Annotated in this window: 48 protein-coding genes and 1 pseudogene (1 of these 49 running past the window's edge); 23 read left to right on the top strand and 26 right to left on the bottom strand. The window is 64.8% G+C overall.

Annotated features, from left to right (window positions below; genetic code table 11):
• The 5 genes and pseudogenes from P0Y43_RS10010 to P0Y43_RS10030 form a co-directional block, all read right to left on the bottom strand.
• Window positions 1-1,368 (bottom strand): annotated as a pseudogene (locus P0Y43_RS10010) (hypothetical protein); the annotation flags it as partial.
• Window positions 1,361-4,192 (bottom strand): hypothetical protein, encoded by a 2,832-nt coding sequence (locus P0Y43_RS10015; RefSeq protein ID WP_275637134.1) that lies wholly within the window; start codon window positions 4,190-4,192, stop codon window positions 1,361-1,363. The pseudogene P0Y43_RS10010 and the gene P0Y43_RS10015, both read right to left, overlap by 8 nt.
• 55 nt (window positions 4,193-4,247) lie before the next feature.
• Window positions 4,248-5,216, bottom strand: coding sequence for a hypothetical protein (locus tag P0Y43_RS10020; RefSeq protein WP_275637135.1), 969 nt, complete (start codon window positions 5,214-5,216; stop codon window positions 4,248-4,250).
• Between the two features lie 58 nt (window positions 5,217-5,274).
• A complete protein-coding gene (locus P0Y43_RS10025) occupies window positions 5,275-7,212 on the bottom strand; it encodes a hypothetical protein (protein ID WP_275637136.1) in 1,938 nt (645 codons plus the stop codon).
• Between the two features lie 188 nt (window positions 7,213-7,400).
• Window positions 7,401-8,924, bottom strand: coding sequence for a fumarate hydratase (locus tag P0Y43_RS10030; RefSeq protein WP_275637137.1), 1,524 nt, complete (start codon window positions 8,922-8,924; stop codon window positions 7,401-7,403).
• Window positions 8,925-9,177: 253 nt separating this feature from the next.
• On the opposite strand from P0Y43_RS10030, the gene P0Y43_RS10035 reads away from it, so the two are divergent.
• Entirely contained in the window at window positions 9,178-10,095 is a 918-nt protein-coding gene (locus P0Y43_RS10035; protein WP_275637320.1) for an iron-sulfur-binding ferredoxin reductase, read from the top strand.
• A 129-nt stretch (window positions 10,096-10,224) separates the two neighbouring features.
• Here the strand turns inward: P0Y43_RS10035 and pyk are convergent, their stop codons facing one another.
• Window positions 10,225-11,679, bottom strand: a complete 1,455-nt coding sequence (pyk, locus tag P0Y43_RS10040; RefSeq protein WP_275637138.1) for a pyruvate kinase — start codon at window positions 11,677-11,679, stop codon at window positions 10,225-10,227.
• 239 nt (window positions 11,680-11,918) lie between these two features.
• On the opposite strand from pyk, the gene P0Y43_RS10045 reads away from it, so the two are divergent.
• The 3 genes from P0Y43_RS10045 (at window position 11,919) to sbcB (ending at window position 14,256) form a co-directional block, all read left to right on the top strand.
• The gene (locus tag P0Y43_RS10045; RefSeq protein ID WP_275637139.1) at window positions 11,919-12,305 is read left to right on the top strand and encodes a tetratricopeptide repeat protein; all 387 of its coding nucleotides are present in this window, start codon (window positions 11,919-11,921) and stop codon (window positions 12,303-12,305) included.
• 113 nt (window positions 12,306-12,418) lie between these two features.
• The gene (locus P0Y43_RS10050) at window positions 12,419-12,778 is read left to right on the top strand and encodes a PilZ domain-containing protein (protein WP_275637140.1); all 360 of its coding nucleotides are present in this window, start codon (window positions 12,419-12,421) and stop codon (window positions 12,776-12,778) included.
• A gap of 47 nt (window positions 12,779-12,825) precedes the next feature.
• The gene (gene sbcB, locus P0Y43_RS10055; protein WP_275637141.1) at window positions 12,826-14,256 is read left to right on the top strand and encodes an exodeoxyribonuclease I; all 1,431 of its coding nucleotides are present in this window, start codon (window positions 12,826-12,828) and stop codon (window positions 14,254-14,256) included.
• Window positions 14,257-14,327: 71 nt separating this feature from the next.
• Here the strand turns inward: sbcB and mvaT are convergent, their stop codons facing one another.
• Window positions 14,328-14,705 carry a histone-like nucleoid-structuring protein MvaT gene (gene mvaT / locus P0Y43_RS10060; RefSeq protein ID WP_275637142.1) on the bottom strand — a complete coding sequence of 126 codons (378 nt, stop codon included), beginning with the start codon at window positions 14,703-14,705 and terminating at the stop codon, window positions 14,328-14,330.
• Window positions 14,706-14,978: 273 nt separating this feature from the next.
• Here mvaT and purU point away from each other — a divergent pair, with 273 nt between their 5' ends.
• The gene (purU, locus tag P0Y43_RS10065) at window positions 14,979-15,830 is read left to right on the top strand and encodes a formyltetrahydrofolate deformylase (RefSeq protein ID WP_275637143.1); all 852 of its coding nucleotides are present in this window, start codon (window positions 14,979-14,981) and stop codon (window positions 15,828-15,830) included.
• 272 nt (window positions 15,831-16,102) lie between these two features.
• Here the strand turns inward: purU and P0Y43_RS10075 are convergent, their stop codons facing one another.
• From P0Y43_RS10075 to P0Y43_RS10085, 3 genes are read right to left on the bottom strand one after another with little or no spacing between them, the layout of a single operon-like run.
• Complete coding sequence (locus tag P0Y43_RS10075) at window positions 16,103-17,095, bottom strand: lysylphosphatidylglycerol synthase transmembrane domain-containing protein (RefSeq protein ID WP_275637145.1); 993 nt, start codon at window positions 17,093-17,095, stop codon at window positions 16,103-16,105.
• Window positions 17,092-17,856, bottom strand: a complete 765-nt coding sequence (locus P0Y43_RS10080; protein WP_275637146.1) for a polysaccharide deacetylase family protein — start codon at window positions 17,854-17,856, stop codon at window positions 17,092-17,094. Before P0Y43_RS10080 ends, P0Y43_RS10075 begins: the two co-directional genes overlap by 4 nt.
• On the bottom strand, window positions 17,849-18,970 hold the full coding sequence (locus tag P0Y43_RS10085; protein WP_275637147.1) for a glycosyltransferase family 4 protein: 1,122 nt from the start codon (window positions 18,968-18,970) through the stop codon (window positions 17,849-17,851). The genes P0Y43_RS10080 and P0Y43_RS10085 overlap by 8 nt, the downstream gene beginning before the upstream one ends.
• 300 nt (window positions 18,971-19,270) lie before the next feature.
• Here P0Y43_RS10085 and P0Y43_RS10090 point away from each other — a divergent pair, with 300 nt between their 5' ends.
• On the top strand, window positions 19,271-20,746 hold the full coding sequence (locus tag P0Y43_RS10090) for a helicase HerA-like domain-containing protein (RefSeq protein WP_275637148.1): 1,476 nt from the start codon (window positions 19,271-19,273) through the stop codon (window positions 20,744-20,746).
• 109 nt (window positions 20,747-20,855) lie between these two features.
• On the opposite strand, the gene P0Y43_RS10095 is transcribed toward P0Y43_RS10090, so the two are convergent.
• Both P0Y43_RS10095 and P0Y43_RS10100 read right to left on the bottom strand, forming a co-directional pair.
• The gene (locus P0Y43_RS10095; RefSeq protein WP_275637149.1) at window positions 20,856-22,328 is read right to left on the bottom strand and encodes an inorganic phosphate transporter; all 1,473 of its coding nucleotides are present in this window, start codon (window positions 22,326-22,328) and stop codon (window positions 20,856-20,858) included.
• A 316-nt stretch (window positions 22,329-22,644) separates the two neighbouring features.
• A complete protein-coding gene (locus tag P0Y43_RS10100; RefSeq protein ID WP_275637150.1) occupies window positions 22,645-22,845 on the bottom strand; it encodes a hypothetical protein in 201 nt (66 codons plus the stop codon).
• Window positions 22,846-23,383: 538 nt separating this feature from the next.
• Between P0Y43_RS10100 and pcaR the strand changes: the two genes are divergently transcribed.
• The 9 genes from pcaR to pcaC all read left to right on the top strand — a co-directional run bounded on the left by pcaR (window position 23,384) and on the right by pcaC (window position 33,050).
• On the top strand, window positions 23,384-24,253 hold the full coding sequence (pcaR, locus tag P0Y43_RS10105; RefSeq protein ID WP_275637151.1) for a pca regulon transcriptional regulator PcaR: 870 nt from the start codon (window positions 23,384-23,386) through the stop codon (window positions 24,251-24,253).
• A 316-nt stretch (window positions 24,254-24,569) separates the two neighbouring features.
• Window positions 24,570-25,916, top strand: a complete 1,347-nt coding sequence (locus P0Y43_RS10110) for an MFS transporter (protein WP_275637152.1) — start codon at window positions 24,570-24,572, stop codon at window positions 25,914-25,916.
• Between the two features lie 273 nt (window positions 25,917-26,189).
• Complete coding sequence (locus P0Y43_RS10115) at window positions 26,190-27,038, top strand: CoA transferase subunit A (protein WP_275637153.1); 849 nt, start codon at window positions 26,190-26,192, stop codon at window positions 27,036-27,038.
• Entirely contained in the window at window positions 27,035-27,814 is a 780-nt protein-coding gene (locus P0Y43_RS10120; protein ID WP_275637154.1) for a CoA-transferase subunit beta, read from the top strand. The genes P0Y43_RS10115 and P0Y43_RS10120 overlap by 4 nt, the downstream gene beginning before the upstream one ends.
• A complete protein-coding gene (gene pcaF, locus P0Y43_RS10125) occupies window positions 27,811-29,016 on the top strand; it encodes a 3-oxoadipyl-CoA thiolase (RefSeq protein ID WP_275637321.1) in 1,206 nt (401 codons plus the stop codon). Before P0Y43_RS10120 ends, pcaF begins: the two co-directional genes overlap by 4 nt.
• A 176-nt stretch (window positions 29,017-29,192) precedes the next feature.
• Complete coding sequence (locus tag P0Y43_RS10130; protein ID WP_275637155.1) at window positions 29,193-30,482, top strand: MFS family transporter; 1,290 nt, start codon at window positions 29,193-29,195, stop codon at window positions 30,480-30,482.
• A 9-nt stretch (window positions 30,483-30,491) separates the two neighbouring features.
• Complete coding sequence (locus tag P0Y43_RS10135; RefSeq protein WP_275637156.1) at window positions 30,492-31,844, top strand: 3-carboxy-cis,cis-muconate cycloisomerase; 1,353 nt, start codon at window positions 30,492-30,494, stop codon at window positions 31,842-31,844.
• 11 nt (window positions 31,845-31,855) lie between these two features.
• A complete protein-coding gene (gene pcaD, locus P0Y43_RS10140) occupies window positions 31,856-32,647 on the top strand; it encodes a 3-oxoadipate enol-lactonase (RefSeq protein ID WP_275637157.1) in 792 nt (263 codons plus the stop codon).
• Between the two features lie 10 nt (window positions 32,648-32,657).
• Window positions 32,658-33,050, top strand: a complete 393-nt coding sequence (pcaC, locus tag P0Y43_RS10145) for a 4-carboxymuconolactone decarboxylase (protein WP_275637158.1) — start codon at window positions 32,658-32,660, stop codon at window positions 33,048-33,050.
• A gap of 51 nt (window positions 33,051-33,101) precedes the next feature.
• Here the strand turns inward: pcaC and P0Y43_RS10150 are convergent, their stop codons facing one another.
• Complete coding sequence (locus tag P0Y43_RS10150) at window positions 33,102-33,626, bottom strand: DUF962 domain-containing protein (RefSeq protein ID WP_275637159.1); 525 nt, start codon at window positions 33,624-33,626, stop codon at window positions 33,102-33,104.
• A gap of 91 nt (window positions 33,627-33,717) precedes the next feature.
• On the opposite strand from P0Y43_RS10150, the gene P0Y43_RS10155 reads away from it, so the two are divergent.
• Window positions 33,718-34,413 (top strand): Crp/Fnr family transcriptional regulator, encoded by a 696-nt coding sequence (locus P0Y43_RS10155; RefSeq protein WP_275637160.1) that lies wholly within the window; start codon window positions 33,718-33,720, stop codon window positions 34,411-34,413.
• Here the strand turns inward: P0Y43_RS10155 and P0Y43_RS10160 are convergent.
• From P0Y43_RS10160 to ttgA, 5 genes are all read right to left on the bottom strand, one after another.
• A complete protein-coding gene (locus tag P0Y43_RS10160; protein WP_275637161.1) occupies window positions 34,313-35,296 on the bottom strand; it encodes a LysR family transcriptional regulator in 984 nt (327 codons plus the stop codon). The genes P0Y43_RS10155 and P0Y43_RS10160 overlap by 101 nt on opposite strands.
• Window positions 35,297-35,514: 218 nt before the next feature.
• Window positions 35,515-36,768, bottom strand: a complete 1,254-nt coding sequence (locus P0Y43_RS10165; RefSeq protein ID WP_275637162.1) for an OprD family porin — start codon at window positions 36,766-36,768, stop codon at window positions 35,515-35,517.
• A 284-nt stretch (window positions 36,769-37,052) separates the two neighbouring features.
• A complete protein-coding gene (locus P0Y43_RS10170; RefSeq protein WP_275637163.1) occupies window positions 37,053-38,498 on the bottom strand; it encodes an AdeC/AdeK/OprM family multidrug efflux complex outer membrane factor in 1,446 nt (481 codons plus the stop codon).
• Window positions 38,495-41,647, bottom strand: a complete 3,153-nt coding sequence (ttgB, locus tag P0Y43_RS10175) for a multidrug efflux RND transporter permease subunit TtgB (RefSeq protein ID WP_275637164.1) — start codon at window positions 41,645-41,647, stop codon at window positions 38,495-38,497. The genes P0Y43_RS10170 and ttgB overlap by 4 nt, the downstream gene beginning before the upstream one ends.
• 3 nt (window positions 41,648-41,650) lie before the next feature.
• Window positions 41,651-42,805 (bottom strand): toluene efflux RND transporter periplasmic adaptor subunit TtgA, encoded by a 1,155-nt coding sequence (gene ttgA, locus P0Y43_RS10180; protein ID WP_275637165.1) that lies wholly within the window; start codon window positions 42,803-42,805, stop codon window positions 41,651-41,653.
• A 250-nt stretch (window positions 42,806-43,055) separates the two neighbouring features.
• On the opposite strand from ttgA, the gene P0Y43_RS10185 reads away from it, so the two are divergent.
• Window positions 43,056-43,688: a TetR family transcriptional regulator gene (locus P0Y43_RS10185; RefSeq protein ID WP_275637166.1), complete on the top strand. Its 633-nt coding sequence runs from the start codon at window positions 43,056-43,058 to the stop codon at window positions 43,686-43,688.
• A 93-nt stretch (window positions 43,689-43,781) separates the two neighbouring features.
• Here P0Y43_RS10185 and P0Y43_RS10190 read toward each other — a convergent pair whose 3' ends face one another.
• Window positions 43,782-45,233 (bottom strand): MDR family MFS transporter, encoded by a 1,452-nt coding sequence (locus tag P0Y43_RS10190; protein WP_275637167.1) that lies wholly within the window; start codon window positions 45,231-45,233, stop codon window positions 43,782-43,784.
• Window positions 45,234-45,674: 441 nt separating this feature from the next.
• Here P0Y43_RS10190 and P0Y43_RS10195 point away from each other — a divergent pair, with 441 nt between their 5' ends.
• Complete coding sequence (locus P0Y43_RS10195; RefSeq protein ID WP_275637168.1) at window positions 45,675-46,544, top strand: isocitrate lyase/PEP mutase family protein; 870 nt, start codon at window positions 45,675-45,677, stop codon at window positions 46,542-46,544.
• An 18-nt stretch (window positions 46,545-46,562) separates the two neighbouring features.
• Here P0Y43_RS10195 and P0Y43_RS10200 read toward each other — a convergent pair whose 3' ends face one another.
• Together P0Y43_RS10200 and P0Y43_RS10205 are read right to left on the bottom strand one after the other, a co-directional pair.
• Window positions 46,563-46,736: a hypothetical protein gene (locus tag P0Y43_RS10200; protein WP_275637169.1), complete on the bottom strand. Its 174-nt coding sequence runs from the start codon at window positions 46,734-46,736 to the stop codon at window positions 46,563-46,565.
• Between the two features lie 84 nt (window positions 46,737-46,820).
• Window positions 46,821-47,735 carry a LysR family transcriptional regulator gene (locus tag P0Y43_RS10205; RefSeq protein ID WP_275637170.1) on the bottom strand — a complete coding sequence of 305 codons (915 nt, stop codon included), beginning with the start codon at window positions 47,733-47,735 and terminating at the stop codon, window positions 46,821-46,823.
• A gap of 103 nt (window positions 47,736-47,838) precedes the next feature.
• Between P0Y43_RS10205 and P0Y43_RS10210 the strand changes: the two genes are divergently transcribed.
• Both P0Y43_RS10210 and P0Y43_RS10215 read left to right on the top strand, forming a co-directional pair.
• Window positions 47,839-48,714: an MBL fold metallo-hydrolase gene (locus P0Y43_RS10210; RefSeq protein WP_275637171.1), complete on the top strand. Its 876-nt coding sequence runs from the start codon at window positions 47,839-47,841 to the stop codon at window positions 48,712-48,714.
• A 30-nt stretch (window positions 48,715-48,744) separates the two neighbouring features.
• On the top strand, window positions 48,745-49,359 hold the full coding sequence (locus P0Y43_RS10215; RefSeq protein ID WP_275637172.1) for an NAD(P)-dependent oxidoreductase: 615 nt from the start codon (window positions 48,745-48,747) through the stop codon (window positions 49,357-49,359).
• A 46-nt stretch (window positions 49,360-49,405) separates the two neighbouring features.
• Here the strand turns inward: P0Y43_RS10215 and P0Y43_RS10220 are convergent, their stop codons facing one another.
• Entirely contained in the window at window positions 49,406-50,281 is an 876-nt protein-coding gene (locus tag P0Y43_RS10220) for a LysR substrate-binding domain-containing protein (protein ID WP_275637173.1), read from the bottom strand.
• Between the two features lie 113 nt (window positions 50,282-50,394).
• Between P0Y43_RS10220 and P0Y43_RS10225 the strand changes: the two genes are divergently transcribed.
• Complete coding sequence (locus P0Y43_RS10225) at window positions 50,395-52,032, top strand: 5-guanidino-2-oxopentanoate decarboxylase (protein ID WP_275637174.1); 1,638 nt, start codon at window positions 50,395-50,397, stop codon at window positions 52,030-52,032.
• An 82-nt stretch (window positions 52,033-52,114) separates the two neighbouring features.
• Here the strand turns inward: P0Y43_RS10225 and P0Y43_RS10230 are convergent, their stop codons facing one another.
• A complete protein-coding gene (locus P0Y43_RS10230; protein WP_275637175.1) occupies window positions 52,115-53,047 on the bottom strand; it encodes an AraC family transcriptional regulator in 933 nt (310 codons plus the stop codon).
• A gap of 201 nt (window positions 53,048-53,248) precedes the next feature.
• Here P0Y43_RS10230 and P0Y43_RS10235 point away from each other — a divergent pair, with 201 nt between their 5' ends.
• A complete protein-coding gene (locus P0Y43_RS10235; RefSeq protein ID WP_275637176.1) occupies window positions 53,249-53,542 on the top strand; it encodes a putative quinol monooxygenase in 294 nt (97 codons plus the stop codon).
• Between the two features lie 128 nt (window positions 53,543-53,670).
• The gene (locus tag P0Y43_RS10240) at window positions 53,671-53,904 is read left to right on the top strand and encodes a hypothetical protein (RefSeq protein ID WP_275637177.1); all 234 of its coding nucleotides are present in this window, start codon (window positions 53,671-53,673) and stop codon (window positions 53,902-53,904) included.
• On the opposite strand, the gene P0Y43_RS10245 is transcribed toward P0Y43_RS10240, so the two are convergent.
• From P0Y43_RS10245 to P0Y43_RS10255, 3 genes are all read right to left on the bottom strand, one after another.
• Complete coding sequence (locus P0Y43_RS10245; RefSeq protein WP_275637178.1) at window positions 53,905-54,510, bottom strand: flavin reductase family protein; 606 nt, start codon at window positions 54,508-54,510, stop codon at window positions 53,905-53,907. It lies immediately after the preceding gene.
• 117 nt (window positions 54,511-54,627) lie between these two features.
• Window positions 54,628-54,915: a hypothetical protein gene (locus P0Y43_RS10250; RefSeq protein WP_275637179.1), complete on the bottom strand. Its 288-nt coding sequence runs from the start codon at window positions 54,913-54,915 to the stop codon at window positions 54,628-54,630.
• 413 nt (window positions 54,916-55,328) lie between these two features.
• Window positions 55,329-56,504 carry the 3' portion of an MFS transporter gene (locus tag P0Y43_RS10255; RefSeq protein WP_275637180.1) on the bottom strand. 144 nt of this gene lie beyond the right edge of the window, so the window shows 1,176 of its 1,320 coding nt (coding positions 145-1,320); its start codon lies off the right edge, out of view; the stop codon is at window positions 55,329-55,331.

Genomic DNA, 56,504 nt, shown 5'->3' on the forward strand with positions numbered 1-56,504 from the left:
GGGGTCTTCGGCCTCGGCGCCATGGGCGCTGTAGTGCCGGGTACGCACGGCGTCGTCGGCCTCCAGGCGCACGCTGCCCTGGGCGTCGCAGCCGAGCAGGGTGACGCGACGCACGCCGGCGGTGATGCGGTTGAGGGCGAACAGCGCGCCGTTTTCGCCGATGCGCTGGAGCAGGTCATCGCCGGTCTGCTCGTGGGTGAGCAGGCCGGCGCTGAAGAAACTGCGGGTGAGGGTGCCGTCGAGCACGCGGTCGGTGAGGTTGCCGCTGGGGTCGTAGCGGTAGTCGCAGGTCTGGCCGTTGTACTGGACCCGGGTGAGGCGGTCCTGGGCGTCCCAGGTGAGGGTGCGGCCGAGGCTGTCGGCGATGACCCGGCCACAAGCGTCGTAGTCGAGGGTAATCGACGCTGGCCAGCTGGAATGGGTATGGGCGATGGTGGTGACCTGGGTGGGGTCTTGGGTATTGTCGTAGGTGAAGGTGGCCTTGTCGGTGCTGCCGTCGGCGAAGGTGCTGTCGACCTGGGTGTAGCCGTCCAGGGCGTTGAAGGTGAAGACCTGTTCGATGATGCGGTTGCCGAAGGGGTCTTGCGGCGCGACGGCGGCGTCGGCGGTGTAGGTGGTCAGGCGGCCAAGGCTGTCGTAGTCGAAGGTTTCCTGGCCTTGGATGGCGCCGTCTTCCCAGGCCCGCGAAACCACTTGGTCCAAGTCGGAATACAGCAAGGTCTGCGTGCAGGTGCGGGTACTGCCGGCCGTGGTGGCGGCGAAGGTGCGGGTGTGCTCGCGGCCGAGGCCGTCGTAGGTGAGGGTTTGGACCAGGCGGTTGCTGGCGTCGGTGGTGGTGACGGTTTCGACACGGGAAAAGGTGTCGAAGGTGAAGGCGGTGGTGACGTCGTCCTGCAGGTGTTTTTCCAGGCGGCCGAAGCGGTCGTATTCGTAGCGGTGGTCGCTGCCGTGGCTATCGACGAGACCCTGGCGCAGGCCATTGAGCGAGTGGCGCCAGGTGGTGGCGTGAGTGTTGCCCTCGACGGTCCAGGTGTCCTCTAGCGGTTTGCCGGAGGGGGTGTAGGTAAGGTCGAGCGTGCCGAGGGGGCCGCTGCTGGTGTCGGGCTGGCCGAGGCGGGGGTGGTAGGTGAAGGTATTGGCGGGTTCGCCAGCAGGGGTGATGCTGAGCACCTGGTTGTCGAGGGCGGCCTCGTAGGTGTAGGCGACGCGCGTGCCGTCGGGCAAGCGGTTGGCACTGGGCGGAAGTTGGCCGGGCAGGTACTCGAAGCCGGTGGTGCGCCCACCGACGACGACGCTGAGTAGGCGGCCCAGGCCGTCTAAGGTTTGTTGGCCAATGGCGGGAGAACGGGCGTTCGGGGCACTATCCATTGATCACCGCCTTGGCGATTTCCACGCCTACTGATTCAGGATGATCGCCGTCGCTATGCGCAGCGTACTGCCAACGAACCACTCGAATCAGCTGTCCGTCCTCCTCTTGGAAATGCTCCAGGCGCGCCGTGATTCGTGAATAGCCGTCATATTCGAATTGCGTGACGCGAGGCGTGCCGTCGCGAGGCAAGGTGCGTTGCTCGACGACACGGTCGAGGCCGTCCCTGGTGTAGTGAGTGGTGCGCACAGCATGTCCCTGATCATCGAACAGCACGCTTTCGAGCGGGCTGCCCGCAGCGTTCAACGTAGTCACCTGCTTGCCGCTCAGCTTACCGGCGGTGCTTTCTTGCCAGCGCTCGACACTGCGCCGGATCGGGTCGTTGATGGTGTGAGTGACAACGCCGGTAGCGTCGGTCTGGCGGCACACGTTGCCCCAGTCATCGTAGGCAGTCGTGGACGTCAGGGTGAACAGGCATTCGCCGTCGGCATTCCAATCCTTGTTGACCTGCTCGATTTCACGCCCCCAGGCGTCATAGCGCGTGGTGGCAATCTCGCGGAACACGCCAGCCTCATTGTCGAGGTCTTCGAGCTGTACCAGCACGGCCCGGCTGCTACCGTCGAGCCAGGTTCGCTTGCGCTGACCTGTGGCGTCCGCCTCCTCGATGCCGGCGCCTACTGCCAGGTCATTGCCGATACGCGGCGCGTACCGCGCGATGAAGTCATCATCCAGATGAAAGCTGCAGGTGCGTTCAGCTTCATAGCAGGTCCCCTCTGCGATCGCCGTGCGGACGATGCGGCCCAGCCGGTCATACGTATAGAGCGTGCGAGCACCCGCCGCGCTGACTTCGCAGTGGGTCAAGCCGGTGAGCAGGGAACGGGCATCTGCGCTTGCCGATGTGGCCAGAGCGCTGTTTTCGAAGCCCTTGATAAGGGTACGGGTCCAGAGCAAAGGCGTTTCGCCTGGAACGCGTGTAATTTCATATTCGTATAGCGTTGAGGTCGCCTTGCCGTTCAGCGTGGTTATCGCTGTTTTCTGTCGGCCGTAGTGTGCTTGATCCTCGTGCTCATAGGTTTGCCGGGTGCTTTCCAACACTTCACCGGTGGTGTGGTTGCCCAATTCCTCCAGGCAAACCACGGCATGGTCAGGGTCGCCGCTTATCAGTGAAGGCAGCGCCTCATACTCGTAGCGTGTGTAGAGGATCGGTGCGTTGCCAAGGCAGCCGGGTGCCGGATAGATGGTTTTTCGTTGCAGATAACGCACCATGCCGGAAGCGTCCAGCGGGCAGCCGGCTAGTTCACCGGAAGCGGGATAGTACTCGCTGATTTCTTCGACCTGAGTGGGCAACAGCGTGCGCAGCGTATTACCGAACTCATCGTATTCATGCACCGTCTCTTCGCTGTATGCGTGGTCGGTTTGGGTGTCTCGGTAGGTGTTCTTTATAGCGTGCGGTAACTGGCATTGAGGCGGCTGGTTCTCCCAACTCTGTGCGTAGTCGACACCGTAGGTGGTTTCGCTGGTAGTTTCACAGTTGCCGGTAAGCGTCACTTCCTTGATGGGCAAGTGATGTCGATCCCAGGTCCGGACGATGGTAGTCAGTTCGGTGACGGCGCCCGACGCTATCGAAGTCGCCAGCAAGGCGTCCGCGTCGATTTGTGGGATTGCCGCGTTGACTCGCTCGTTCGATTGCAGCCATAGGAGCAGGCGCTCATCGCCGCTGAACTGGGTTTCGGTACTGCTGTATTCATAGCGTGTCATCAAGCGGTACAGCGAATCATGACCCGCTTGCCAATCGAATTCCTGTGGGCTGCCCCCGCCTAGATAGTTGCGCGTCCCGGTCCATGCATACCGGTGTAACAAGGCGGCTGCTTGCGGCCCATCACGGTGTAGCCAGCTGACGACGCGCGGCATGAAGACGATGGGTGCCTTGCTCGGCAGGCGGTGGGACGATTCCAGGGTCTTGCTCCAGTTGACGGTGTCCGTCGCACCTAACGGGCTGCTCACCTCGACGGGCAGTCGCAACCACTGGTCGCCGACTGCCTGGTTGTCGTATCGGAAGGTGAAGGGCGTATCGATCTCGGGTAACAACACACCCGCCAATTCGCTGTTGCCCTGGATGAACTGGACGACCGCTTGATCGGTCGAGCCCGGTTCCAGCGTCAAGCGCCTGAGCAGCCGGTCGTATTGCACCAGTGTCCGCTGCTGATCGCGAACCGCCACCAGGTGGAGCACGTTATTTATCCGCAGCCAATCGAAATGCAGGCTGTGGCCCTCCGCACTACGGATCTCGTGTACCGGGTAGGTGTCGCCAGTGGCATTGTGCCGTCGGATGAACTCCATCTCCCCGCTTTTATGCACAATTCTGAAGGTCATCTCGCCATTGGGGTCATCGCTTTCCAGTCGCGTTACCTGCATCGATTGAAGTTTGAAATCGTGGAACGCCAGCTGGCCGCCGGGTTGCAAGTCGGAGTTGGGGAGGTCCACCGAGAATTGCTCCCCAGACGAGAGCCGCAATATCCAGACGTCCTGCTGCCGGGTCAGTTGCGTGTACTGCAGTGACCACCCCAGGCCGAAGCCGCTGTCTTGCTGGGACGCCAGGGCGCTGTACGCCAACGTGAACGACCAGGAAGGCCCTGCCATGTCATTGGCTTGCCCGAGGGGAATGACGATTGCCAGGTTGAATTGGCCCGTGCGCGGATCTGCGCTGGTTTGCACTGCCTGCAGGAAGTTGTTGCCCTGGGTGTGGATGTTGCCTGCGTTCAGGGTCGAGGATGGCGCAGGGGAGTTACTGACAGTGGAGGCTGGCATAGGGATAGTCTTCGTCATTGGGTAAAAACCATGCTGGGTAGTGCTTATGCCACCCAGCGGCTTGACCACAGGGTTATTCGACGACGGAATAACTCACAACGATGTTCGTCCGCCTGTCGAGGTCGCTGCCTTCACTGGAGAACCGAAACAGCACGTAGTGGTCATTACCGTGGCGATCGACAAGCCTGACCTTGCAGGGGCCGCCATGGTCCAGCCCCTCCCGGTTGAAAGGAATGTTGTCCGCGCCTTGTAGCACCAGTATCAGCGCATCACTGTCCGGTGACTTGGCCGTTGAATTCGGTTTGAAATCAGGGCCTGTCCGGATCGCCTCGTTGTAATGAACCGTTTTTTCGACACCGGGCAATGCCATGCCTACATAAGTTGCGTAGGTCTCAGAACTTTCGTTTCGATGCCAGCGGATCATCCCTGTCACATCTAGCACGGAAGGCGATGAAAACCCCAGCATCTTCAGGCGTAACGCGTACTCATGAAGAAACATGTTGTTGATATCGCCTTCATCAATTGCCTTTAGCCATTGGTAGTCGCTTTCTGAAAAGGTGGGGGGGTGTACCGTGGTCAGCGTCACATACGTCTCAAAACCTGCAGCAGCGTCGGTGTAGTAAGTTGTGTTGGCGTCTTTCTTGATTTGCGCGCGCAGTTTGACATTGCTGCCGCCTGCGTGGTGGGTCGAGACATAAAGTAATTTGCTGGCCACGGAAGTATTGCCCGTGGAAGAAGATGTGGCATTCCCGGCTCCAGGCATGAGGTCATAACGCGTATCGCGCTCAAGTGACTGCCACCAGCCCAGTGTCCCTGTACCGGAATAAGGAAGTTGCTCATAGGTGCCATCGGCGAGCTCAACCACCAGCAGCAGGCTGGAAAGCTGATCTGTGGTGAGTGGCGGTTGGCCGGGCTGTACTTCGGCGGTCAGCCTGAGTTCGGCTTGCTGGCGGGTATTGCCATACAAATTGGCGCTGGCGGAGGACAGTTCGACCTTGAATGTTGCGAGCCAGAGGCCTGGGTCATTGTTACTTGCGTGCATGTTAATACCTCTCATGAGAGCGCAGGGTAAAGGAGCCGCTCGAGACCTGACAGGGTTGCTAGGTATGACGCATGGAGTTCATTTCATCTGTCGAAGTGATGCAAATGGTATGGGAGTTTCCATTTTCGTCCTGGAACCAGTACCTGATCGATAGGTTTTTATTGCATTCGCCCTCCGTCCATTTTTTGGAAACTTTTATGCGGGCTTGGCAAAAGGCGTTGTCGGGGATTCTAATGCTTTGTGTGATGTCACTTTTTATAGCCGCTATAGACGATTTCCCCGTCACTTCGAATGTATGAATCCAGTTGGTTTTTGTACTTCCAATATAATCCCAGCCAAACGGGCGGGTCGGGCCTCCGTAATAAGCTATGCGGTGTCCGCTAGTGCCATGGAATTTTAGATCGTACCGGTCAATGTCGATGACAGCGGGCGCTTTAGTATCGTTGGTGTCGATTCTGTTATAGGTATAAAAGCTAGGTTCGTCGTAATGGTAATTCTGGGCTTTGGCTTCCACGATGGCGGAGGTGTTTGATCTGCCGGCGACGGTTTTTCCATCGCCGGCGGTAAGTGAAACATCGTAGGTATGATAGGTTTTTGAACCAAGGACTAATTTGGCAGCGACCCGATGGTTTTGCGTGCTGGATGTTTTGATGAAAAATGTTACTTCTTGACGCATTGTTTTGGATGCCGGTAACCCTTCGCTCGCCGGTTGGTTCTGGTAATAAATAAAGCGTTTGTCTACAGCGCTTTGTGTGCGGCTCGCTGTACAGTTGCTAGGCAGTTTTTCGCCTGTATAGTAGTTCACCAGTGTGAGGTTGTTTAATACGCTCTCCGGAATAGTGGTGACTTGCCCCCTGCTGTCAACCGCTTCCAGTAGGATCTGGACATAGGTCTGCTGATAACCATTGTTATAAAGCAGGCACCTGGCCGCGTCCTGCGCCAGTCCTCGCCCAGCCACTCTGAAATAAGTGATATTGCTGATGTCTTGCGTCTCTGCTGCCGGTAGGGGGGCTACGCGAAGTTGCATACGGTTTTCGGGGGTTTCGAAATCTACCGCCAACTGGTGCAGGGTGCCGTGCCGGTCATATGCCTCGATCACCAACGGTTGATGCGGGCCATTACCCGCTAGTGTACGAGGCACGTCAGGCTCGCCTTGGACGAGCACTACCACCTGGCCATCGTTAGGCGTAATCACCTGTTTGAGCAACCGCTCGCTCAAGGTGGCATTGGACTGAATCGATGGATCGAGCGCAACGCTTGTTGAGTGGGGAAACGCGACGCTCACGACGGTCGCCCGATTGTACGAAGGTTGATGATCGTCCCAGCGGATCAGGTGGCTGGCGTGTGGGCGTTGCGAGGGAAAGCCTGCAGACGAAAATTCAATGTTCTTTGGACGCAAGGCATATTCGAAAGCGAAGCGGTCATCTCGCACCATCGTTTTGTCGAACAAGCGCTCGCCGACTCTGACTTTTTGCTGCCAGTGATAATCTTCAGGGAAACTGTAGGTGGGGGATGGTTCAGCAAGAAGCGCGGGCTCAAGGTCACTGTGCGTGCGCACGACCGTGTCTGGCGTTCGCATGAGGGTGCCGCGCAAGGTTATTGACGCGCCAGCGGCCGCGCTGCTGTGCACATAGAGCCTCTTCAGGCGGGCACGGCCTGTTTCGCCGGGCACTTCCACGGGCACAGCCATATTGACGATCGAGGGGTAGTAGTCGTAGCGGTCGTCGTGCGCGGTTTGATAAAACCATTGCGTGTCCTCAACGGTTTCATTCAGGTCGACCCATGCGCCATGTGCGGTCTGATAGGCCAGGCCGATGGAGTCATATTGCGCATCGGTAAGCGTTTGGCCCTCGGCGGGTACTACCAGTAAGGTCACCTCTATCTGTTGGCGGCCGTTGTTATAGACACGGTCGCTACGAGAGGTCAGGAAAATACTGAACTCGTCGAGCCAGGGCGATGCCCCTGAGGGCGCGAGGTCGAGGTCGCTGTTGGACATGTCCGTCTCTCCGTGGGTGATGGCACGGAAAGCGTATAGCGATCGATCAGGCGGTCGATACTGACAAAAATACTAGTTTTATCGGCACCCTGTCGCTGTCGTGGGGCGCGGCTTTTCAGCAAACGCTTGAAAAAGAAATAGAAACGCCCGGTGAATACCGGGCGTTGTATTGACGCGATGAAATGGCGTTACTTCACTTCGACTGCCAGGCTCTGGGCGATCTTGCTCTGCCACAGCGCAGGCCCGGTGATGTGCACCGACTCACCCTTGCTGTCGACCGCGACGGTGACCGGCATGTCCTTGACCTCGAACTCGTAGATCGCTTCCATGCCCAGCTCGGCGAAGGCCAGGACCTTCGACTTGCGGATCGCCTGGGCCACCAGGTAGGCGGCGCCACCGACGGCCATCAGGTACACGGCCTTGTTGTCCTTGATCGCCTCGATGGCGGTCGGGCCGCGCTCGGACTTGCCGATCATGCCCAGCAGGCCGGTCTGCTCGAGGATCTGGCGGGTGAACTTGTCCATGCGCGTGGCGGTGGTCGGGCCGGCAGGGCCTACCACTTCGTCACCGACCGGGTCGACCGGGCCGACGTAGTAGATGAAGCGGCCTTTCAGGTCGACCGGCAGCTCCTCGCCACGGTTGAGCATCTCGACCATGCGCTTGTGCGCAGCGTCGCGGCCGGTGAGCATCTTGCCGTTGAGCAGGATGGTCTCGCCCGGTTGCCAGCTGGCGACTTCTTCCGGCGTGATCGCGTCGAGGTTGACGCGTCGCGCGCTCGGGCCGGCTTCCCAGACGATCTCCGGGTAGGCGTCCAGCGATGGCGCTTCCAGTTCGGCCGGGCCGGAACCGTCGAGCACGAAGTGCGCGTGGCGGGTGGCGGCGCAGTTGGGGATCATGCACACCGGCAGCGAGGCGGCGTGGGTCGGGTAGTCCATGATCTTGACGTCGAGCACGGTGGTCAGGCCACCCAGGCCCTGGGCGCCGATGCCCAGCTGGTTGACCTTCTCGAACAGCTCCAGGCGGATTTCCTCGATGCGGTTCTGCGGGCCACGGGCCTTCAGTTCATGGATGTCGATCGACTCCATGAGCACTTCCTTGGCCATGACCGCGGCCTTCTCGGCGGTGCCGCCGATGCCAATGCCGAGCATGCCCGGCGGGCACCAGCCAGCGCCCATGGTCGGGACGGTCTTGAGCACCCAGTCGACGATCGAGTCGGACGGGTTGAGCATGGCCATCTTCGACTTGTTCTCCGAGCCGCCGCCCTTGGCCGCGACGTCGACCTCGACCTTGTCGCCGGGGACGATGGAGTAGTGGATCACCGCCGGGGTGTTGTCCTTGGTGTTCTTGCGAGCACCGGCCGGGTCGGCCAGGATCGAGGCGCGCAGGACGTTTTCCGGCAGGTTGTAGGCGCGGCGCACGCCCTCGTTGATCATGTCGTCCAGGCTCAGGGTCGCGCCGTCCCAGCGCACGTCCATGCCCACGCGCACGAACACGGTGACGATACCGGTGTCCTGGCAGATCGGGCGGTGGCCAGTGGCGCACATGCGCGAGTTGATCAGGATCTGGGCGATGGAGTCGCGCGCGGCGGGCGACTCTTCACGCAGGTAGGCCTCGTGCATCGCCTGGATGAAATCGACGGGGTGGTAGTACGAGATGAATTGCAGGGCGTCGGCGACGCTCTGAATCAGGTCGTCTTGCTTGATCACGGTCATGCAGCGCGCTCCTCTTAAAGACGGGAACATTCGTAAGGGCCTTCCGACGGTGCCGACCAGCGTGCCGGAACGCTTTGCAAGGCGCGTCGGCAGGTCAGGCCGGCGCGAAAAAGGCGCGGCAGTATAGCGCGCATCCCGGCGCGACACACCTGCGCGTGGTCTGGACCAAGGTCGCCTGCCGACGGGCACCCTTTTTGCTGACGTCGTGGCGTTGCCGTAGAGTGGCAATGTGATACTTGGAGATGACATGCGCATGCCCGAACTTTGCGTCGGCGACCGTTGCTGGCCGGTGCCCAGCGGCAGCAACCTGCTAGACGCCCTCAACGGCGCCGGCATCCCCGTGCCCTACAGCTGTCGTGCCGGCAGTTGCCACGCCTGCCTGGTGCGCTGCCTCGACGGGCAGCCCGACGACGCGTTGCCCGAGGCCCTGGTGGCGGAAAAGCGCGAGCAGGGCTGGCGCCTGGCCTGCCAGTGCCGGGTGATCGGCGACGTGCGCGTGGCGGTGTTCGACCCCTTGAGCGACGGCCTGCCCGCGCGGGTCTGTGGCGTGGAGTGGTTGGGCGCGGTATTGCGTCTGCGCCTGCAACCCGAGCGGCCACTGCGTTATCAGGCCGGCCAGCACCTGCTGCTGTGGCTGGGTGAGGTTGCCCGACCCTATTCCTTGGCGAGCCTGCCGGGCGAAGACCCTTACCTTGAGTTTCACCTGGACTGTCGGCAGCCGGGGGCGTTCTGCGACCAGGCTCGGCACTTGCGGGTGGGTGACGAAATCCGCCTGGGCGAGCTGCGGGGTGGGGCGCTGCACTATGACCCGGACTGGCAGGCGCGGCCGCTTTGGCTACTGGCGGCGGGAACCGGGTTGGCGCCGCTGTGGGGCATCCTGCGCGAGGCGCTGCGCCAGGGGCACCAGGGGCCGATCAAGGTGCTGCATGTGGCGCACGAGCACTATCTGGCCGAGGCGTTGCGGATGTTGGCCGGGGAGCAGGTAAGTGTCGAGCTGGTCGACAGCGAGGGTTTCGAGGAGGCGCTGGCGGGGTTGCGGCTGTCGTCGCGCCAGACGGTGGCGCTGGTGTGCGGCGCGCCGGGGCGGGTGGAGCGGATCGCGCGGCGGCTGTTCATTGCCGGGGTGCCGAGGAACCAGGTGCTTGCCGATGTGTTCAGCGAGCATGCCTGAGGGGGAGCGTTTTCGCGGGCCTCATCGCGGGGCAAGCCCACAGAGACCCCGCTGGTTTCGAAACCAGCGGGGTCTCTGTGGGAGCGGGCTTGCCCCGCAATGGGGCCGCAATGCGGCCCGTGCCAGCTATCAGCCGACCAGCGGGTCACCCACGTGCAGGATCTTCATGCCGTTGGTGCCACCGATGGTGTGGTAGCTGTCGCCCTTGGTCAGGATCACCCAGTCGCCTTGTTCCACCAGGCCACGCTTGAGCAGTTCGTCGACGGCCGCCTGGCTGACCTTGTCGGCCGGCAGCGAGGCCGGGTCGAAGTCGATCGGGTAGACGTTGCGGAACAGCGAGGCGCGCGCCTGGGTGGCGCGGTGCGGCGACAGCGCGAAGATCGGCACGTGCGAGCGCAGGCGCGACATGATCAACGGGGTGTAGCCGCTTTCGGTGAGGGCGATGATCGCTTTCACACCCGGGAAGTGGTTGGCGGTGTACATCGCCGCCAGGGCGATGCTCTCGTCGCAACGCTCGAAGGTGGTGTGCAGGCGGTGGCTGGACTTCTGGTTGGTCGGGTGCTTTTCGGCACCCTGGCAGATGCGCGCCATGGCCTGCACCGCTTCGATCGGGTAGGCACCGGCGGCGCTCTCGGCCGACAGCATCACCGCGTCGGTGTTGTCGAGCACGGCGTTGGCCACGTCGGAGACTTCGGCGCGGGTCGGCATCGGGTTCTGGATCATCGACTCCATCATCTGGGTCGCGACGATCACCGCCTTGTTGTTGCGGCGGGCGTGCTGGATGATCTTCTTCTGGATGGCGATCAGCTCGGCGTCGCCGATTTCCACGCCCAGGTCGCCACGGGCAACCATGACGGCGTCGGAGGCGGCGATCAGGCCGTCGAGGGTCTCGTCGTCGGCCACGGCCTCGGCACGCTCGATCTTGGCCACCAGCCAGGCGCTGCCGCCGGCTTCGTCGCGCAGCTTGCGGGCGTATTCCATGTCCTTGGCGTCACGCGGGAACGACACGGCCAGGTAGTCCAGGTCCATTTCCGCGGCCAGCTTGATGTCGGCCTTGTCTTTCTCGGTCAGGGCCGGTGCGGTCAGGCCGCCACCTTTGCGGTTGATGCCCTTGTGGTCGGACAACGGGCCGCCGACGATCACCACGCAGTGCAGGGCATCGGCGGTGGCGGTTTCGACGCGCATGACCACGCGGCCGTCATCGAGCAGCAGCTCGTCGCCGACGCCGCAGTCCTTGACCAGGTCGGGGTAGTCGATGCCGACGATGTCCTGGTTGCCTTCGGTGAGCGGGTGGGCGGTGGAGAAGGTGAACCGGTCACCGACTTTCAGTTCGATGCGCTTGTTGCTGAACTTGGCGATGCGGATCTTCGGACCCTGCAGGTCGCCCAGCAGCGCGACGTGGCGGCCATTCTTGGCGGCGATTTCACGGATCAGGCGGGCGCGGGCCTTGTGCTCGTCCGGGGTGCCGTGGGAGAAGTTCAGACGTGCCACGTCCAGGCCGGCGAGGATCAGCTGTTCGATCACTTCCGGCGAATTGCTGGCGGGCCCGAGGGTGGCGACGATTTTGGTACGGCGGATGGTCATGCACAGACTCCTATAGTGAAGCGCAGCGAAAGGCTACTCCTCAATTGCGCTGTAGTCATTGTTCCGTTGCACTACCTTGCGTGGTGTGGGAAGGGCGGTTGCACCGCTGGCTGCACGCTATAAGCTCCACGCTACAGGTTGAAGTACGCGTGGCTTTTTCTTGCTGCTTGGGGCGTGCGGCTCGAGACTGTAGAAATCCCGTTGCGCGCCGATAAACCGCCCATCAAAGGAGATTTCCCATGCGAGCCCTGATCGTTTTCGCCCTGGCGGCCAGTGTCGTCGGCTGCACCCGCTGGTCCATGGACCATCACCTGAACAACGCCTACCGCGCCTACGACCGCGGCGACTGCCAGCGCGTGATGCTGGAGCTGTCGCAGGTCGACCGCGCCAGTCGCGCGCGGCCGTTCATCCACCCCGAGGTGGCGATGTTGCGCGGCCAGTGCCTGGAGCGCCAGAAGCTCTACGTCGACGCGGCGCAGACTTACCAGTTCCTGATCCAGCGCTACCCGCAGAATGAATACGCCTACCGCGCCAGGGCGCGCCTGCAGACGCTGGAGCAGCTCGGGCATGTGCGTGGCGGCGAGGCGGCCATCGCGAGCCCGGCGGGCGCCACGCCTTGGCGCTAATACGAAGGTGACAATGATTTCACAGGAATTGCCAGGCGAGCTGGGCTAATCTGTTAAATGGATGTAACGATCACCGCCAGTACCTGGTCTTCCTGGCACAAGGTACGGACAGCATGTTTATCGAACGCCATATAGAACGTCATCAGTTGCCCTGTGTGCTCAAGGTGTACAACCGGTTCACCGACCAACAGCTCGGTTACCTGGGCAACGCCTCCGAGGACGGGCTCATGCTGATCAGCCAACTCCCGGTGCTGGTCGGGCCGGATTTCGAGCTGCAATTGCGCGTGCCCCTGTCGGGCGGCGGTCACCAGTTCATCAATCTCACCGCCAGTTGCCTGTGGTGCCGCGAGGACCAGACCCCGGGGCATTACGATTCGGGCTTCATGCTGCTGCAGGCACCACATGAGTACGACGCGTTCGTGCGTTCCCTGCGCGACTTCTTCAGCTTCCGGCCGATGAACGCTTCCGCCTGAGGCGTGCTGGGGTAGACTCACCGTCGACCTTGCTACAGGACGACCCCGTGAGCTCCAGCATCTTCTGGCACGACTACGAAACCACCGGTATCAACCCGCGCTGCGACCGCCCCCTGCAGGTCGCCGGTGTGCGCACCGACCTTGACCTCAACGAGATCGAGGAGCCGGTCAACCTCTATTGCCGACCCTCCGACGACATCCTCCCGCACCCGGCGGCCTGCCTGGTGACCGGCATCACGCCAGAGCAGTTGGCCAGCCGTGGGCTGGGCGAGGCGCAGTTCATGACCCGGGTGCACGAGCAACTGGCCCGTCCGGGCACGTGCGGCGCCGGCTACAACACCCTGCGCTTCGACGACGAAGTCACCCGCTACAGCCTGTACCGCAACTTCTTCGACCCGTACGCCCGTGAATGGCAAGGCGGCAACAGCCGCTGGGACCTGATCGATGTGGTGCGCACCGCCTATGCCCTGCGCCCCGAGGGCATCGTCTGGCCTCAGCAGGACGGTCGCACCAGCCTGCGCCTCGAGCTGCTCAGCCAGGCCAATGGCATCGAGCATGGCCATGCCCATGAGGCGCTTTCCGACGTGCGCGCGACCATCGCCCTGGCGCGCTTGATCCGTGAGCGCCAACCCAAGCTGTACGATTGGCTGTTCCAATTGCGCAGCAAGCACAAGGTGTTGGAGCAGGTGCGCCTGCTGCAACCGTTGGTACATATATCCGGGCGTTTCTCTGCCGAGCGCAACTACCTGGGCGTGGTATTACCGCTGGCCTGGCACCCGCGTAATCGCAATGCCCTGATTGTCTGCGACCTGCACCTGGAAACCCTGCCTTTAATAAGGGAAAGTGCCCAGGCATTGCGCACACGTTTGTACACGCGCCGTGACGAGTTATCTGACGGTGAATTACCGGTGCCATTGAAGTTAGTGCACATCAATCGTTGTCCGGTACTGGCGCCGTTGTCGGTATTGCGCGCGGCGGATCAACAGCGCCTGGGGGTGGATATGGCGTTGTTGCAAGGGCGCATTGAACAGTTGATCTCTCACGCGGACGATTGGCGCGACAAGCTGGAGAGCGTCTACAGCGGTGATGAATTCGCCCCCAGTGAAGATCCGGAACAACAGTTGTACGACGGATTCCTCGGTGATCGTGATCGGCGTTTGTGCGAGCAAGTGCGCAATGCCGACCCTCGGCAATTGGCGCAGGGGCAGTGGATGTTCGATGACCCGCGCATGAGCGAATTGTTGTTCCGCTACCGCGCCCGCAACTTCTTCGACACCTTGAGCGACGAGGAGCGGCAACGCTGGCAATGGTTCGTTCAACAACGCCTGAGTGACCCGCGGTACGGTGCGCCGAATACCCTGGAGGGTTTCGAAGCGGCGGCCCAGAGCAGCGTGGCCACGAGCGACGAGGCCGGGCGGCGGGTGCTGGACGCCTGGCAGGTGCATGTTCGGCAACTGCGTGCGACGTTGCAGTTGTAAACATTTGGAAAACAAAAACGCCGGCGATCAGCCGGCGTTCTTGTTTGTGCAGCGTTGTGGTAGTTGCCGGATCAGTCCAGCAGGGTGGCCCAACCTTCGACCACATCACCGCCCCACTTGGCTTTCCACTCTTTCAGGGTTTTGTGATTGCCACCCTTGGTTTCAATCACTTCACCATTGTGTGGGTTCTTGTATTGCTTGACCTTGCGCGCACGCTTGGTGGCCACTGGCTTGGCGGCACCCCGTGGGGCTTTGCTCAGTTTGGATTCAGGGTCGAGCAGGGCAATCACGTCGCGCAGCGACTTGGAATACTCGCCCATCAGTGCGCGCAGTTTGCCTTCGAATTCCAGCTCTTTCTTCAGCTTGTCATCTTGCGACAGGTTGGCCAGACGGGCTTGAAGTTCCTTGATGGCTTCTTCGGTCGCGCGGTACTCGTTGATCAGGGACATGAGTATTCCTTGTTGAATGTGCAGAGAGACAGTGCGCCTAATAATAGACACGCGATACTCTCAAGTAAACAATTAAAAAAGCCATGAAGTGTTAATTGACGCGTGAAACATAACGCTTCGGTAAAAAAAATTTTACGAATTGCCATCATTGACGACGAGCGATGGCCGCTGATCCGGCAGTCGCGGGCAAGCGCACGCGGGGCCAATGGTTACTGCGTTTTTCCTGGCAGATGGCTAGAATGTGCGCCTTTGCGAAGTTCTGGAGTCTCATTCATGCGCACCTATCGTCTGACGATTGCTTGCCCCGACCGTGTCGGCATCGTGGCAAAAGTCAGTAATTTCCTGGCCCTTTACAACGGCTGGATCAACGAAGCCAGCCACCACTCCGACGAGCACAGCGGCTGGTTCTTCATGCGCCATGAAATCCGCGCCGAATCGCTGCCGTTCGGTATCGAGGCGTTCCGCGAGGCGTTCGCGCCAATCGCCGAAGAATTCTCCATGACCTGGAACATCACCGATTCGGCGCAGAAGAAGCGCGTGGTGCTGATGGCCAGCCGCGAGTCGCACTGCCTGGCCGACCTGCTGCACCGCTGGCACACCGATGAGCTGGACTGCGAGATCCCTTGCGTGATCTCCAACCACAACGACCTGCGCAGCATGGTCGAGTGGCACGGCATTCCGTTCTTCCACGTGCCGGTCGACCCGAAGGACAAGGCCCCGGCCTTCGCCGAAGTGTCGCGCCTGGTCAACGAGCACGGCGCCGATGTCGTGGTGCTGGCGCGCTACATGCAGATCCTGCCGCCGCAGCTGTGCGAGGCGTACGCCGAGCGCGTCATCAACATCCACCACAGCTTCCTGCCGTCGTTCGTCGGTGCCAAGCCCTATCACCAGGCGGCCCTGCGTGGCGTGAAGCTGATCGGCGCGACCTGCCACTATGTCACCGAGGAGCTGGACGCAGGTCCGATCATCGAGCAGGACGTGGTGCGGGTGAACCATGCCGACAGCATCGAGGACATGGTGCGTTTCGGGCGTGACGTGGAGAAGATGGTGCTGGCCCGCGGCTTGCGCTATCACCTGGAAGACCGCGTGCTGGTGCATGGCAACAAGACCGTGGTGTTCGACTGATTGCGTGGTGGCTTCATCGCGGGACAAGCCCGCTCCCACAGGTTCAGCGCTACCCTGAAGAACGGCGCGAAACTTGTAGGGGCGGCGCTACGGCAGTCCGGCTTGCCCCGCGATAGCACCGATAGGATCACCCCAGATGGCCACACGCAACAAACCCACCGCCTCACCACCCCCCACCCTCGGCGAAGGCTGCCTGGCGCGCTACGACCCCGATGCTCTGGCCGACGACGATGGCACCGACTTCGCAGGCGCTGCCGAACTCTGGCAGCAGCTCAATCCGCCTGACGACGCCAGCGCTCCAGCAGCGGACGCGCCAGCAGGCAGACGAATACCGGCCCGCCCGCGACCAGATAGAAGTAGTAAGTAACCGCACGCCAGATCAAGATCGCCGCCGCCGCCGTCGAGCTGCCCACCAGCGGTGACAGCAGCGTGGCCGAGGTCAGCTCGGCGGCACCGGCCCCACCCGGCAGCAGGCTGAACTGCCCGGCGCTGAGCGAGAGCATCTGCACCAGGAAGCTCGGTATCCATGCAAGCTCCACTCCCAGCCCCCGCAACACCAGGTACAGCACGCTGTAGCGCAGGCCCCAGTGCACGCAGGTGAGGGCGAACACCAGCGCCAAGGTGCGCTTGGGCAGGCGCCAGGTTTCGGCCAGGGCGCGCACGAAGCGCAGCAGCTTGCGCGCCCAGCGCCGCTGTCGCGCCGGTGCCATGCCCAGGCGCCGCAGCAGGCGACCATTGCCGCGCATCCAGCCGCGCCGGTAGCGCAGCAGCCCAAGGATCGCCGCCAGCGCCGCGCACAGCAGCAAGGCGCTGCCCAGCAGCATGCTTTGCTGGCTGTGCCCCAGGCGATGGAACAGTGCATAGCCGGCAATCGCCAGCATCGCGCAGAAGAAGAACAGCAGGTCGTTCAACTGATCCATGGCGAACACCGCACCGCTGCGTGCCGGGCCGATGCGTTCGCGGGCCAGCAAGGCCATGAGCGTGAGCGGGCCGCCGCTACCACCGGGCGTGGTGCAGATGGCGAACTCGGTGGCCATCACTACGCCCAGGCTGCGTACCCGCCCCAGCCGGGCACCTTGCTGGCCGAGCAGCAAGCGCAGGCGCGCGGCGTTGATCAGCCAGCACAGCAGGATCATCCCCAGCAGTGCCAGCATCAGCGCCGGGGCAAAGGCGCGCAGGCGCGGCAGCAGCTCGCTGCCGCCCAGCAGTGTCGGCACCGCCACCGCGAACGCCAGCGCCAGGCCAAACCAGCCCAGGCGGCTCATGGGCTGACCTGGCGCTCCAGCCAGGCGGACTTGGTCAGTGGCTCGCGCCCCTGGCCGATCAGCATGCCCAGCGTGCGCAGCCAGTAATCCCGGGACGCGCTGTGGCGCATGTCCACCGGGTGCAGGCCCAGGCGCAGGGTCTCGGCCTCGCGCCAGCGTCGACATTGCCAGTCGCAGATCACCCGCGACACGCCACGGCGCCAGGCGCTGCGCGCGCTCCAAACCAGGCCCGGCGCCTCGATGGCAGTGAACTCCGGCAAGCGATACAGGTGCCGGGGCGTGCTGGTATAGCGCAGTGGCAGGCGGCGCAGCGCCTGGCGCGTGCCTTCGCTCATCAGCCAGGCAGGGGCGACGAAGCCCGCCACTGGCCAGCCCTGAGTGGCGAACAGTGCCAGGCCGGCTTCCAGGCGTTGCAGGGCTGCGCGCTCATCCAGGCCATAGAACTCGCCTTCATGGGTATAGACACGGCGCATGAAGTACTCGCCCGGCCCACGCGGGGCTGGGCCGTCGTCGGCGTGGTAGAAGCCATGCAGGGCCAGTTCATCGCCACGCGCCAGGCGCCGTTGCAGCAGGCGGCAGAAGGTCGGCGAGCGGGCCAGGGCATTGCGGTGATGGAAGTCCGGCACCACCAGCCAGGTCATCGGTACATTACCCAGGGCGTCGATCGCCTCGACGAACGGCTGGTAGTCGGGCCAGGTTTCCGGCGCGACGTCGTGCAGCACCAGCATCAGGCTGCGCGGCCTGCCCAGGGCCTCAGCCATGGGCGCGGGCCTGCGGCTGATGGCCGAGCACGGCCTGGTAGTGCAGCAGCAGGCCGCCGACCACGCTGTCCCACGAATACTGCTGTTCCACATGGCGGCGCGCCTGGCTACCCAGGCGGCGCACGCCTTCTTCGAACACCTCGCGCACGGCGTTGGCCATCGCCTGGCCGTCGTTGGGCGGGCACAGGCGGCCGCAGTGTTCGTTGACGATCTCGCCGAACGCGCCAGCGCGCACCGCCACCACCGGCGTGGCGCTGGCCATGGCTTCGAGGATCACCAGGCCGAAGGTCTCCTGGTCGCCGGCATGCACCAGCAGGTCGGCGCTGGCCAGCAACCGGGCGACTTCCTGCGGCGGGCAGAAGTGGTCGATCACGCTGACGTTGGCCGGCACGCTGGCCGGCATGTTGGAGCCGACCAGCAGCAGGTGGTAGGGCTGGCCCAGGTGCGCCATGCAGTCGAGCAGCACCGGCAGGTTCTTTTCCCGCGAGCCGCGCCCGGCGAACACCAGCAGGCGGCGGGTGTCGGGGATGCCCAGCTCGGCGCGCAGGCGCGCGTCGCGGTGCTCCGGGTTGAAGGTCGCCAGGTCCACGCCCAGGCGCTGCACGTGCACGTCGCGCACGCCCAGGCGGCGCAGCTTGTCGGCCATCACCTGGCTCGGCGCCAGGACACGGTCGAAATGGCCATACAGCTTGCTGACGTAAGCCTCGACGTTGGGGATGAACCAATTGCCCATGCGGTTGCTGACCAGCAGCGGCAGGTCGGAGTGGTAGAAACCGATCACCGGCACATCCAGCTTGCGCCGCGCTTCCAAGGCGGCCCAGGCGGTGAGGTAGGGGTCGCCGACTTCGATCAGGTCGGGCTTGAGTCGACGCAGCACGTTGCACCAGGGCGCCAGGCGCACCGGGAATCGGTAGCCGTTGCCGAAGGGCAGGGGAGGGGCGGGGACCTGGTAGATGCCATTGGCATGGCGGGCGCTGGGGCCGGGGATCAACAGGCTGTGACGCACATCGTGCATGGCGTCGAGGCGGCGGTGTTTGGCATCAAGGTAGGTTCGCACGCCGCCGCTGGCCGGGGCGTAGAACATGGTGATGTCAGCGATGTGCACGATCAGCATCCCTCCGGGATCGTCTTCGGGGTTGTCATCGAGCGCGGGCTGGCCGGCGATGACGCGCCTAAAGGTTGACCTTCCTGAAGAATAGTTTGTTCGATCGGGGTTGGTGGGCGCATGGCGAAGCGAGCCCGTTGCGGCAGTGGTTGTGTCAGATAGCGCGCCGGTTTCGCGCGAATGGCATTACGCTGGAGGAAGCGGTTGTCGAAGGAAGCGGCGTTGTTGGGCTATTCCTTTATATCGGGTGAGTTTCAACTGGGGCTATTGGCCGCTAGGCGGCAAAGCTTGAGCAGAGGATGAAAGAGCATGTCTGATTCTTCGCAATTGGTTGTAGGTGCTGGTTTGGATGGCCAGCCGGTGTGCCAGGCCATGCGCCTGGCCAACCGTCATGGCTTGGTGGCGGGCGCCACGGGCACGGGCAAGACGGTCACCCTGCAACGCCTGGCCGAGGTGTTCAGCGACGCCGGGGTGGCGGTGTTCGCCGCCGACGTCAAGGGCGACCTGTGCGGGCTGGGCGCGGCGGGCGCGCCCCAGGGCAAGGTGGCCGAGCGCATCGCCGGCATGCCCTGGTTGCAGCACCGGCCACAGGCCTACCCGGTGAGCCTGTGGGACATCGCCGGGCAATCAGGCCACCCGTTGCGCACCACCCTGAGCGAGATGGGGCCGCTGCTGCTGGGCAACTTGCTGGAGTTGACCGACAGTCAGCAAACCGCGTTGTACGCGGCGTTCAAGGTGGCCGATCGCGAGGGCCTGCTGCTGCTCGACCTCAAGGACCTCAAGGCGCTGCTCGGGCACCTGCGCGACAACCCGCAAGTGTTGGGCGAGGACAGCGCATTGATGACCAGCGCCTCGACCCAGGCCCTGCTGCGCCGCCTGGCGACCTTGGAGCAGCAGGGTGCCGAGGCGTTGTTCGGCGAGCCGGCATTGCAACTCGAAGACCTGCTGCGCCCAGACGGCGACGGCCGTGGGCGCATCCACCTGCTCGACGCCAGCCGCCTGGTGCACGAGGCGCCGAAGGTCTACGCGACCTTCCTGTTGTGGCTACTGGCCGAGTTGTTCGAGCAACTGCCCGAGCGTGGCGATGCCGACAAGCCGGTGCTGGCGCTGTTCTTCGACGAGGCGCACCTGCTGTTCAACGGCACCCCCAAGGCCCTGCAGGACCGCCTCGAACAGGTGGTGCGCTTGATCCGCTCCAAGGGCGTTGGGGTGTACTTCGTCACCCAATCGCCGGGCGACCTGCCGGACGCGGTGCTGGCACAGCTGGGCCTGCGCATCCAGCATGGCTTGCGGGCCTTCACCGCCAAGGAGCAGAAGTCGCTCAAGGCGGTAGCCGAGGGTTTTCGCCCAAACCCGGCCTTCGACGCCCTGGCGGTGCTGACCGAGCTGGGCATTGGCGAGGCGCTGGTCGGCACCTTGCAGGACAAAGGCACGCCGGAGGTGGTGCAGAGGGTGTTGGTGGCGCCACCGCAGTCGCGGATCGGGCCGTTGAGCGCTGCTGAGCGTAGCGTGCTGATCAGCGCCTCGCCGTTGGCGGGGCGCTATGACAAGCCGATCGATCGTGAGTCGGCCTATGAAATGTTGACCCGGCGCAAGGGTGAGCCGGTGGAGCCGACGCCGGTGCCTAAGGCCGATGAGGAGAGTTTCACGGATAAAGCGGGGGAGTTCCTGCAGAGCGCGGCGGGGCAGGCGATCAAGTCGGCGGTGCGCCAGGCGGCGAACCAGCTGGGGCGCCAGTTGGTGCGGGGGCTGATGGGGTCGCTGTTGGGCGGGAAGCGGCGCTGAATGTGCCGGCCCGATCGCGGGGCAAGTCCGCTTCCACAGACCGCTTAGTACCGTAATGGCCACAAAAAAGGCGCCCTGGGGGCGCCTTTCTCGTTCTGGGGGAAGCCCCTCAGCTGATCGCCTTCGAGGCCAGCCAGAACAGCCCGGCGGCCAGGCCCATCGACGCGGGCAGGGTCAGCACCCAGGCCAGCAGGATGGTTTTCACAGTGCCGCCTTGCAGGCCGCTCTTGTTGGCGACCATGGTGCCGGCCACACCCGACGACAGCACGTGGGTGGTCGACACGGGCAGGCTGAAGATGTTGGCCATGCCGATGGCGCAGGCGGCGGTGATCTGTGCCGACATGCCTTGGGCGTAGGTCATGCCTTGCTTGCCGATCTTCTCGCCGACGGTCAGCACCACGCGCTTCCAGCCGACCATGGTGCCCAGGCCCAGGGCCAGGGCGACGGCCACGATCACCCAGAACGGGGCGTATTCGGTGGTCGCGGTGAGGTCCTTGCGCAGCTTCTCCAGGTCGGCCTTTTCGCGGCTTTCCAGGCCCGGCAGCTTGCCGACTTTCTTGGCGGTGTCGTCCAGGCACAGCAGGTAGCGGCGGACTTCAACACGTTGCTCGGCGGTCAGGGCGCGGTAGTCGGTGACGCTGGCCAGCGACGATTGCAGGGCCGCGATGGTCGGCTCGGTCTGCTGCGGGTTGCAGCTGAACTGCTCCGGCAGGTCGCCCGACTTGGCCTTGCCCAGCGCCAGATACTCGCCCAGGGTAGCGGCGTTGCGCTGGTAGAACTGGCTCAGGTGTAGGGTGGCGTCGCGGGTGCGCTCGATCTGGTAGGTGGTGCTGTTGAGGTCCAGTACGAACTTCGCCGGAACGATGCCGATCAGTACCAGCATGATCAGGCCGATACCCTTCTGGCCATCGTTGGAGCCGTGCACGAAGCTGACGCCCATGGCCGACATGACCAGCACCAGGCGGTTCCAGAACGGCGGGTGCTTCTTGTCGTCGAGCTTGCGGCGCTGTTCCGGGGTCTTGTGCATCTTCGACAGCGGACGCCACCACTTCAGGCCCAAGAGCACCAGTGCCGCAACGGCGAAGCCGGCCATTGGCGAGAACACCAGCGACATGGCGATGTCGATCGCCTTCTGCCAGTTGACGCCATCGCCCAGGGGGATGTCGTTGATCAGCGCGTTGGCCAGGCCAACGCCGAGGATCGAACCGATCAGGGTGTGCGAGCTGGAGGCGGGGATACCGAAGTACCAGGTGCCCAGGTTCCAGGTGATGGCCGCGGCGAGCAGGGAGAAGACCATGGCCAGGCCATGCCCGGTGTTCACGTTGATCAACAACTCGACCGGTAGCAGGTGGACGATGGCATACGCCACGCCGACACCGCCGAGCAGGACACCGAGGAAGTTGAACACGCCGGAGAAAAACACGGCCAGGTGCGGTGGCATGGCTTTGGTATAGATGACGGTGGCTACCGCGTTGGCGGTGTCATGAAAGCCATTGATGAACTCGAATGCGAGCACGAAGGTCAGTGCGAGCACCAGGCTCACCACCACCCAGGCATCAAGTCCGCTGAATAAATCGATCATGAAGGTTTTCTGGCGGTTCGTAGGGGGCGCGAATTATGCCAGAAAACCATGGCAATCGATGCACCTACGACAGACAGATGGCAGGTTTTCATCGCTAAAAGGCTGGAAGGGGCGCTGGGGCGTGTCGGGAAAATGGCTGGGAGCTATGGGGCAAAATCGACGAATGTCATTGATTTTGAAGGAAACGTGCGCACCTCGTGCTATTCAAACGGGTGTATGAAATTTGTGTAATTCCATTTCATCCAGGTGCTTGGGTAAAGATCGGCGCCGCGCCAAGCCTGCCAGGCGATGACACGGCGCAATCGGGACGGCAGCGTCAGGGGGCCTCGCTACCTCGTTCCTTCTCCATCCGTTCTAGCTCCTCGGAAAAGGCTTGGTCGAGGAGACTGGCACGTTTGCGCCAGGGTTTGCGTTCCGGTTCTGGTTGGGCGGCATAGGTGGTGACTTCACCACCATAAACTTCCTTGTAACGTTCAGCCTGGCGCTCGAGCTCCGCGCGCAGTTCATCTTTCGTCACAGTAACGACCTGTTCAGGTTGAATTGAAGGATAACGACCGTCATGGGCAGCCTGCCCGTCGCGACGGTTTTCACTGGCACACTGACAAGCGCTAAGACTACGTCTATGCCTTAGTCAGGCGGCTATGAAGTTGGCCGATCTTCGGCGATGCAGGCGGTATTGGATCCATTCATGCGACAGAATCCGACCTGACTTGCCGGAGTATAGCAATCGACCGCTCGGGGAACATCGGTCTTTACGCTGCCTGACAAGTCCAGGGTTGAAGTTGCGTGTGTATCAACGCTTTATTTATCCCGGCAACTTCAAGTTGCAGCCAGGCGTTCGACGGAAAGTTCGCACAGGCAAGCAGAAATGAAAACGGCCTCGCGGTTGGGCGAGGCCGTTGCCTAGGGACTTCTACGGTGGGTACCTGACCAGTCTCTCCAAAGAAGCCACAAGTGGCAGGAGAAAGGTATAAGTAAACGTGTCAGCGGTCAATTGCGATTATCGGCCGTTTGTTCGATAATCGCACGAACTGCAGATTTTTTGAGGTCAGCCGATGAGCGAAGAAACCAAGGGATCCGCCAGCACCGAACCGGGCCGCGCCGCCGTTACCTCCCTGGCGCCACCGATCGTTGCGTCGCCGGCCAAGCGTATCCAGGCGTTCACCGGCGACCCGGACTTCATGACTTCGCTGGCCCGCGGTCTGGCGGTGATCCAGGCGTTCCAGGAGCGCAAGCGCCACCTGACGATCGCGCAGATCAGCCACCGCACGGAAATCCCTCGGGCGGCGGTGCGCCGCTGCCTGCACACGCTGATCAAGCTGGGCTACGCCACCACCGATGGGCGCACCTATTCGTTGTTGCCCAAGGTGCTGACCCTGGGCCATGCCTATCTCTCGTCGACGCCCCTGGCAGTGTCGGCGCAGCCGTACCTGGACCGCATCAGCGACCAACTGCACGAAGCCGCCAACATGGCGACCCTCGAAGGCGACGATATTCTTTATATCGCCCGCTCGGCCACGGTGGAGCGGTTGATCTCGGTGGACCTGTCGGTGGGTGGGCGACTGCCGGCCTACTGCACGTCGATGGGGCGGATCCTGCTGGCGGCGCTGGACGACACTAGCCTGCGCGAGTATTTCGAGCGCGCTGATCTCAAGGCTCGTACCACCCGCACCCTGCATGACCCGGAATCGCTGTTCGCCTGCATCCAGCAGGTGCGGGCGCAGGGCTGGTGCGTGGTCGACCAGGAGCTGGAGCAGGGGCTGCGGTCGATCGCGGTGCCTATCTACGACGCCTCGGGGCAGGTGCTGGCGGCGTTGAACGTCAGTACCCATGTCGGGCGGGTGACGCGCAGCGAACTGGAGCAGCGGTTCCTGCCGATCCTGTTGGCGGCCAGTCGGGACTTGTGCCACCAGTTGTTTGGGTAGTGTCGTGCCTGCCCCGTGATGGGGCCGGCATGCACGAAAACAGTTCCTGTTCGATAAACGCACAATGTCGTTTCGGGTCAATTGCGCCGCCTTCGGGCGCTGATTAATGTCTCTCGCATCGGTCGGCCGTGCCGACCGAACAATAACAACTAAGAGGCACCACCCATGACCACTGTCCCATCGCTGCAGCGGCCGCACCCGCGCGCAGTACCGTTGTCCTCCGGCTGACCCCCGGTCGCTCGTACCTGAACATCCACAGCCCTGCACGTTAACCTGTCGCAGTGGCGTACTTGCGCCCATCTTCCGGACTACCACCATGAACCAACCGCACACCCCCGTCGGCAACTGCCTTGACGTCCAGTCCTTCATCAATCAACAACCGCTGTCCCGCTACCAATGGCGGGTGGTGATCCTGTGCTTCTTGATCGTCTTCCTCGATGGCCTGGACACGGCCGCCATGGGGTTCATCGCGCCGGCCTTGTCCCAGGAGTGGGGCATCGACCGCGCCAGCCTCGGCCCGGTCATGAGCGCCGCACTGATCGGCATGGTCTTCGGTGCCCTCGGCTCCGGCCCGCTGGCCGACCGCTTCGGGCGCAAGGGCGTGCTGGTCGGCGCGGTGCTGGTGTTCGGCGGCTTCAGCCTGGCCTCGGCCTACGCCAGCAACGTCGACCAGCTGCTGGTGCTGCGTTTCCTCACCGGCCTGGGGCTGGGCGCAGGCATGCCCAATGCCACCACGCTGCTCTCCGAATACACCCCCGAACGGCTCAAGTCGCTGCTGGTGACCAGCATGTTCTGCGGTTTCAACCTGGGCATGGCCGGCGGCGGGTTCATTTCCGCCAAGCTGATTCCGGCCTTCGGCTGGCATAGCCTGCTGGTGCTCGGCGGCGTGCTGCCGCTGGTGCTGGCCGTGGTGCTGCTGGTGTGGCTGCCAGAGTCGGCGCGCTACCTGGTGGTGCGTAACCGTGGCACCGACAAGGTACGCAAGACCCTGGCGCCGATCGCCCCGGCGGTGGTGGCCCACGCTTCGGGCTTCAGCGTGCCGGAGCAGAAGGCGGTGGGGTCGCGCAACGTCTTCGCGCTGATCTTCTCCGGCACCTACGGCCTGGGCACGGTGCTGTTGTGGCTGACCTACTTCATGGGCCTGGTGATCGTCTACCTGCTGACCAGTTGGCTGCCGACGCTGATGCGCGACAGCGGCGCGAGCCTCGAGCAGGCGGCGTTCATCGGTGCGCTGTTCCAGTTCGGCGGCGTGCTCAGCGCGGTGGCGGTGGGCTGGGCCATGGACCGCTTCAACCCGCACAAGGTGATCGGCCTCTTCTATCTGCTGGCCGGGGTATTCGCCTACGCCGTGGGCCAGAGCCTGGGCAACATCACCTTGCTGGCGGTACTGGTGCTGGTCGCCGGCATGTGCGTGAACGGCGCGCAATCGGCGATGCCGTCGCTGGCGGCGCGCTTCTACCCGACCCAGGGCCGCGCGACTGGCGTGTCGTGGATGCTCGGCATCGGCCGCTTCGGTGCGATTCTCGGGGCTTGGAGCGGGGCGACCCTGCTCGGGCTGGGCTGGACCTTCGAGCAAGTGTTGACCGCGCTGCTGGTGCCGGCGGCACTGGCGACGGTGGGGGTGATCGTCAAGGGGTTGGTGAGCCACGCCGACGCGACCTGAGTTACCTCACCCCGCCGCTCCCGTGGGCATGCGCTTGCCCCGCGAGGCGTCGGCAGGTCGATCTCGGTCGGCCTGCCTGACGCCATCGCGGGGCAAGCGCGCTCCTACGGGGGGCGGAGGGGGTTTTAGGCGATTGATAGGAGGGCAACAAATTGTTCGATAACCGCACACATCGTCGATTATCGGATTGTACCGTCCCAGCCGCCTCCTTAATCTGAGCTCATCGCAGCGCGACTGCACCTGACCCGACTCAGCCTGACCAGGAGTCTCCAAATGGCAGCAATCCTCTCGCTTCACGATGCCGTGAAGCAGTTCGTCCACGATGGCGACACCGTTGCCCTCGAAGGTTTCACTCACCTGATCCCGACCGCCGCCGGTCACGAGATCATCCGCCAGGGCAAGCGTGACCTGACCCTGGTGCGCATGACCCCGGACCTGATCTACGACCAGCTGATCGGCGCCGGTTGCGCGCGCAAGCTGATCTTCTCGTGGGGCGGCAACCCCGGTGTCGGCTCGCTGCATCGCCTGCGCGACGCGGTGGAGAAGCAGTGGCCGCACGCCATCGAGATCGAGGAGCACAGCCACGCGGACCTGGCCAACGCCTACGTCGCCGGCGCCTCCGGCCTGCCGTTCGCGGTGCTGCGCGCCTACGCCGGCTCCGACCTGCCGAAGGTCAACCCACTGATCAAGAGCGTCACCTGCCCGTTCACCGGTGAAGTGCTGGCCGCAGTGCCGTCGGTGCGCCCGGACGTCACCGTGATCCACGCGCAGAAGGCCGACCGCAAGGGCAACGTGCTGTTGTGGGGCATCCTCGGCGTGCAGAAGGAAGCGGCCCTGGCGGCCAAGCGCTGCATCGTCACCGTCGAGGAAATCGTCGACGACCTGCAGGCACCGATGAACGCCTGCGTGCTGCCGACCTGGGCCCTGAGCGCGGTGTGCCTGGTGCCAGGCGGTGCCCACCCGTCCTACGCCCACGGCTACTACGAGCGCGACAACCGCTTCTACCAGGCTTGGGACCCGATCGCCCGCAACCGTGAGTCGTTCAGCGCCTGGATCGACACCTACATCCGTGGCACCGCCGACTTCACCGAATTCAAGGCCAAGCTGGAGGCCGCACAATGAGCTACTCCACTTCTGAAATGATGACCGTTGCCGCCGCCCGCCGCCTGCGCAACGGTGCCGTGTGCTTCGTCGGCATCGGCCTGCCGTCCAAGGCCGCCAACCTGGCCCGCCTGACCTCCTCGCCGGACGTGGTGCTGATCTACGAATCCGGCCCGATCGGCGCCAAGCCGAGCGTGCTGCCGCTGTCGATCGGCGATGGCGAGCTGGCCGAGACCGCCGACACCGTCGTGCCCACCGGCGAGATCTTCCGCTACTGGCTGCAGGGCGGGCGGATCGACGTCGGCTTCCTCGGCGCCGCCCAGGTCGACCGCTTCGGCAACATCAACACTACCGTGGTCGGTGACTACCACGCGCCCAAGACCCGCCTGCCGGGTGCCGGTGGCGCGCCGGAGATCGCCGGTTCCGCCAAGCAGGTGCTGATCATCCTCAAGCAATCGCCGCGCGCCTTCGTCGACAAGCTCGACTTCATCACCTCGGTCGGCCATGGCGAAGGCGGCGACTCGCGCAAACGCCTGGGCCTGCCGGGCGAAGGCCCGGTCGGCATCATCACCGACCTGTGCATCATGGAACCGGAAGCCGGCAGCCACGAATTCGTCGTCACCTCGATCCACCCGGGCGTGACCCGCGAGCAGATCGTCGCCGCCACCGGCTGGCCGATCCGCTTTGCCGATAGCGTGCAGACCACCGAGGCGCCGAGCGACACCGAACTGTCGGCCCTGCGCGACCTCGAGGCGCGCACCGCCGCCGCCCATGGCCAGACCGTCGGAGAAGCCTGATGCGCGACGTATTCATCTGCGATGCCATCCGCACCCCCATCGGTCGCTTCGGCGGCGCCCTGGCTGGCGTGCGTGCCGACGACCTGGCGGCGGTCCCGCTCAAGGCGCTGGTCGAGCGCAACCCGCAGGTCGATTGGGCGCAGCTCGACGAAGTGTTCCTCGGCTGCGCCAACCAGGCCGGTGAAGACAACCGCAACGTCGCGCGCATGGCCCTGCTGCTGGCCGGCTTGCCGCAAAGCGTGCCGGGCGTGACCCTCAACCGCTTGTGCGCCTCGGGCATGGACGCGATCGGCACGGCCTTCCGCGCCATCGCCAGCGGCGAAATGGAGCTGGCCATCGCCGGTGGCGTCGAGTCGATGTCGCGTGCGCCATTCGTCATGGGCAAGGCCGAAAGCGGCTACTCGCGCAACATGAAGCTGGAAGACACGACCATCGGCTGGCGCTTCGTCAACCCGTTGATGAAGGCCCAGTACGGTGTCGACGCGATGCCCGAGACCGCCGACAACGTCGCCGACGACCACCAGGTGTCGCGCGCCGACCAGGACGCCTTCGCCCTGCGCAGCCAGCAGCGTGCCGCCGCCGCCCAGGCCGCCGGTTTCTTCGCCGAAGAGATCGTGCCGGTGCGCATCGCGCACAAGAAGGGCGAGACCGTGGTCGAGCAGGACGAGCACCTGCGCCCTGACACCACCCTCGAGGCCCTGGCCAAGTTGAAGCCGGTCAACGGTGCCGACAAAACCGTCACCGCCGGCAACGCCTCGGGCGTCAACGACGGTGCAGCTGCGCTGATCCTGGCTTCGGCCGAGGCGGTGAAGAAGCATGGCCTGACCCCCCGCGCCCGGGTGCTGGGCATGGCCAGCGCCGGTGTGGCACCACGGGTGATGGGCATTGGCCCGGTGCCGGCGGTGCAGAAACTGACCGAGCGGCTGGGCATCGCCGTGGCGGATTTCGACGTGATCGAGCTGAACGAGGCGTTCGCCAGCCAGGGCCTGGCGGTGCTGCGTGGGCTCGGTGTGGCGGATGACGCGCCGCAGGTGAACCCCAATGGCGGCGCGATCGCTCTGGGTCACCCGCTGGGCATGAGTGGCGCGCGCCTGGTGCTCACCGCCCTTCACCAGTTGGAGAAGAGCGGCGGGCGCAAGGGCCTGGCGACCATGTGTGTCGGTGTTGGCCAAGGGTTGGCACTGGCGATCGAGCGGGTCTGATCGTTGCGGGCGGCCCCATCGCGGGGCAAGCCCGCTCGCACAAGGTTTCCGCTGGCCAGGAAACGGCGCGGTGCCTGTAGGCGCGGGCTTGTCCCGCGACAGGGCCGCCCCTGCGGAACGAGATTGTTACTGGGTGTGTCTAGACTTAGCAGTGACCTTCCAGGAGTAAAACAGCCATGACCTCAGCCTATTACACCGGCGAAGAACGCAGCAAACGCATCTTCGCCATCGTCGGTGCCTCCTCGGGCAACCTGGTGGAATGGTTCGATTTCTACGTCTACGCCTTCTGCGCCATCTACTTTGCGCCCGCCTTCTTCCCCTCCGACGACCCCACCGTGCAGTTGCTCAACACCGCCGGTGTGTTCGCCGCGGGTTTCCTCATGCGCCCCATCGGCGGCTGGATCTTCGGCCGCCTGGCCGACCGCCATGGGCGCAAGAATTCGCTGATGATCTCGGTGCTGATGATGTGCGCCGGCTCCCTGCTCATCGCCTGCCTGCCGACCTACGCCAGTATCGGCGCCTGGGCCCCGGCGCTGCTGCTGTTCGCGCGCCTGGTGCAAGGCTTGTCGGTAGGCGGCGAGTACGGCACCACCGCCACCTACATGAGTGAAGTGGCACTGCGCGGGCAGCGCGGCTTCTTCGCCTCGTTCCAGTACGTCACCCTGATCGGCGGCCAGTTGCTGGCGGTGCTGGTGGTGGTGATCCTGCAGCAGTTCCTCACCGAGCAGGACCTGCGCGACTGGGGCTGGCGCATCCCGTTCGTGGTTGGCGCGGTGGCCGCGCTGATCTCGCTGATGCTGCGCCGCTCGCTGAAGGAAACCAGCAGCGCCGAGACCCGCCAGGACAAGGACGCCGGCTCCATCGGCGGCCTGCTGCGCAACCACGGCGCGGCGTTCATCACCGTGCTCGGCTACACCGCCGGCGGCTCGCTGATCTTCTACACCTTCACCACCTACATGCAGAAGTACCTGGTCAACACCGCCGGCATGAACGCCAAGAGCGCCAGCTTCGTGATGACCGGCGCGCTGTTCCTGTACATGTGCATGCAGCCGCTGTTCGGCATGCTTTCCGACCGCATCGGTCGGCGTAACTCGATGCTGCTGTTCGGCGCCTTGGGCACGCTGTTCACCGTGCCGCTGCTGATAGCCCTGAAGACCGTGAGCAGCCCGTTCATGGCCTTCGTGCTGGTGACCCTGGCACTGTGCATCGTCAGCTTCTATACCTCGATCAGCGGGCTGGTGAAGGCCGAGATGTTCCCGCCACACGTGCGTGCCCTCGGTGTGGGCCTGGCCTACGCGGTGGCCAACGCGCTGTTCGGCGGTTCCGCCGAATACGTCGCCTTGGGCTTGAAAACCCTGGGCATGGAGAACACCTTCTACTGGTACGTGACCGCCATGATGGCGGTGGCCTTCCTGTTCAGCCTGCGCCTGCCGAAACAGGCGGCCTACCTGCACCATGACCACTAAGGACGTTGCATGAGCAACCAACTGTTCGACGCCTACTTCACTGCCCCGGCCATGCGCGAGGTGTTCAGCGACCGTGGCCGCCTGCAGGGCATGCTCGACTTCGAGGCCGCCCTGGCGCGCGCCGAGGCCGATGCGGGGTTGGTGCCGCACAGCGCGGTGGCGGCGATCGAGGCGGCGTGCAAGGCCGAGCGCTACGACGCCCGCGCCCTGGCCGACGCCATCGCCATCGCCGGGAACTCGGCGATCCCGCTGGTCAAGGCGTTGGGCAAGGTGATCGCCAGTGGCGTGCCCGAGGCCGAGCGCTACGTGCATCTGGGCGCCACCAGCCAGGATGCGATGGACACTGGCCTGGTCCTGCAACTGCGCGATGCCTTGGGGCTGATCGACGCGGACCTGGGCAAGCTCGCCGATACCCTGGCGCGCCAGGCCTTGCAGCATGCCGACACCCCCCTGGTGGGGCGCACCTGGCTGCAACATGCCACGCCGGTGACCCTGGGCATGAAGCTGGCGGGCGTGCTCGGTGCGCTGACTCGCCACCGCCAGCGCCTCAAGGAGCTGCGCCCGCGCCTGCTGTGCCTGCAATTCGGCGGCGCTTCCGGCAGCCTCGCGGCGCTGGGCAGCAAGGCGCTGCCGGTGGCCGAGGCGCTGGCGGCGCAGTTGCAACTGAGCCTGCCCGAACAACCCTGGCACACCCAGCGCGACCGCCTGGTGGAATTCGCCTCGGTGCTGGGCCTGGTGGCCGGCAGCCTGGGCAAGTTCGGTCGTGACGTCAGCCTGCTGATGCAGACCGAGGCCGGCGAGCTGTTCGAACCCTCGGCCCCGGGCAAGGGCGGCTCCTCGACCATGCCGCACAAGCGCAACCCGGTGGGCGCGGCGGTGCTGATCGGCGCCGCCACCCGCGTGCCGGGCCTGGTCTCGACGCTGCTGGCCGCGATGCCCCAGGAGCACGAGCGCAGCCTCGGCCTGTGGCACGCCGAATGGGAAACCCTGCCCGACATCTGCTGCCTGGTCTCTGGCGCCCTGCGCCAGGCCCAACTGATCGCCGAGGGCATGGAGGTGGATGCCCCGCGCATGCGCCGCAACCTCGACCTGACCCAGGGCCTGGTGCTGGCCGAGGCGGTGAGCATCGTGCTCGCCCAGCGCCTGGGCCGCGACCGCGCCCACCACCTGCTCGAGCAATGCTGCCAGCGTGCGGTGGCCGAGCAGCGCCACCTGCGCGCGGTGCTGGGCGACGAGCCGCAGGTCACCGAACACCTCACGGGCGACGAGCTGGACCACCTGCTCGACCCCGCCCACTACCTCGGCCAGGCGCGCGTCTGGGTGGCGCGCGCCGTGGCCGATCATCAACGTTTCACTGCCTGAAGGAGACCGCTGTGGCGCAACTGCAACTGGCCGATGGTGTACTGAACTACCAACTCGATGGCCCGGCCGACGCCCCGGTGCTGGTGCTGTCCAACTCGCTGGGCACCGACCTGCGCATGTGGGACACGCAGGTGCCGCTGTGGAGCGAGCATTTCCGTGTGCTGCGCTACGACACCCGCGGCCATGGCGCCTCGTTGGTCACCCCAGGCTTCTACAACATCGAGCAACTGGGCCGCGACGTGCTGGCGCTGCTGGATGCGCTGGACATCGCCAAGGCGCACTTCGTCGGGCTGTCCATGGGCGGCTTGATCGGCCAGTGGCTGGGCATCAACGCCGGTAATCGCCTGCTCAGCCTGACCCTGTGCAACACCGGGGCGAAGATCGGCAACGACGAGGTGTGGAACACCCGCATCGACACCGTGCTCAAGGGCGGCCGCGCGGCGATGGTCGGTTTGCGCGATGCCTCGATTGCCCGCTGGTTCACCCCGGCCTTCGCCGCCGCCGAACCGGCCCAGGCCCAGCGCATCACCGAGATGCTGGCGCAGACCTCGCCCGAGGGCTATGCCGCCTGCTGCGCCGCGGTGCGCGATGCCGACTACCGCGCGCAACTGGGCCAGGTCCAGTTGCCGGCGCTGATCGTCGCCGGCACCGAGGACGCGGTGACCACCCCGGAACACGGGCGCTTCATGCAAGACGGCATCGCGGGCGCCGAGTACGTCGAGTTCCCCGCCGCGCACCTGTCCAACGTCGAGATCGGTGCGCCGTTCAGCCGCCGCGTGCTCGACTTCCTGCTGGCCCACTGAGGACACCGCGATGGATGAGAAACAACGCTACGACGCCGGCATGCAAGTGCGTCGCGCCGTGCTCGGCGATGCCCACGTGGACCGCAGCCTGGAGAAGCTCAACGACTTCAACGCTGAGTTCCAGGAAATGATCACCCGGCACGCCTGGGGCGATATTTGGACACGCCCAGGCTTGCCGCGGCACACCCGCAGCCTGATCACCATCGCCATGCTGATCGGCATGAACCGCAATGAGGAACTCAAGCTGCACCTGCGCGCCGCCGCCAACAACGGCGTGACGCGTGACGAGATCAAGGAAGTGCTGATGCAGAGCGCGATCTATTGCGGGATCCCGGCGGCGAATGCGACGTTCCACCTGGCCGAGTCGGTGTGGGATGAACTGGGGGTCGAGTCGCGTAAATAAGGGTCAGTGCCGGCCCCGCGACGAGGCCGGCACTGCCATCGCAAACCAGCCCTACACCGCTGCCTTTTTCTGCCGCAGCGCCACTGGCCCGGCATTGGCCTCCACCGCCTTCTTCAGTTCACCGCACCAGCCCATCATGAAAGCCAACTCGGCGACCACGAACAGCGGCCCGATGATCAACCCACTCAGGTCATCGACGAACGCCGGCTTGCGCCCCTCGTAATAGTGCCCAACGAACTGGATCACCCAGCCCACCACGAAGGCGCCCAGGCCCGCGCTCAACCACAGCCCGGTAGCCTGCACCGCGAGCATCTGCCCGGCCCACAGGCACAGCCCCAGCAGCACGCCCATCACCAAGCCGAAGCGCAGGTCCAGGCGCAGGTAGAACCACACCGACCAGGCCGCCAGCAGCAAGGCCGGCGACAACCAGATACCCGCCACCTCCCAGCCAGGGCGCGACAGCAGGATGCTCACCGCCAGCACGATCAGCGGGATGCCGATGAAGTGGCTGTGGATATTGCGCGGGTCGCGGTGATACGCCGCGTATTGACTCAGGTGATCGACGAGGTTTTTCATTGTTGTTCCTCCAACCGGGGTAGGCGCAGCTTGCCCCGTCCATCCGCCGTCGTCTGTCGCCTGGCCGACAGAGTCCGCCCAGCGAGGTTTCATGGACAACCCGAGCGCCTGGCGCGCCCAACTGCTGCACGGCCAGTGGTTCAAGCAGTTGCCCGTTTCCATTCAGGATAGCCTGCTGGCGTTGGCCCGGCCGCGCGAGCTGGCGGCCGGGCAGTGCCTGTTCCAGCGTGGCGACCCACCGTGCGGCCTGTATGCGGTGCTGGCCGGCGCCATGCGTGTGGGCGCGGTGAGCAGCGATGGCAAGGAGGCGCTGCTGACCCTGGTGGAGTCGCCGTACTGGTTCGGCGAGATCAGCCTGTTCGATGGCCAGCCGCGCACCCACGATGCCTTCGCCGAAGGCGCCACGCAGTTGCTGTGGGTTCCCCAGGCGGGCCTGCTCGATTGGCTTGAGCGCCACCCCCGGCACTGGCGCGACCTGGCCCTGCTGATGAGCCACAAGCTGCGCTGGGTGTTCGTCGCCCTGGAGCAGCAGCACTTGCTGGCGGCCGCGCCGCGCTTGGCCCACCGCCTGTTGCAGATCGCCGAGGGCTATGGCGAGCGCGACGTGCCGCAATGGCGCTTGCAAGTGTCGCAGGAGCAGTTGGCGCTGATGCTGTCGCTGTCGCGCCAGACCATCAACCAGATCCTCAGGAGCCTTGAGCAGGCGGGCGTTGTGCGGTTGGGCTACGGCGAGGTGCTGATCCTCGATGCGCCACGCCTGCGGCAGATGGCCGGGCATCCAGGTTGACCAGGGTGTCGATCATCGCCCGGGCGGCGGGCGAGAGCCGGTAGCCGGCGCGGCTGACCACCCCGCAGCGCACGCTCAGCACTTCCAGGCCCGGTGGCAGGTTGCGCCAGTGCAGGCGCACCAGGTTGCCGGCGGCGAGGTCCTCGGCCACCGCCTCCTCGCTGGCATTGCCGATCGCGTCGCTGCTCAGCACCACGCTGCGCAGCACGGCCAGGTGCTCGGTCTGCAAGTGCGGGGTGAAGTCGCTGCGCCCGCTGAGGTTGGCCAGGCGCTTGCGCACCCCGGGGGTGAGCAGGGCGCTGGCCAGCGGGTAGGCGAACAGGTCGTTGGTCGACAGGCTGTCCTTGCCCAGCAACGGGTGGCCGGGGCGGCAGAAGAACAGGCCCGGGCGTGGGTTCAAGGGTTCGGTGTGGAAGTTCGGGTCGGCCTCGAACGGGCGCACGTCGTCGACGAAGAATTCGATCTGCTCGCGGCGCAGGGCCTGGCCCAGGCGTTCGGCATTGTCCACCAGCAGCGCGGTGCGGATGCCTGGGTGGTGCTCGATGAAGTGCCGCAGCGCCTCGGGCACCAGGCGCACGGCCAGGGCCGGGCCGCTGCCGAAGTGCAGCTCGCCGGCGTCGAGCTTGGTCATCTGCAAGACGTCGTTACTCAGTTGCGCGGCGCCTTGCACCAGGCGGCGGGCGTGTTGCAGCACTACCTGGCCTTCGGGAGTGGGTTGCAGGGCCTTGCTGGCGCGGTCGACCAGGGCGCAGCCCAGCTCCTGCTCCAGGCCCTGGATGGCACGGCTGAAGGCGGGTTGGGTGATGCCCATGGCCTCGGCGGCGCGGACGAAGCTGCGGTACTCGGTGAGGGCGATGAAGTAGCGCAGTTGGCGAAGGTCCATGGCGAGGCTCTGCGGCGGGCGTTGAGGTGTCGTTTTTAGTCTTTGTTACATATTCCGTCAACGTTGGATTTGTTAGGTTGTTAGGTGATTTTGTTATTTGTTGTCGGGGCAGGCGCCATCGCGGGGCAAGTCGGATCGCCGCACCGTCGCTCCTACAGAGGTAGCGCTGTTCTTTGCAGGAGCGGCGGTGCGTCGATCCGACTTGCCCCGCGATGGGTTCACAGCAGATTCAACGGGTAACTCACGATCAACCGGTTCTCATCGAACGAGTTGCTGTTGAAGTCCCGCCGCATCGTGGAATTGCGCCACTTCAGCGACAGGTCCTTGAACGTGCCGGACTGCACCACGTAGGCCAGCTCCGTCTCGCGCGCCCATTCCTTGCCATCGGTGACCGTGCCCACATGGGCATCCTCGCCCTTGATGTAGCGGTTCATCAGGGTCAGCCCCGGCACCCCGACGGTGGTGAAGTTGAAGTCGTGGCGCAGTTGCCAGGAGCGTTCCTTGGCGTTGTCGAAACTGGCGTTGTAGCTGTCGTTGGCCAAGGTGCCGCCGCTGGTGCCGTTGACCCGCATCCACTCGTCGTCGCCGCTGACCTTCTGCAGGCCGACATAGAACGTATGGCCCTTGTAGCGCGCCGAAAGCATCGCCGAGGCAGTGCGGTTGTCGAGCTTGCCAGCGCGTTCGGCGCCGTCTTCCTTGCCGAGGAAATAGCCCAGGTTGGCGCCCAGGGTCCAGTCGCCCAGGGGCTGGCTGTGCACCAGGTTCAGGTACTGCTGGCGGTAGATGTCCTTGAGCTGGGCATCCCATAGGCCGATCAGCGTGCGCTTGTCGTTGAAGCTGTACTCGCCGCCCGCGAAGTTGAAGCGGTCGGAGGTGAAGGCCGGGCGGCCGAACAGCGACATGTCTTCCATGCTCGCGTCGTTGCGCGGGCTGTTGCCGCGGAACTGGCCGGCATACAGGGTCAGGCCGTCGATCTCCTTGGAGGTGAGCTGGCCGCCGCGGAAGGTCTGCGGCAGCGAGCGGCCGTCGTCCGAACGCAGGATCGGCAGCACCGGCATCCACTCGCCGACCTTGAGCTCGGTCTGCGACAGCTTGGCCTTGAACGCCACGCCCAGGCGGCCGAAGTCGTCGGCCGGGCGACCGTCGTCGTGCACCGGCAGCAGGTGGGTGCCGGCGGTGCCTTTGCCGCCGTCGAGCTTGAGCGAGTACAGGCCGAGCACGTCGACACCGAAGCCGACGGTGCCCTGGGTGAAGCCGGAGCGGGCGTCGAGGATGAAGCTCTGGGTCCATTCCTCGGCCTTGCCCTGGGGCCTGGCGGGGTCGACGAAGTTGCGGTTGATGTAGAAGTTGCGCAGGTTGAGGGAAGCCTTGGCGTCGTCCAGGAAGCCACCGTCGGCGGCGAGGGCGGGCAGGGCGCAGGCGAGGGCCAACAGCCCGGGAAGGAGCTGGCGTGCGGGTTGCAAAGTGCTCATCTGTCGTGGATCTCTTGTTTTTATGGGCGAGTCGGTGCGCTGCAGGGTGCGGGCCTGCAGGTCGACGCTTTTTGGGGGATGAACTGTGCAACGTTGCGGGAGCGATGGTGCGCGGAAGGGTGGTGGGGTGGCAATTCGTTGCAAGCGGTTACGGGCGATAATCGAACGCAATGTTCCGGGTGGTTAATTGGCTGTCGCTGATGCCCCTATCGCGGGGCATCGGCGACACCACAAAAACAAAAAGCCCACCGCAAAGGGTGGGCTCGATGCTGCTGCCAGGCCAATCAGCCTTTCGGTGTGGCCACCGACGCCTGCTGGTTGGTTTGCTCGTACCAGCCACCCCCGAGCGCCTTGTACAGGTTGACCTCGCTGGTCAGCTGCGACAGGCGGTCGCTGATCAGTGCCTGCTGGGCGCTGAACAGGTTGCGCTGGGCATCGAGGAAGGTCAGGTTGCTGTCGATGCCGATACGGTAGCGGCGCTCGGCCAGGCGGTAGTAGTCCTGGTTGGCGGCCACCAGGTCGCGCTGGGCCTGCAACTGCTCTTCGAAGGTCTTGCGCGCGGCCAGGCCATCGGAGACTTCCTGGAAGGCGGTCTGGATGCTCTTCTCGTACTTGGCGACGTTGATGTCCTTCTGGATCTTCGAGTAGTCCAGGCTGGCCTTCAGGCTGCCGGCGTTGAAGATCGGCAGGTTGATCTGCGGTTGGAACAGCCAGGTGCCGGAACCGCCCTTGAACAACCCGTCCATGTCCGGGCTCAGGGTACCGGCGTTGGCGGTCAGGCTGATGCTCGGGAAGAACGCCGCACGCGCCGCGCCGATGTTGGCGTTGGCGGCCTTGAGCAGATGCTCGGCTTCCTGGATGTCCGGGCGCCGCTGCAGCAGGTCGGACGGCAGGCCCGCCGGCACTTCGGCCAACTGGTCGGCGTCGAGCTTCAACGGTGCCGGCAGGTCGCCTGGCACACCAGTGCCGAGCAGCACGGTCAGGCTGTTGAGGTCTTGCGCGACCAGGCGCTGGTACTGCGACAGCTTGACCCGCGCGCCTTCGACGGCGGTGCGCGCCTGGCTCAGGTCCAGCGCCGAGGCCACGCCGACCTCGTTGCTGCGGCGGGTCAGGTTGTAGCTTTCCTCATAGGTCTTGAGGGTCTCTTCGGTCAGCTTCAGCAGCGCCTGGTCGGCCTGCCAGGTGTAGTAGGCGTTGGCCACGCTGGCCACCAGGCTGATCTGCGTCGAGCGACGCGCCTGCTCGCTGGAGAGGTAGGTCTCCAGGGCTTGCTGGGTCAGGCTGCGCACGCGACCGAACAGGTCCAGCTCATAGGCGCTGACGCCCAGGGTCGCCGAGTACTGGCTGGTGATGGTCGACTCACCGGTCTGCGACAGGTTGCCCGGCACTCGCTGGCGGCTGCCGCTGCCGTTGGCCGAAACGGCCGGGAGCAGGTCGGCGCGCTGGATGCGGTACTGCGCGCGGTAGGCGTCGATGTTCAACGCGGCGACGCGCAGGTCGCGGTTGTTCACCAGCGAGGTCTGGATCAGCTTCTGCAGCGCCGGGTCGTGGAAGAACTGGCGCCAGCCCTGCTCGGCGGCGGCCACGTCGGCCGACTCGGTCGGCGAGTACGCAGGGCCCTGCGGCCACTGCGCGGCCACCGGGGCTTCGGGGGCCTGGTAGTCGGGAATCAGCGAGCAGCCGCCGAGGATGAACGCGGTTACCGCAAGGGACAACAAAGACTTGGTCATTGCCCAGCCTCATAACGTGGAGTTTCAGGGGTGGCGTCGGCTTTCGGCTCTTTGCTGCCGAACAGCGACGACACTGCGACGAAGAACAGCGGTACCCAGAAGATGGCCAGCACGGTGGCGCTGATCATACCGCCGATCACGCCGGTGCCAATGGCGTGTTGGCTGCCGGCGCCCGCGCCGCTGGCGATGGTCAACGGTACAACGCCGAGGATGAATGCCAGCGAGGTCATGATGATTGGGCGCAAACGCATGCGGCAGGCTTCGATCGCCGCGTCGTACAGGCTGCGGCCCTGCTCGTGCAGTTCCTTGGCGAATTCGACGATCAGGATCGCGTTCTTCGCCGCCAGGCCGATGGTGGTCAGCAGGCCGACCAGGAAGTACACGTCATTGGACAGCCCGCGCAGGCTGGTGGCGACCAGCGCACCGATGATCCCCAGCGGCACCACCAGCACCACGGCGATCGGGATCGACCAGCTTTCGTACAGCGCTGCCAGGCAGAGGAACACGAACAGCACCGAAAGGGCGAACAACGCCGGCATCTGCGAGCCGGAGAGTTTTTCCTCGTAGGACATGCCGGTCCAGGAGTAGCCGATGCCCGACGGCAGCTCGCCGGCGATGCGCTCGACCTCGGCCATGGCCTCGCCGGTGCTGTACCCCGGTGCCGGGGTGCCGAGGATTTCGACCGCCTCGACGCCGTTGTAGCGCGACAGTTTCGGCGAGCCGTAGCTCCATTCGCCCTTGGCGAAGGAGGAGAACGGCACCATCTCGCCCGCGCCGTTGCGCACGTACCACTTCTGCAGGTCTTCCGGGCTCATCCGGGCGCTGGGTTGCCCCTGGATGTACACCTTCTTGACCCGGCCACGGTCGATGAAGTCGTTGACGTAGCTGCCGCCGAGGGCGATCGACAGGGTGTTGTTGATGTCCGCGATGGTCACGCCCAGGGCGCTGGCGCGTTCATCGTCGATGGTCAGCAGGTACTGCGGCTCGTCGTTCAGGCCGTTCGGGCGCACCGCGCTGAGGATCTTGCTCTGCGAGGCCTTGGCCAGGAACTGGTTGCGCGCTTCCATCAGCTTGGCATGGCCAACCCCGGCGCGGTCCTGGAGGAACACGTCGAAGCCGGTGGCGTTGCCCAACTCCAGCACAGCGGGCGGGGCGAAGGCGAACACCATTGCGTCGCGGAAGCTGAAGAAGTGCATCTGCGCGCGCTGGGCGAGGGCGAACACGCTGTTCTCCTTCGAGCGCTCGCCCCATGGCTTGAGCATGATGAACGCCATGCCCGAGCTCTGGCCGCGACCGGCGAAGTTGAAGCCGTTGACGGTGAACACCGAGGCGACGGTGTCGGCTTCGTCCTTGAGCAGGTACTCGCGCATCTGGTCGACCACCGCCTGGGTGCGTTCGGCACTGGAGCCGGCCGGCGTCTGCACCTGGGCGAACAGCACGCCCTGGTCTTCCTCGGGCAGGAACGCGGTGGGGATGCGGGCGAACAGCCAGATCATGCCGAGCACGATCAGCGCATAGGCCAGCAGGAACGGCACTTTGTTGCGCAGAATGGTGCCGACGCTGCGCTCGTAGCCTTGCACGCTGCGGTCGAAGTTGCGGTTGAACCAGCCGAAGAAGCCGCGCTTGGCCACATGGTGCTCGCCCTTCTTCAGCGGCTTGAGCATGGTCGCGCACAGGGCAGGGGTGAAGATCAGCGCCACCAGCACCGACAGGCCCATGGCCGAGACGATGGTGATGGAGAACTGCCGGTAGATCACGCCGGTGGAGCCGCCGAAGAAGGCCATCGGCAGCAGTACCGCCGAGAGCACCAGGGCGATACCCACCAGGGCGCCCTGGATCTGCCCCATCGAACGCTTGGTCGCCTCCTTGGGCGGCAAGCCTTCCTCGGACATCACCCGCTCGACGTTCTCCACCACGACGATGGCATCGTCCACCAACAGGCCGATGGCCAGGACCATGGCGAACATGGTCAGGGTGTTGATGCTGAAGCCGGCGGCGGCGAGGATGCCGAAGGTGCCGAGCAACACCACCGGTACGGTCATGGTGGTGATGATGGTGGCGCGGAAGTTCTGCAGGAACAGGTACATCACCAGGAACACCAGCACCACCGCCTCGATTAGGGTGTGGATCACGCCGGTGATCGATTCGGTGACCACGGGGGTGGTGTCATACGGGAACACGGCCTTCACGCCTGGCGGGAAGAACGGCTCCAGGTCGCTGATGGTCTTGCGCAACGCCTTGGCGGTGTCCAGGGCGTTGGCCCCGGTGGCCAGCTTGACCGCCAGGCCCGATGCCGGCTTGCCGTTGAACTGCGCGCTGACCGCGTAGTTCTCACCGCCCAGGGCCACGGTGGCGACGTCGCCCAGGCGCACCTGGGAGCCGTCGTTGTTGACCTTGAGCAGGATCTTCTCGAACTGCTCGGCGGTCTGCAGGCGCACCTTGCCGATGATCGTGGCGTTGAGCTGGTTGCCCGGCAGCGCAGGCAGGCCACCGAGCTGGCCGGACGATACCTGGATGTTCTGCGCCGAGACCGCGGTGCGCACGTCCACCGGGGTCAGCTGGAATTTGTTCAGCTTGGCCGGGTCGAGCCAGATACGCATGGCGTACTGCGCGCCGAACACCTGGAAGTCACCCACGCCTGCGGTCCGCGAGATCGGGTCCTGCATGTTGGAGACGATGTAGTTGGCCAGGTCGTCCTTGGTCATGCTGCCGTCTTCGGACACCAGGCCGATCACCAGCAGGAAGTTCTTCACGGCCTTGGTGACGCGGATACCCTGCTGCTGCACTTCCTGCGGCAGCAACGGGGTGGCCAGGTTCAGCTTGTTCTGCACCTGCACCTGCGCGGTGTCGGGGTTGGTGCCTTGCTCGAAGGTGGCGGTGATGGTCATGCTGCCGTCGGAGTTGCTTTCCGACGACACGTAACGCAGGTTGTCGATACCGTTGAGCTGTTGCTCGATGACCTGCACCACGGTGTCCTGCACGGTCTGCGCCGAGGCGCCCGGGTAGGTCACGGCGATGGCGATGGCCGGTGGCGCGATGCTCGGGTACTGGTTGATCGGCAGCTTCAGGATCGACAAGGCGCCGACCAGCATGATCACCAAGGCGATCACCCAGGCGAAGATCGGGCGATCGATAAAGAACTTCGACATGGTTTACTCCGCTTTGGCGTCTGCTTTCGCTGCGTTGGCCTGGGCCGGGCCGGCCGGCTTCTTGACGTTGGTGGCTTCGCCGACCTTGACCTCGACGCCGGGGCGCACGAATTGCAGCCCTTCGGTGATCAGGCGGTCGCCCGTGTTGAGGCCTTCCTCGATCAACCAGTCGCTGCCCAGGGTGCGGCTGGCCTTGAGCTGGCGCAGTTCGACCTTGTTCTCCTGGTTGACCACCAGCGCGGTCGGCGCGCCCTTGAGGTCGCGGGTGACCCCTTGCTGTGGCGCCAGGATGGCGTTGGCAGCGACCCCGGCCTGCAGGCGGGCATGCACGAACATGCCGGGCAGCAGGGTGTGGTCGGGGTTGGGGAAGACGGCGCGCAGGGTCACCGAACCGGTGGTCTCGTCGACCGCGACTTCGGAGAACTCCAGCTTGCCTTCCTGCTTGAACAGGCTGCCGTCCTCAAGCACCAGTTGCACCTTGGCGGCGTTGTCGCCGGCTTTCTGCAACTGACCGCTTTCCAGGCTGCGGCGCAGTTTGAGCAGCTCGGCGGTGGACTGGGTGACGTCGACGTAGATCGGGTCGAGCTGCTGGATGGTCGCCATGGCGTTGGTCTGGCCATTGCTCACCAGCGCGCCTTCGGTCACCGTGGAACGGCCGATACGGCCACTGATCGGCGCCAGCACCTTGGTGTAGCGCAGGTCGATCTGCGCGCTCTTGAGGGAGGCGTCGGCCTGCAATCGTTTGGCATTGGCGTCGTCGTATTCCTGCTTGGACACCGCCTGCTCGTCGATCAACTGCTTGTAGCGTTCGGCCAGCGAGCGGGTGGCTTGCAGGTTGGCCTGGGCGTTGGCCAGGTTGGCCTCGTAGACGGCGGGATCGATCTGGTAGAGCTGCTGCCCTTCCTTGACGTCGCTGCCTTCCTTGAACAGGCGCTTGAGAATGATGCCGTTGACCTGCGGGCGGACCTCGGCGACGCGGAAGGCGCTGGTGCGCCCCGGCAGTTCCGAGGTCAGGGTGAAGGCTTGCGGCTGAAGGGTCACCACGCCGACCAGAGGAGCCTGCGCCGCTGGCGCTGCTTCTTCTTTCTTGCAGCCACTGAGCAGGGTTGCCAGGGCGACGGCGGAAACCAGGGCGGTTACGGCTGGCTTGAATTGCATGAGGATCCTCGGGTCGCTGGAGCGGGGGAGCTCAAGAATAGTGGAAGAGTATTGTCGGAAAGTGGTTATCGGGTGGATAAGTAGGATGCTAAGGAATATACTTACATTCATGGTTGTTTGTAAATAGCCGGTGGTGGTACCTGGCTACTACCCCATAACGTGATTAATCCCCGGGAGACGCCCTGCAGAGGCGACCCCGGCCCGATACCCGTGCGCTCGAGGCGCCGGGCCCAAATGAGGTTGAGCTGCCATGGTCCGTCGTACCAAAGAGGAAGCCCAGGAAACCCGCGCGCAGATCATCGAGGCGGCGGAAAAGGCTTTCTACAAGCGCGGGGTTGCGCGAACCACGTTGGCCGATATCGCCGAGTTGGCGGGCGTGACCCGAGGGGCCATCTATTGGCATTTCAGCAACAAGGCCGACTTGGTGCAGGCGCTGCTGGACAGCCTGCACGAGACCCATGACCACCTGGCACGGGCCAGCGAGAGCGAGGACGAACTCGACCCGCTCGGCTGCATGCGCAAGCTGCTGTTGCAAGTGTTCAGCGAGCTGGTGCTCGACGCCAGGACCCGGCGTATCAATGAAATCCTGCATCACAAGTGCGAGTTCACCGATGACATGTGTGAGATCCGCCAGCAGCGCCAGGGGGCGATCGTAGAGTGCCACGAGGGCATCGCTCGCGCCTTGGGCAACGCCGTGCGCCGTGGCCAGCTGCCCACCGACCTGGATGTCGAGCGGGCGGCGATCGCCATGTTCGCCTACGTCGATGGCTTGATCGGGCGTTGGCTGCTGCTGCCGGACAGTTTCGACCTGCTGGGTGGTGCCGAACACTGGGTCGACACCGGGCTGGATATGCTGCGCCTGAGCCCTGCCTTGCGCAAATGACACTTTGTTAAGGATTGTGAGGAACTGTTTACCGATGTTGTAGGACCCTTCGCGGGCTTGCCCCGCGATGGGACCCACCGCGTACTCTCCCCCTCAATGCCCCCGCAACTGCCGATCCGGCAACGCCAGCGCCGCCAGCAACCCCACCCCCGCCGCCCCCGCGCTGGCCAGCAGCAAGACCTTGAACGTCTCCAGCAGATGCCCCTGGGTCACCAGGTCGACCTCGCCGGCTTTCAGGCTCCCCAGCAGCGGATCGCCGACCAGTTCCAGCCCACCCTGGTGCAGCAGCGCCAGCAACAAGCTGGACATGCATGCCACGCCCATCGCCCCGCCCAGCGAGCGGAACAGGTTGGTGGTGCTGGTGGCCACGCCGATGTCGCGCATCTGCACCGCATTCTGCGTGCCCACCAGCGAAGTGGGGAACTGCAACCCACAGGCGATGCCGGTGAGCAGCATGAACAGCGCGCTGAGCAGTGCCGACTGCGGCGGCGTCAGCGCCATGCCGACGATGGCCAGCGGCATCAGTACGGCGCCGGTGAGAATCTGCGGTTTGTAGCGGCCGCTGAAGGTGGTCAGGCGTCCGGCGCTGAACGCACCCATCGGTAGCCCCATGACCAGCGGCAGCAGGTGCAGGGCGGCACTGTCGGCGCCGGCCCCGGTGATGCTCTGATAGCGCAGGGGCATGAGCATGGTCAGCGAGATCGCTTGGAAACTGGCCGAGAAGATCACCGCCCAGCACAGCACCGCGACGCGGTTGCCGAACAACTTGAGCGGCAGCAGCGGCTCTTCGCAGCGGCGCTCATGAGCAACGAACAAGGCCAGGCCCAGCAGCGCGCAGGCGAACAGCGCCAGCACGGGCGGCGCCAGCCAGGCGTGGCCCTGGCCGACCAGGGTAACGCCCAGCAGCAGGCTGCCCAGGCCGAGGATCAGCAGCAGGGCGCCGAGGTAGTCGACGCGGGCCTCACGGCGCGTCACCGGCATGCCGATCAGCGCTCGGCGGATCACCCACCAGGCCAATATGCCCAGCGGCAGGTTGATCCAGAACACCCAGCGCCAGGACAGGTATTCGGTCAACCACCCACCCAGCACAGGCCCGGCAACGCTGGCCAGCGCGTACATGCTGCTGAAGTAGCCCTGGTAGCGGCCGCGCTCGCGCGGCGGGATGAAGTCGCCGATGATCGCCTGGCTCACCGACACCATGCCGCCGGCGCCAATGCCCTGCAGCACCCTCGCCAGCACCAGTTGCTCCATGTTCTGGGCCAGGGCGCAGAATATCGAGGCCAGGGTGAACAGGGCAGTACCGGTGAGGATCATGCGCCGGCGCCCATACAGGTCGCCGAGCTTGCCGTAGATCGGCACGGCCACGGTCATCGCGACCATGTAGCCGGAGATGACCCAGGCGAGCAGGCCGACATCGTTGAACTGGGCGGAGATCGCCGGCAAGGAGACGGCGACGATGGTCTGGTCCAGCGCTCCGAGAAGAATCGCCAGCATCAGCGCGCTGAGCACGCTGCGCAAGACGGCGGGGGGAAGGGCGGCGGTCACGGCGGGGGCACCTTGTTGTCAGGGTGGTGGCGGGGTGTTTGTGCCGACGCGATCGCGGGGCAAGCCCGCTCCTGCAGGGACGGTGGTGAACCTGTGGGGCTTGCCCGCGATGAAGGCGACACAAATTGTAACCTGATTTAGGTAGCTTCCTATGTACTATCTGCATCCCCTATGCACGATCGGCATTGGCGCTTTCATCCGGTAGCGCATGGCCGCGTGATATCGTTGCAGTACCGCAGCCGCCCAAACCCGCGATATTGCACTGCTTTGGTGCATTTTCAGCGCAGGGTTTCCGTGCCGCTGCTCCCCACGCGTTCTATTCCTCTGCCTGCATGTCGAGCATGACCGCCCTGATGGCGACGGTTGGAAACAGATCAGGTAGACCCGACCCGGGGTCGATAGTCAGACAGTTCAACATTTCATTTTTCATGCGGAGTGATCATGCCCAAGGCTTCCCACCACGATCTGCGTTTTGCCTTCCGCGAGCTGCTCGCGTCAGGCTCGTGCTATCACACCGCCTCGGTTTTCGACCCCATGTCGGCACGCATTGCCGCAGACCTTGGTTTTGAGGTCGGCATCCTCGGTGGTTCGGTCGCTTCGCTGCAGGTGCTGGCGGCTCCTGACTTCGCCTTGATCAGCCTCAGCGAGTTCGTCGAGCAGGCCACCCGCATCGGTCGTGTGGCCCAACTGCCGGTGATCGCCGACGCCGACCATGGCTATGGCAATGCGCTCAACGTGATGCGCACGGTGATCGAGCTGGAGCGCGCCGGTGTGGCCGCATTGACCCTCGAAGACACCCTGCTGCCCGCGCAGTTCGGCCGCAAGTCCACCGACCTGATTCCGGTCGAGGAGGGCGTCGGCAAGATTCGCGCGGCCCTCGAGGCGCGGGTCGACTCAGCGTTGTCGATCATCGCCCGGACCAATGCTGGCGTGCTGACCACCGAGGAAATCATCGTCCGCACCCAGAGCTACCAGAAGGCCGGTGCCGACGGTATCTGCATGGTCGGGGTGAAGGATTTCGAGCAACTGGAGCAGATCGCCGAGCACCTGAGCGTGCCGCTGATGCTGGTCAGCTACGGCAACCCGAACCTGCGCGACGACGCGCGCCTGGCGCGCCTGGGCGTGCGCATCGTGGTCGACGGTCACGCCGCCTATTTCGCCGCGATCAAGGCGACCTACGACTGCCTGCGCCTGCAGCGTGGCGAGCAGAACAAATCCGAGAACCTCAGCGCCACCGAGCTCTCGCACACCTACACCCAGCCTGAGGACTACATCCGCTGGGCCAAGGAATACATGAGCGTCGAGGAGTGAGCGGCACGCGCCGCTGACTTACCTGAGGGCGCTCAAGGTCGCGGTGTGAGGCACGCAATGCTCGTGCACGCATGTGGCCGAGGCATTGGGTTGGTTGCGCAGCAGCTCGACGCGCCAGCAGGCCGACCCGTACAGGCCAGCCACGGCGAGCAGGCCTACGACGATCAGGCAACGGCGGGACTTGATGCCCATGGTGCTTACCTCCTGCTATTGCAACAGGTTGTGTCGTAAGCATAGGCGAGGTTTCAGGGCCGTGTTGCCTGAACGCACGCGCTCCTACAGGGGGTGCAGGTCTCGGTCCCACGCCGGCTCATCACTGAACCGCTGCGCGAGGAAATCCAGCATGCTGCGCAGTGTCGCCGGCATGTGCTTGCGCGAGGTGTAAACCGCGTTCAGCCTCAGTTCCCGTGGCCGTGCATCGGGCAGCACGCGCACCAGCTCGCCACTGCGCAACGCCTGGGCCGCCGAATAGGTCGGCAACATGGCGATACCGGCTCCGGCGATGGCGGCCTTCTGCAAGGTCATGGCCTCGTTGGCGCTGATGTTGCCCTGCACCGGCACCGCCACCGACTGCCCGTTCACCTCGAAATGCCAAAGGCTGTGCCCGAAATAGGCATGGGTCAGGCAGTTGTGCGCGCTCAGTTCCTCTACCTGCGTCGGCATGCCCCGCTCCTGCAAATAGGCCGGTGCGGCGCAGATGACCGAACGGCATACGCTCAAGCGTCGGGCGATCAGATTCGGGTCCAGGTCGTTGCTGGTGCGGATCGCCAGGTCGATGCGTTCGTCCACCAGGTTGACCGTGCGATCAAGCATCTGCAGCTCCACCTTCACGCCTGGGTAACGCTGCACGTAGTCGGCCACGGCATCCACCAACTGCGCCTGGCCGAACGAGGTGCTGACGCTGATGCGCAGTTCGCCGCGCGGGGCGTCGTCGGGGTGGCGCACGGCGGTTTGCAGGTCGCCAGCCAAATCCAGGAGCTGGCGGCAGCGGGGCAAGGTTTCCTGGCCGGCGGCGGTCAAACTCAGCTTGCGCGTGGTGCGCTGCATCAGGCGTGCCCCGACCCACTCCTCGAGCTCGGCCAGGTAGCGTGAGATCACAGGGCGTGACATTTCCAGGTGATCCGCCGCCGCTGATTGGCTGCCGAGGTCGACGACGGTGACGAACACGCGCATGGCGTTCAGACGGTCCATGATTTGCCCGATTTCAGAAACAAACTATGTTCAAGCATCGCATTTTTTGTGACGGATCGGGCAACTAAGCTGTGTTCCATCTTTCCGCTCACAGGACCTTGCGATGTCGATCCTCACCCCCTTGCGCGGCGTGCTGCTGGCCTGCGCCGCCTTGGCCGGCCAGGCCCTGGCCGCCGCGCCGCTGCAACTGGATGTCTACAACCCCGGACAGGACGCGCTGTTCCCGGTCAGTTCAGTGATCGTCAGCGGCGAGCGCGACGCGGTGCTGGTCGACGCCCAGTTCGGCAAGGCCCAGGCCGAGCAGGTGGCCGAGCGCCTGCGCGCCAGCGGCAAGCGCCTGACCACCATTTACATCAGCCATGGCGACCCGGACTACTACTTCGGCCTGGACACCCTGACCCGCGCTTTTCCCCAGGCCAAGGTGGTCGCTTCGGCCGCCACCGTGGCGCACATCCGCCAGACCATGGATGCCAAGCTTGCCTACTGGGGCCCGAAAATGGGCGCCGACAAACCCGTCAGGCTCATCGTGCCGCAGGTGCTGGACGGCAATCGCCTCGAACTCGAAGGCCAGGCGCTGGAGGTCATCGGCCTGGACGGCCCGCAGCCGGACCGCAGTTTCGTGTGGATCCCGACGATCAAGGCGGTGGTCGGTGGCGTGGTGGTGTCCGAGCATATCCACGTGTGGATGGCCGACACCCAGTCGCCTCAATCCCACGCCGACTGGCTCGGCACCTTGGCCCGCATCGAGCAACTCGGCCCGCGCACGGTGGTCCCCGGCCACTACCTGGGCCAGCCCAGCCGCTCGTTGGACGCGGTGCGCTTCACCGCCGACTACATCCGCGCCTTCGACGCCGAAACGGCCAAGGCCGCTGACGCTGCCGCGCTGGTGGCGGCGATGAACAAGCGCTACCCCGGCCTGGCCGAGCAAAGCTCGCTGGAACTTGGCGCCAAGGTCGCCAAGGGCGAAATGAAGTGGTAACCCCTTTTCAACCCTGATGGAGTGTTTCCCATGAGCAAGATCGCAATCATCGGCGCAACGGGCCGCGCAGGCAGCCAACTGCTGGAAGAGGCCCTGCGCCGTGGACACGAGGTGGTCGCCATCGCCCGTGATCCGTCGACGTTGCAAGGGCGCGCGGGTGTCACGGTCAAGGCGCTGGATGCCAACGATGCTGCCGCGTTGCAGGCGGCGGTCAGTGGCGTGGACGCGGTGCTGAGCGCGGCGCATTTCTCCACCCTTGAGCCCCAGGCGGTGATCGCGCCGCTCAAGCGTGCCGGGGTCGAGCGCCTGCTGGTGGTGGGCGGGGCCGGTAGCCTGCTGTTGCCGTCGGGGCAGCGGGTGATCGACAGCCCGGATTTCCCCGAGGCGTACAAGGCCGAGGCCAACGGTGGGGTGCGGTTTCTCGAGGCACTGCGCCAGGAGGCGGAGCTGGACTGGACGTTCCTGTCGCCGTCGGCGGAGTTCGTCGAAGGGCAGCGCAGCGGGCAGTACCGGGTGGGGCAGGACCATCTGCTGATCGGGGGGGACGGCAAGAGCTGGATCACCTTTGCCGATTACGCCATCGCGTTGATCGACGAACTGGAGAAGCCGGCGCATTCGCGTCAGCGGTTCACCGTCGGGTATTGAGGCGTCTGCATCGCGGGGCACGCCCGCTCCTACAGGGGGCGGGTGCTCACTGCCGACCTTGTTCTTCCAGCCACGTCAGCAACGCCACCAACCCCGCAGGCATCGCCTTCGATGGGCTGACCAGGTAATACCCCTTGCCGGTCATCACCTTCAACCCGAACGGCATGCACAACCGGCCACTGCGCAAGTCATCGCCGATCAGCGCCCAGTCGCCGATCGCCACCCCGGTGCCCTGGGAGGCCATGGCCATCGCCATGTCCAAGGTCTCGAAATGCTGCTTCGGCCCGTGCGGCTCGAACCCCGCGCCCGCCGCCTGCAGCCACAGCTGCCAGTCGCGCTCGTCACGCGAGGGGTGCAGCAGCATGTGCCGCTCCAGGTCTTCCAAGCGCTGCAACGGTACGCGACCGTCGAGCAGGGCGGGGGCGCACACCGGCGTCAGTTGCTCGTCGAACAGCTTGCGCACCTGCAAGCCGTGGTTCGGAGCGCTGCCGTAGACCACCGCCGCGTCGAAGCCTTCATGGCGGAAGTCCACCCCGTGCTGCACGGTGGTGGTCAGCTCCACTGGCACGTCCGGGTGTAGCGCTTGCCACTCCATCAGCCGTGGCAGCAGCCAGCGCATCACGCAGGTCGGCGCCTTGAGCTGCAAGGTGGCGCTGCGCCCGCCGACCTCGCGAACGCCTTGTTCGATCAGGCCGAACACTTGCTGCACCCGGGGCAGCCAGTCCTGGCCCTCGCGGGTCAGGCTCAGGCCGCGCGCCTGGCGCTGGAACAGGGCGTAGCCCAGGTGCTCCTCCAACCCGGCGATCTGCCGGCTGACCGCGCCCTGGGTGAGGTGCAGCTGTTGCGCCGCGCGGGTGAAGTTGCAGTGCTGGGCAGTGACCAGGAAGGTATGCAGGGCGGGCAGGGGCGGGAGTCGTTTCATCGCGGCGAGCCATGATCTGGAGACATGGCTAGTATGTGTTTTTTTGCATTGTGGCGGTAGCGGCGCCTTGGGTCCAATGAGCACTGATTTCAACAAGAATCAGGGTGAAGACGATGGCAACCTGTGGCGAAGTACTGGTCAAACTCCTCGAAGGCTATGGCGTGGACCATGTCTTCGGAATTCCCGGTGTGCATACCGTGGAGCTCTATCGCGGCTTGGCGGGCTCGTCGATCCGCCACGTCACCCCGCGCCACGAGCAGGGCGCTGGCTTCATGGCCGACGGTTATGCGCGTACCCGTGGCAAACCGGGGGTGTGCTTCATCATCACCGGCCCCGGCATGACCAACATCACCACCGCGATGGGCCAGGCCTATGCCGACTCGATCCCGATGCTGGTGATTTCCAGCGTGCAGTCGCGCGAGGCGCTGGGCGGTGGCCGTGGCAAGTTGCACGAGTTGCCTAACCAGTCAGCGCTGGTGGCCGGTGTGGCCGCGTTCTCGCAAACCCTGATGAGCGCCGACGACCTGCCCCAGGTGCTGGCCCGAGCGTTCGCCGTGTTCGACGGCGCACGCCCACGCCCGGTGCACATCGAGATCCCGCTGGACGTGCTGGTCGAGCCGGCCGACCACCTGCTGCCGGCCCGCCCGGTGCGCACCGAACGCGCCGGCGCCGCGTCGCAGGCGGTGGCGCGCATGGCTGAGCGTTTGGCCAATGCCCGTCGCCCGCTGATTCTCGCCGGGGGTGGCGCCTTGGCGGCAGGCGCGGCGCTGGCGAAACTCGCCGAGCACCTGCAAGCCCCGGTAGCGCTGACGATCAACGCCAAGGGCCTATTGCCTGCCGCGCACCCGTTGCAGATCGGTTCTACGCAATCGCTGCCAGCCACCCGGGCGCTGGTCGCCGAGGCCGACGTGGTGCTGGCCATCGGCACGGAGCTCGCCGAAACCGACTACGACGTGACCTTCAAGGGTGGCTTCGAGATCCCCGGCAGCCTGCTGCGCATCGACATCGACCCGGACCAGACGGTGCGCAACTACTTGCCCGAACTGGCCCTGGTGGCGGATGCCGAACAGGCCGCCGACGCCTTGCTCGGCGCCTTGGCCGCGCAACCGCAACCGCCACGCGAGGCCAGCTGGGGCGCTGCCCGCGCCGCGCGCCTGCGCCAGGACTTGGCCGGCGCCTGGGACCACCCGACGCTGAGCCAGACCCGCCTGCTCACCGCTGTGTTGCAAACCCTGCCGGACGCGATTCTGGTCGGTGACTCGACCCAGCCGGTGTACAGCGGCAACCTGACCCTCGACCTGGACCGCCCGCGGCGCTGGTTCAACGCCTCGACCGGCTACGGCACCCTCGGCTACGCCCTGCCGGCGGCGATGGGCGCCTGGCTCGGCAGCGCCGAGGCCATCGCCGAACGCTCACCGTCGGTGTGCCTGATTGGCGACGGCGGCCTGCAGTTCACCCTGCCGGAGCTGGCCAGCGCGGTGGAGGCCCAGGTGCCGATGATCGTGCTGCTGTGGAACAACCAGGGCTACGAGGAAATCAAGAAGTACATGGTCAACCGCGCCATCGAGCCGGTGGGCGTGGACATCCACACCCCGGACTTCATCGGCGTGGCCCAGGCGTTGGGCGCGGCAGCCGAGAACGTCGGTGACGTGGCGCAGTTGCAGGCGGCGTTGGCCAAGGCCGTGGAGCGCAAGGGGCCGACGCTGATCCAGGTCGACCAGGCGCAGTGGCAGGCGGCAGTGGCTGGCTAAAGCGAGTCATCGCGCAGGATGCCTTGCCGTTTTGAAAAGCGGCGCGGCACCTGTGCGAGCTTGCCCCGCGAGAGGGCCCGTGTCACCCCGCGCTGGCGCGCAACCGCGCCACATCCCGAAGCGGCGGCGCGCCATACAGCCGACTGTACTCGCGGCTGAACTGCGAGGGGCTCTCGTACCCCACCCGATACCCGGCCACCGCCGCCTCCAGCCCATCGTTGAGCATCAGCCGCCGCGCTTCCTGCAAACGCAACTGCTTCTGGTACTGCAACGGGCTCATGGACGTCACTGCCTTGAACCGATGGTGCAGGGTCGACGTGCTCAGGTTGACTTCCCGCGCCAGTTCCTCGATACGCAACGGCAGGTGAAAGTGGTTGTTCAGCCAGGTGATGGCCTGGCTCACCCGATGGGTCTGGCTGTTGGCCAGGGCGATTTCATACAGCCGATACCCTTGTGGCCCACGCAGCAAGCGGTAGAGGATCTCGCGGCGGATCAGCGGCGCGAGCATCGGGATATCGCGCGGGGTGTCGAGCAGCCGCACCAGGCGCAGCATGGCGTCGAGCAGGTGCGGGTCGAGCTTTTCCACATACAGGCCGCGCCCTGAGGGCAGGTTGGGCACCAGCATCGGCCCGCTTTCGGCGATCAGTCGGCTGATCTCGGCGGCATCCAGGTCCAGGCGCAGGCCCAGGGCCGGTTGCTCAGGGCTGGCGTCGAGCTTGACCCCGCTGATCGGCATGGTCACCGAGACCACCATGTAGTTCAGTGGGTCGTAGGCGTACTGCTCGTCGCCCAGGAACAGGCTCTTGCTGCCTTGGGCAAGCACGCACAGTGCCGGAAGCGCCAAGCCCGGCACCGAGCGGACGTTTTCCTGGTAGCTGGACAGGTACAGGGCCTCGATGGCCGAGACCGTGCCATGCGGGTGGGTGGCGTGACGCTGAATCAGGCCTGCGAGCTCCTGGCGCTGGGCTTCCAGGGTGGGGTCGAGGGGCTTGGCGGGAGACGAAGGGGCGGTCATGAGGTGTTCCTCCAGGGACCGGGCCAGCATAGGTTGGGGCCCGCGCGGGCGCTAGTCGAATGCTGCACGTGGATTGCCTGATCCTGCACTGCGGCAGGATCAGGCAATCGGCGAGCAGTATTGGCCTAACGCTGCGCGCGGGGCGTGCCCTAACCTTGGCAGCCTGGCCTTTACGTCCCGCCCGCTTCAAGGAGATCGTTCATGACCCTGAACCAACCGGTCACTCACCTGGCTTTCATCCGTGCAAGCAATGGTCGTTCGGCGGAACTCGGCATGCGCCTGCGCGACCTGCTGGAGCCTACGCTGCGCACCCCAGGTTGCTTGAGTTTCACCGTGCAGTGCTCGCAGGCCGATAGCGACCTGTGGATGCTCAGCGGCAGTTGGCAGGACCAGCAGGCGATGAGCGGGTATTTCGCCTCGCCGACGCTGGCGGTATTCGGCGAGCTGGTGCAGGAGCGGGTGGTGGAGAGCCTTGACCTGCATACCTTTGCCTGATGTGCAGTGGCTGTTCCGGCCTACCCGTTCACCTCGTACCCTCTGTCAGCGCTGAACTTGTGGGAGCGGGCTTGCCCCGCGATTGCGGTAGAATGCGCGCCCTCGATCAACAGCAGGAGTGCATTGCAATGGCACGCAGGGAATTCCCAGGCTTCGAAGCCGTCTCGGCCATGGTGCCGGCCCAAGGCGGTGGCTACCACGCGGCGATCGCCGTGAAGGCCTTGGGCATGGGCGGCGCACCGCGCTTCCACAAGGTCCTCGACGACCAGCTGTTCACCTCGGCGGTGGCGGCCGATGCGGCGGCCACCGCCGAACTCGAACGCCTTCAAGGCGTCGGCGACGAAGGCGAACTGCGCTTCTGATCACGCCTTCGGGCGGCCCATCTTGAACAGATTGCCCAGCTCGAAGTAGTCCGCCGGGCCGCCGCCGCGCAAAATCGGCTCGCCGGCGGCGGTGTCGTAGATACCGTCCTTGAGCAGGTGCTCGGCGATGTGCACCGCCACCACCTCGCCGAGGATCAGCCAACTGGGCACCAGCGCCTGGTCGGCGCGCTTGAGCTGGATGATCTGGCTCACCTTGCACTCGAAGTTCACCGGGCTTTCGCCCACCCGCGGCACCGCGACCACCCGCGAGGCTGCCGGGGTCAAGCCGCTCAGTACGAATTCATCGACCTCAGCCGGGACGGCCGCGCAGCTCTGGTTCATCTGCTCGGCCAGTGGGCGCGTAGCCAGGTTCCAGACGAACTCGCCGGTCTGTTCGATGTTGTTGAGGCTGTCCTTGCGACCGACGCTGCAGAAACCGACGATCGGCGGAATGTAGTTGAAGGCGTTGAAGAAGCTGTAGGGCGCCAGGTTCAGGCGGCCTTCGCGGTCTTGGGAGGAGATCCAGCCAATGGGCCGGGGGCCGACAATGGCGTTGAACGGGTCGTGGGGCAGGCCGTGGCCTTGGGCGGGTTCGTAGTAGTACATCTGCGCAGGGCCGTGGCCCTTCCTCTGGGATGGACGAGGCGCCTAGTGTGCCAAGCCTTGGGCCGGCTGAAAATGATCAAGCCCGGCCTAAGCCGGGCTGGGAGCACGCATCAGTGATCAGCTGATGCGGTTGCCGTTGGTGCGGTCGAAGCCATCTTCGGCGAAGCGGTTGCCGTTGGTGCGGTCGAAGCCGTCTTCGGCGAAGCGGTTGCCGTTGGTGCGATCGAAGCCGTCTTCGGCGAAGCGGTTGCCGTTGGTGCGATCGAAGCCATCTTCGGCATAGGTGGCCGACGGGGTCTGCACGGCGCTGAAGGTGTGGCTCTGGGTGCGGTCAAAGCCATCTTCGGCAAAGGCGCCAGCAGCGAAAACCGAGAGGGCCAGGGTGAGGATCAGTTGCTTTTTCATGGTCGTTGCTCCAGTAGGTTCGGGGGTTTGTTGTTGCTATGGGTTCAATGCTACGCCTATTAATTTGATTAAAAAGCGCAAAAAATTGCCTTTAAAAATCTATTTTATCGATATTTTGTGCGCTGGTTGCGTTTGATACAGGCCGTCAGGCCTGTCTCTTGAACAGCTATCGAGCGTGGGTATTGGGCGTGGGCGCTTGTTTCCACCAGCCATGGCAGAGTGCCGGAGTGGGATTAATGCGAAATTAAGCGATTGGAAACTGGCGAGAGGGCGACGAAGGGTCTTATGCCCAACCCCAGGGCAAACCCGTACTGACACCCACGGCAGCCGCTTCGCCGTGGCTCGGCACCCCCATCAATGAAAAGGGGCGCCCCGTTTGACGGGGCGCCCCTTTTCATTGCCGTGAGGCCGGATCAGTCAGTGGTGATCCGCGAATGCTGCTTGGTGTCCTTCATGGTCGCGTAGACCAGCAGCGAGCAGGCGATGCAGCCAGTGACGTACCAGTAGAAGCCGGTCTCCATGCCGATGCTCTTGAACCACAGGGCCACGTACTCGGCGGTGCCGCCGAAGATCGACACGGTCAGCGCGTAGGGCAGGCCGACGCCCAGGGCGCGGATCTCGGTGGGAAACAGCTCGGCCTTGACCACGGCGTTGATCGAGGTGTAGCCGCTGACGATGATCAGCGCCGCCATGATCAGGAAGAACGCGCCCCACCAGGTCTGGATGGTGTGCAGGGTGCTGAGGATCGGCACGGTGAACAGGGTGCCGAGCACGCCGAAGGCGATCAGGATCGGGCGTCGGCCAATCTTGTCGGACAAGCCGCCGATCACCGGCTGCAGGCACATGAACAGGAACAGCGTGGCCGCCGAGATGGTGGTCGAGTCGCTGATGCTCATACCGACGGTGTTGACCAGGTACTTCTGCATGTAGGTGGTGTAGGTGTAGAAGGCCAGGGTGCCGCCCATGGTCAGGCCGACCACGGTCAGCAGTTCCTTGGGGTGGCGCAGCAGGGTGCGCATCAGGCTTTCCTCGGACTTCTCCTTCTTGGTGAAGGAGGCGGTCTCCTCCATGCCACGGCGCAGGTACAGCGCGACCACCGCGCACAGCGCGCCGATCACGAACGGCACGCGCCAGCCCCAGGCGTACAGCTCTTCGGTGGTCAGGGTGTTCTGCAGGATGATCAGCACCGCCAGGGCGATGAGCTGGCCGGAAATCAGGGTCACGTACTGGAAGCTGGAGAAGAAGCCACGGCGTTCCTTGCTGGCCATTTCGCTGAGGTAAGTCGCCGAGGTGCCGTATTCGCCGCCGACCGACAGGCCCTGCATCAGGCGCGCGATCACCAGCAGGACGGGCGCAGCGACGCCGATGGTTTCGTAGCCGGGGGTCAGGGCGATGACCAGGGAGCCGGCGCACATCAGCAGCACCGACGCCATCAGTGCGGCCTTGCGGCCCTTGCGGTCGGCGTACAGGCCCATCAGCCAGCCACCGATCGGGCGCATCAGGAAGCCCACGGCGAAGATCGCGGCGGTGTTGAGCAGTTGGGCGGTGGTGTCGCCAGCCGGGAAGAAGGCCTTGGCGAAGTACAGCGA

This window comes from Pseudomonas entomophila, from assembly GCF_029193575.1.
In the GTDB taxonomy this organism is placed as follows: domain Bacteria; phylum Pseudomonadota; class Gammaproteobacteria; order Pseudomonadales; family Pseudomonadaceae; genus Aquipseudomonas; species Aquipseudomonas entomophila_G.

Excerpts from the sequence above, each read along its gene's own strand:
- P0Y43_RS10250 (WP_275637179.1), bottom strand. The coding sequence starts at position 54,915 with ATGAAAAAGCAACTGATCCTCACCCTGGCCCTCTCGGTTTTCGCTGCT.
- P0Y43_RS10205 (WP_275637170.1), bottom strand. The coding sequence starts at position 47,735 with ATGGACCGTCTGAACGCCATGCGCGTGTTCGTCACCGTCGTCGACCTC.
- P0Y43_RS10165 (WP_275637162.1), bottom strand. The coding sequence starts at position 36,768 with ATGAGCACTTTGCAACCCGCACGCCAGCTCCTTCCCGGGCTGTTGGCC.
- P0Y43_RS10090 (WP_275637148.1), top strand. The coding sequence starts at position 19,271 with ATGTCTGATTCTTCGCAATTGGTTGTAGGTGCTGGTTTGGATGGCCAG.
- P0Y43_RS10185 (WP_275637166.1), top strand. The coding sequence starts at position 43,056 with ATGGTCCGTCGTACCAAAGAGGAAGCCCAGGAAACCCGCGCGCAGATC.
- P0Y43_RS10025 (WP_275637136.1), bottom strand. The coding sequence starts at position 7,212 with ATGTCCAACAGCGACCTCGACCTCGCGCCCTCAGGGGCATCGCCCTGG.
- P0Y43_RS10035 (WP_275637320.1), top strand. The coding sequence starts at position 9,178 with ATGCCCGAACTTTGCGTCGGCGACCGTTGCTGGCCGGTGCCCAGCGGC.
- P0Y43_RS10075 (WP_275637145.1), bottom strand. The coding sequence starts at position 17,095 with ATGAGCCGCCTGGGCTGGTTTGGCCTGGCGCTGGCGTTCGCGGTGGCG.
- P0Y43_RS10220 (WP_275637173.1), bottom strand. The coding sequence starts at position 50,281 with ATGAAACGACTCCCGCCCCTGCCCGCCCTGCATACCTTCCTGGTCACT.
- mvaT (WP_275637142.1), bottom strand. The coding sequence starts at position 14,705 with ATGTCCCTGATCAACGAGTACCGCGCGACCGAAGAAGCCATCAAGGAA.
- P0Y43_RS10120 (WP_275637154.1), top strand. The coding sequence starts at position 27,035 with ATGAGCTACTCCACTTCTGAAATGATGACCGTTGCCGCCGCCCGCCGC.
- P0Y43_RS10195 (WP_275637168.1), top strand. The coding sequence starts at position 45,675 with ATGCCCAAGGCTTCCCACCACGATCTGCGTTTTGCCTTCCGCGAGCTG.
- P0Y43_RS10170 (WP_275637163.1), bottom strand. The coding sequence starts at position 38,498 with ATGACCAAGTCTTTGTTGTCCCTTGCGGTAACCGCGTTCATCCTCGGC.
- P0Y43_RS10155 (WP_275637160.1), top strand. The coding sequence starts at position 33,718 with ATGGACAACCCGAGCGCCTGGCGCGCCCAACTGCTGCACGGCCAGTGG.
- P0Y43_RS10045 (WP_275637139.1), top strand. The coding sequence starts at position 11,919 with ATGCGAGCCCTGATCGTTTTCGCCCTGGCGGCCAGTGTCGTCGGCTGC.
- P0Y43_RS10230 (WP_275637175.1), bottom strand. The coding sequence starts at position 53,047 with ATGACCGCCCCTTCGTCTCCCGCCAAGCCCCTCGACCCCACCCTGGAA.
- P0Y43_RS10210 (WP_275637171.1), top strand. The coding sequence starts at position 47,839 with ATGTCGATCCTCACCCCCTTGCGCGGCGTGCTGCTGGCCTGCGCCGCC.
- P0Y43_RS10015 (WP_275637134.1), bottom strand. The coding sequence starts at position 4,192 with ATGACGAAGACTATCCCTATGCCAGCCTCCACTGTCAGTAACTCCCCT.
- P0Y43_RS10240 (WP_275637177.1), top strand. The coding sequence starts at position 53,671 with ATGGCACGCAGGGAATTCCCAGGCTTCGAAGCCGTCTCGGCCATGGTG.
- pcaR (WP_275637151.1), top strand. The coding sequence starts at position 23,384 with ATGAGCGAAGAAACCAAGGGATCCGCCAGCACCGAACCGGGCCGCGCC.
- P0Y43_RS10200 (WP_275637169.1), bottom strand. The coding sequence starts at position 46,736 with ATGGGCATCAAGTCCCGCCGTTGCCTGATCGTCGTAGGCCTGCTCGCC.
- P0Y43_RS10215 (WP_275637172.1), top strand. The coding sequence starts at position 48,745 with ATGAGCAAGATCGCAATCATCGGCGCAACGGGCCGCGCAGGCAGCCAA.
- P0Y43_RS10135 (WP_275637156.1), top strand. The coding sequence starts at position 30,492 with ATGAGCAACCAACTGTTCGACGCCTACTTCACTGCCCCGGCCATGCGC.
- P0Y43_RS10080 (WP_275637146.1), bottom strand. The coding sequence starts at position 17,856 with ATGGCTGAGGCCCTGGGCAGGCCGCGCAGCCTGATGCTGGTGCTGCAC.
- ttgB (WP_275637164.1), bottom strand. The coding sequence starts at position 41,647 with ATGTCGAAGTTCTTTATCGATCGCCCGATCTTCGCCTGGGTGATCGCC.
- P0Y43_RS10130 (WP_275637155.1), top strand. The coding sequence starts at position 29,193 with ATGACCTCAGCCTATTACACCGGCGAAGAACGCAGCAAACGCATCTTC.
- purU (WP_275637143.1), top strand. The coding sequence starts at position 14,979 with ATGCGCACCTATCGTCTGACGATTGCTTGCCCCGACCGTGTCGGCATC.
- P0Y43_RS10160 (WP_275637161.1), bottom strand. The coding sequence starts at position 35,296 with ATGGACCTTCGCCAACTGCGCTACTTCATCGCCCTCACCGAGTACCGC.
- P0Y43_RS10245 (WP_275637178.1), bottom strand. The coding sequence starts at position 54,510 with ATGTACTACTACGAACCCGCCCAAGGCCACGGCCTGCCCCACGACCCG.
- P0Y43_RS10050 (WP_275637140.1), top strand. The coding sequence starts at position 12,419 with ATGTTTATCGAACGCCATATAGAACGTCATCAGTTGCCCTGTGTGCTC.
- P0Y43_RS10030 (WP_275637137.1), bottom strand. The coding sequence starts at position 8,924 with ATGACCGTGATCAAGCAAGACGACCTGATTCAGAGCGTCGCCGACGCC.
- pcaC (WP_275637158.1), top strand. The coding sequence starts at position 32,658 with ATGGATGAGAAACAACGCTACGACGCCGGCATGCAAGTGCGTCGCGCC.
- P0Y43_RS10020 (WP_275637135.1), bottom strand. The coding sequence starts at position 5,216 with ATGCACGCAAGTAACAATGACCCAGGCCTCTGGCTCGCAACATTCAAG.
- pyk (WP_275637138.1), bottom strand. The coding sequence starts at position 11,679 with ATGACCATCCGCCGTACCAAAATCGTCGCCACCCTCGGGCCCGCCAGC.
- P0Y43_RS10085 (WP_275637147.1), bottom strand. The coding sequence starts at position 18,970 with ATGCTGATCGTGCACATCGCTGACATCACCATGTTCTACGCCCCGGCC.
- P0Y43_RS10115 (WP_275637153.1), top strand. The coding sequence starts at position 26,190 with ATGGCAGCAATCCTCTCGCTTCACGATGCCGTGAAGCAGTTCGTCCAC.
- P0Y43_RS10095 (WP_275637149.1), bottom strand. The coding sequence starts at position 22,328 with ATGATCGATTTATTCAGCGGACTTGATGCCTGGGTGGTGGTGAGCCTG.
- P0Y43_RS10225 (WP_275637174.1), top strand. The coding sequence starts at position 50,395 with ATGGCAACCTGTGGCGAAGTACTGGTCAAACTCCTCGAAGGCTATGGC.
- ttgA (WP_275637165.1), bottom strand. The coding sequence starts at position 42,805 with ATGCAATTCAAGCCAGCCGTAACCGCCCTGGTTTCCGCCGTCGCCCTG.
- P0Y43_RS10150 (WP_275637159.1), bottom strand. The coding sequence starts at position 33,626 with ATGAAAAACCTCGTCGATCACCTGAGTCAATACGCGGCGTATCACCGC.
- P0Y43_RS10110 (WP_275637152.1), top strand. The coding sequence starts at position 24,570 with ATGAACCAACCGCACACCCCCGTCGGCAACTGCCTTGACGTCCAGTCC.
- P0Y43_RS10235 (WP_275637176.1), top strand. The coding sequence starts at position 53,249 with ATGACCCTGAACCAACCGGTCACTCACCTGGCTTTCATCCGTGCAAGC.